The sequence below is a fragment of the Candidatus Poribacteria bacterium genome, assembly GCA_026706025.1.
Taxonomy (GTDB): domain Bacteria; phylum Poribacteria; class WGA-4E; order WGA-4E; family WGA-3G; genus WGA-3G.
Genome location: JAPOZO010000102.1, coordinates 1 through 55,275 on the forward strand (window position 1 = coordinate 1; position 55,275 = coordinate 55,275).

Annotated in this window: 72 protein-coding genes (1 of these 72 only partly in view); 24 read left to right on the top strand and 48 right to left on the bottom strand. The window is 48.9% G+C overall.

Features of this window, described 5'->3' with window-relative positions; all coding sequences use genetic code 11:
- The 16 genes from OXH00_25870 to OXH00_25945 form a co-directional block, all read right to left on the bottom strand.
- Positions 1–931 (bottom strand): hypothetical protein (locus OXH00_25870; protein MCY3744458.1); only part of this gene is annotated, 931 nt, incomplete at its 3' end.
- 15 nt (positions 932–946) lie between these two features.
- Positions 947–2,236, bottom strand: coding sequence for a glycosyltransferase (locus OXH00_25875; protein MCY3744459.1), 1,290 nt, complete (start codon positions 2,234–2,236; stop codon positions 947–949).
- Between the two features lie 13 nt (positions 2,237–2,249).
- The gene (locus OXH00_25880; GenBank protein ID MCY3744460.1) at positions 2,250–4,496 is read right to left on the bottom strand and encodes a hypothetical protein; all 2,247 of its coding nucleotides are present in this window, start codon (positions 4,494–4,496) and stop codon (positions 2,250–2,252) included.
- 128 nt (positions 4,497–4,624) lie between these two features.
- The gene (locus tag OXH00_25885; protein MCY3744461.1) at positions 4,625–5,647 is read right to left on the bottom strand and encodes a hypothetical protein; all 1,023 of its coding nucleotides are present in this window, start codon (positions 5,645–5,647) and stop codon (positions 4,625–4,627) included.
- Positions 5,604–6,092, bottom strand: coding sequence for a hypothetical protein (locus OXH00_25890; protein MCY3744462.1), 489 nt, complete (start codon positions 6,090–6,092; stop codon positions 5,604–5,606). The genes OXH00_25885 and OXH00_25890 overlap by 44 nt, the downstream gene beginning before the upstream one ends.
- Before the next feature lie 3 nt (positions 6,093–6,095).
- Positions 6,096–6,887, bottom strand: a complete 792-nt coding sequence (locus OXH00_25895) for a hypothetical protein (GenBank protein MCY3744463.1) — start codon at positions 6,885–6,887, stop codon at positions 6,096–6,098.
- A gap of 3 nt (positions 6,888–6,890) precedes the next feature.
- A complete protein-coding gene (locus tag OXH00_25900; protein MCY3744464.1) occupies positions 6,891–9,719 on the bottom strand; it encodes a tape measure protein in 2,829 nt (942 codons plus the stop codon).
- Between the two features lie 223 nt (positions 9,720–9,942).
- Positions 9,943–10,479 (bottom strand): hypothetical protein, encoded by a 537-nt coding sequence (locus OXH00_25905; protein ID MCY3744465.1) that lies wholly within the window; start codon positions 10,477–10,479, stop codon positions 9,943–9,945.
- Positions 10,476–11,969, bottom strand: a complete 1,494-nt coding sequence (locus OXH00_25910) for a hypothetical protein (GenBank protein MCY3744466.1) — start codon at positions 11,967–11,969, stop codon at positions 10,476–10,478. The genes OXH00_25905 and OXH00_25910 overlap by 4 nt, the downstream gene beginning before the upstream one ends.
- Position 11,970: 1 nt before the next feature.
- Positions 11,971–12,204, bottom strand: coding sequence for a hypothetical protein (locus OXH00_25915; protein ID MCY3744467.1), 234 nt, complete (start codon positions 12,202–12,204; stop codon positions 11,971–11,973).
- Complete coding sequence (locus tag OXH00_25920; GenBank protein ID MCY3744468.1) at positions 12,198–12,497, bottom strand: hypothetical protein; 300 nt, start codon at positions 12,495–12,497, stop codon at positions 12,198–12,200. Before OXH00_25920 ends, OXH00_25915 begins: the two co-directional genes overlap by 7 nt.
- 43 nt (positions 12,498–12,540) lie before the next feature.
- Entirely contained in the window at positions 12,541–13,089 is a 549-nt protein-coding gene (locus OXH00_25925; GenBank protein MCY3744469.1) for a hypothetical protein, read from the bottom strand.
- Positions 13,090–13,092: 3 nt separating this feature from the next.
- A complete protein-coding gene (locus OXH00_25930; GenBank protein MCY3744470.1) occupies positions 13,093–13,395 on the bottom strand; it encodes a hypothetical protein in 303 nt (100 codons plus the stop codon).
- A gap of 257 nt (positions 13,396–13,652) precedes the next feature.
- Positions 13,653–14,651 (bottom strand): hypothetical protein, encoded by a 999-nt coding sequence (locus tag OXH00_25935; GenBank protein ID MCY3744471.1) that lies wholly within the window; start codon positions 14,649–14,651, stop codon positions 13,653–13,655.
- 64 nt (positions 14,652–14,715) lie between these two features.
- Positions 14,716–15,018: a hypothetical protein gene (locus OXH00_25940; GenBank protein MCY3744472.1), complete on the bottom strand. Its 303-nt coding sequence runs from the start codon at positions 15,016–15,018 to the stop codon at positions 14,716–14,718.
- Positions 15,019–15,321 (bottom strand): hypothetical protein, encoded by a 303-nt coding sequence (locus OXH00_25945; GenBank protein ID MCY3744473.1) that lies wholly within the window; start codon positions 15,319–15,321, stop codon positions 15,019–15,021.
- 311 nt (positions 15,322–15,632) lie between these two features.
- Here OXH00_25945 and OXH00_25950 point away from each other — a divergent pair, with 311 nt between their 5' ends.
- From OXH00_25950 to OXH00_26040, 19 genes are all read left to right on the top strand, one after another.
- On the top strand, positions 15,633–16,268 hold the full coding sequence (locus OXH00_25950) for a hypothetical protein (GenBank protein MCY3744474.1): 636 nt from the start codon (positions 15,633–15,635) through the stop codon (positions 16,266–16,268).
- Positions 16,268–17,713 (top strand): hypothetical protein, encoded by a 1,446-nt coding sequence (locus OXH00_25955; protein ID MCY3744475.1) that lies wholly within the window; start codon positions 16,268–16,270, stop codon positions 17,711–17,713. Before OXH00_25950 ends, OXH00_25955 begins: the two co-directional genes overlap by 1 nt.
- A gap of 104 nt (positions 17,714–17,817) precedes the next feature.
- Positions 17,818–20,091, top strand: coding sequence for a hypothetical protein (locus tag OXH00_25960; protein ID MCY3744476.1), 2,274 nt, complete (start codon positions 17,818–17,820; stop codon positions 20,089–20,091).
- A gap of 5 nt (positions 20,092–20,096) precedes the next feature.
- Positions 20,097–21,200, top strand: a complete 1,104-nt coding sequence (locus OXH00_25965) for a hypothetical protein (GenBank protein ID MCY3744477.1) — start codon at positions 20,097–20,099, stop codon at positions 21,198–21,200.
- A gap of 102 nt (positions 21,201–21,302) precedes the next feature.
- Entirely contained in the window at positions 21,303–21,803 is a 501-nt protein-coding gene (locus tag OXH00_25970; GenBank protein MCY3744478.1) for a hypothetical protein, read from the top strand.
- Positions 21,804–21,927: 124 nt separating this feature from the next.
- The gene (locus OXH00_25975) at positions 21,928–23,325 is read left to right on the top strand and encodes a hypothetical protein (protein ID MCY3744479.1); all 1,398 of its coding nucleotides are present in this window, start codon (positions 21,928–21,930) and stop codon (positions 23,323–23,325) included.
- Positions 23,326–23,334: 9 nt separating this feature from the next.
- Positions 23,335–23,829 carry a hypothetical protein gene (locus OXH00_25980; GenBank protein ID MCY3744480.1) on the top strand — a complete coding sequence of 165 codons (495 nt, stop codon included), beginning with the start codon at positions 23,335–23,337 and terminating at the stop codon, positions 23,827–23,829.
- A complete protein-coding gene (locus OXH00_25985; GenBank protein MCY3744481.1) occupies positions 23,826–24,053 on the top strand; it encodes a hypothetical protein in 228 nt (75 codons plus the stop codon). Before OXH00_25980 ends, OXH00_25985 begins: the two co-directional genes overlap by 4 nt.
- Positions 24,050–24,364, top strand: a complete 315-nt coding sequence (locus OXH00_25990; GenBank protein ID MCY3744482.1) for a hypothetical protein — start codon at positions 24,050–24,052, stop codon at positions 24,362–24,364. The genes OXH00_25985 and OXH00_25990 overlap by 4 nt, the downstream gene beginning before the upstream one ends.
- Before the next feature lie 12 nt (positions 24,365–24,376).
- Positions 24,377–24,883, top strand: a complete 507-nt coding sequence (locus tag OXH00_25995) for a hypothetical protein (GenBank protein MCY3744483.1) — start codon at positions 24,377–24,379, stop codon at positions 24,881–24,883.
- 1 nt (position 24,884) lies between these two features.
- A complete protein-coding gene (locus tag OXH00_26000; protein MCY3744484.1) occupies positions 24,885–25,556 on the top strand; it encodes a hypothetical protein in 672 nt (223 codons plus the stop codon).
- A gap of 11 nt (positions 25,557–25,567) precedes the next feature.
- The gene (locus OXH00_26005) at positions 25,568–26,134 is read left to right on the top strand and encodes a hypothetical protein (protein MCY3744485.1); all 567 of its coding nucleotides are present in this window, start codon (positions 25,568–25,570) and stop codon (positions 26,132–26,134) included.
- A 13-nt stretch (positions 26,135–26,147) separates the two neighbouring features.
- The gene (locus OXH00_26010; protein MCY3744486.1) at positions 26,148–26,489 is read left to right on the top strand and encodes a hypothetical protein; all 342 of its coding nucleotides are present in this window, start codon (positions 26,148–26,150) and stop codon (positions 26,487–26,489) included.
- 102 nt (positions 26,490–26,591) lie between these two features.
- On the top strand, positions 26,592–26,789 hold the full coding sequence (locus OXH00_26015) for a hypothetical protein (GenBank protein MCY3744487.1): 198 nt from the start codon (positions 26,592–26,594) through the stop codon (positions 26,787–26,789).
- A 120-nt stretch (positions 26,790–26,909) separates the two neighbouring features.
- Positions 26,910–27,164 (top strand): hypothetical protein, encoded by a 255-nt coding sequence (locus OXH00_26020; GenBank protein MCY3744488.1) that lies wholly within the window; start codon positions 26,910–26,912, stop codon positions 27,162–27,164.
- Positions 27,133–27,615, top strand: coding sequence for a hypothetical protein (locus tag OXH00_26025; protein MCY3744489.1), 483 nt, complete (start codon positions 27,133–27,135; stop codon positions 27,613–27,615). Before OXH00_26020 ends, OXH00_26025 begins: the two co-directional genes overlap by 32 nt.
- 51 nt (positions 27,616–27,666) lie before the next feature.
- Positions 27,667–28,479 carry a hypothetical protein gene (locus OXH00_26030; GenBank protein ID MCY3744490.1) on the top strand — a complete coding sequence of 271 codons (813 nt, stop codon included), beginning with the start codon at positions 27,667–27,669 and terminating at the stop codon, positions 28,477–28,479.
- 373 nt (positions 28,480–28,852) lie between these two features.
- Positions 28,853–29,116 carry a hypothetical protein gene (locus OXH00_26035; protein MCY3744491.1) on the top strand — a complete coding sequence of 88 codons (264 nt, stop codon included), beginning with the start codon at positions 28,853–28,855 and terminating at the stop codon, positions 29,114–29,116.
- A gap of 99 nt (positions 29,117–29,215) precedes the next feature.
- Complete coding sequence (locus OXH00_26040; protein MCY3744492.1) at positions 29,216–29,830, top strand: hypothetical protein; 615 nt, start codon at positions 29,216–29,218, stop codon at positions 29,828–29,830.
- Positions 29,831–29,884: 54 nt separating this feature from the next.
- Here OXH00_26040 and OXH00_26045 read toward each other — a convergent pair whose 3' ends face one another.
- The 32 genes from OXH00_26045 to OXH00_26200 form a co-directional block, all read right to left on the bottom strand.
- Positions 29,885–30,121 (bottom strand): hypothetical protein, encoded by a 237-nt coding sequence (locus tag OXH00_26045; protein MCY3744493.1) that lies wholly within the window; start codon positions 30,119–30,121, stop codon positions 29,885–29,887.
- A 3-nt stretch (positions 30,122–30,124) separates the two neighbouring features.
- Positions 30,125–30,451, bottom strand: coding sequence for a hypothetical protein (locus tag OXH00_26050; GenBank protein ID MCY3744494.1), 327 nt, complete (start codon positions 30,449–30,451; stop codon positions 30,125–30,127).
- Positions 30,452–30,463: 12 nt separating this feature from the next.
- Positions 30,464–30,847, bottom strand: a complete 384-nt coding sequence (locus OXH00_26055) for a helix-turn-helix transcriptional regulator (protein MCY3744495.1) — start codon at positions 30,845–30,847, stop codon at positions 30,464–30,466.
- Positions 30,848–30,923: 76 nt separating this feature from the next.
- Complete coding sequence (locus tag OXH00_26060; protein ID MCY3744496.1) at positions 30,924–31,439, bottom strand: hypothetical protein; 516 nt, start codon at positions 31,437–31,439, stop codon at positions 30,924–30,926.
- A gap of 351 nt (positions 31,440–31,790) precedes the next feature.
- Complete coding sequence (locus tag OXH00_26065; protein ID MCY3744497.1) at positions 31,791–32,168, bottom strand: hypothetical protein; 378 nt, start codon at positions 32,166–32,168, stop codon at positions 31,791–31,793.
- Positions 32,169–32,244: 76 nt separating this feature from the next.
- Positions 32,245–32,487, bottom strand: coding sequence for a hypothetical protein (locus tag OXH00_26070; GenBank protein MCY3744498.1), 243 nt, complete (start codon positions 32,485–32,487; stop codon positions 32,245–32,247).
- Positions 32,488–32,554: 67 nt separating this feature from the next.
- Positions 32,555–32,851, bottom strand: a complete 297-nt coding sequence (locus OXH00_26075; protein MCY3744499.1) for a hypothetical protein — start codon at positions 32,849–32,851, stop codon at positions 32,555–32,557.
- Complete coding sequence (locus OXH00_26080) at positions 32,851–33,507, bottom strand: hypothetical protein (protein ID MCY3744500.1); 657 nt, start codon at positions 33,505–33,507, stop codon at positions 32,851–32,853. The genes OXH00_26075 and OXH00_26080 overlap by 1 nt, the downstream gene beginning before the upstream one ends.
- Positions 33,508–33,546: 39 nt before the next feature.
- Entirely contained in the window at positions 33,547–34,032 is a 486-nt protein-coding gene (locus OXH00_26085; GenBank protein ID MCY3744501.1) for a hypothetical protein, read from the bottom strand.
- A 361-nt stretch (positions 34,033–34,393) separates the two neighbouring features.
- Entirely contained in the window at positions 34,394–34,597 is a 204-nt protein-coding gene (locus OXH00_26090; GenBank protein ID MCY3744502.1) for a hypothetical protein, read from the bottom strand.
- A gap of 428 nt (positions 34,598–35,025) precedes the next feature.
- Complete coding sequence (locus OXH00_26095; GenBank protein MCY3744503.1) at positions 35,026–35,166, bottom strand: hypothetical protein; 141 nt, start codon at positions 35,164–35,166, stop codon at positions 35,026–35,028.
- 105 nt (positions 35,167–35,271) lie between these two features.
- Entirely contained in the window at positions 35,272–35,838 is a 567-nt protein-coding gene (locus OXH00_26100) for a hypothetical protein (protein MCY3744504.1), read from the bottom strand.
- A 250-nt stretch (positions 35,839–36,088) separates the two neighbouring features.
- Positions 36,089–36,628, bottom strand: coding sequence for a hypothetical protein (locus tag OXH00_26105; protein MCY3744505.1), 540 nt, complete (start codon positions 36,626–36,628; stop codon positions 36,089–36,091).
- A 451-nt stretch (positions 36,629–37,079) separates the two neighbouring features.
- Positions 37,080–37,718, bottom strand: a complete 639-nt coding sequence (locus OXH00_26110) for a tyrosine-type recombinase/integrase (GenBank protein ID MCY3744506.1) — start codon at positions 37,716–37,718, stop codon at positions 37,080–37,082.
- Positions 37,715–38,107, bottom strand: coding sequence for a hypothetical protein (locus OXH00_26115; protein ID MCY3744507.1), 393 nt, complete (start codon positions 38,105–38,107; stop codon positions 37,715–37,717). The genes OXH00_26110 and OXH00_26115 overlap by 4 nt, the downstream gene beginning before the upstream one ends.
- Before the next feature lie 68 nt (positions 38,108–38,175).
- Positions 38,176–38,700, bottom strand: a complete 525-nt coding sequence (locus tag OXH00_26120; protein ID MCY3744508.1) for a hypothetical protein — start codon at positions 38,698–38,700, stop codon at positions 38,176–38,178.
- Positions 38,701–38,716: 16 nt separating this feature from the next.
- Positions 38,717–40,009: a DNA methyltransferase gene (locus tag OXH00_26125; protein MCY3744509.1), complete on the bottom strand. Its 1,293-nt coding sequence runs from the start codon at positions 40,007–40,009 to the stop codon at positions 38,717–38,719.
- 188 nt (positions 40,010–40,197) lie between these two features.
- Entirely contained in the window at positions 40,198–40,638 is a 441-nt protein-coding gene (locus OXH00_26130) for a hypothetical protein (GenBank protein ID MCY3744510.1), read from the bottom strand.
- Positions 40,639–40,926: 288 nt separating this feature from the next.
- Positions 40,927–41,124 (bottom strand): hypothetical protein, encoded by a 198-nt coding sequence (locus tag OXH00_26135; protein ID MCY3744511.1) that lies wholly within the window; start codon positions 41,122–41,124, stop codon positions 40,927–40,929.
- Between the two features lie 56 nt (positions 41,125–41,180).
- The gene (locus tag OXH00_26140) at positions 41,181–41,468 is read right to left on the bottom strand and encodes a hypothetical protein (GenBank protein MCY3744512.1); all 288 of its coding nucleotides are present in this window, start codon (positions 41,466–41,468) and stop codon (positions 41,181–41,183) included.
- 27 nt (positions 41,469–41,495) lie between these two features.
- Positions 41,496–41,756 carry a hypothetical protein gene (locus tag OXH00_26145; GenBank protein MCY3744513.1) on the bottom strand — a complete coding sequence of 87 codons (261 nt, stop codon included), beginning with the start codon at positions 41,754–41,756 and terminating at the stop codon, positions 41,496–41,498.
- Between the two features lies 1 nt (position 41,757).
- On the bottom strand, positions 41,758–42,378 hold the full coding sequence (locus OXH00_26150; GenBank protein MCY3744514.1) for an AAA family ATPase: 621 nt from the start codon (positions 42,376–42,378) through the stop codon (positions 41,758–41,760).
- 307 nt (positions 42,379–42,685) lie between these two features.
- Positions 42,686–43,027: a hypothetical protein gene (locus OXH00_26155; protein MCY3744515.1), complete on the bottom strand. Its 342-nt coding sequence runs from the start codon at positions 43,025–43,027 to the stop codon at positions 42,686–42,688.
- A gap of 90 nt (positions 43,028–43,117) precedes the next feature.
- Positions 43,118–43,693 (bottom strand): hypothetical protein, encoded by a 576-nt coding sequence (locus tag OXH00_26160; protein MCY3744516.1) that lies wholly within the window; start codon positions 43,691–43,693, stop codon positions 43,118–43,120.
- 3 nt (positions 43,694–43,696) lie between these two features.
- Positions 43,697–44,149 carry a peroxide stress protein YaaA gene (locus tag OXH00_26165; protein MCY3744517.1) on the bottom strand — a complete coding sequence of 151 codons (453 nt, stop codon included), beginning with the start codon at positions 44,147–44,149 and terminating at the stop codon, positions 43,697–43,699.
- A gap of 7 nt (positions 44,150–44,156) precedes the next feature.
- Positions 44,157–44,330 (bottom strand): hypothetical protein, encoded by a 174-nt coding sequence (locus OXH00_26170; GenBank protein MCY3744518.1) that lies wholly within the window; start codon positions 44,328–44,330, stop codon positions 44,157–44,159.
- Entirely contained in the window at positions 44,327–44,587 is a 261-nt protein-coding gene (locus tag OXH00_26175) for a hypothetical protein (GenBank protein MCY3744519.1), read from the bottom strand. The genes OXH00_26170 and OXH00_26175 overlap by 4 nt, the downstream gene beginning before the upstream one ends.
- A gap of 4 nt (positions 44,588–44,591) precedes the next feature.
- Positions 44,592–44,846 (bottom strand): hypothetical protein, encoded by a 255-nt coding sequence (locus OXH00_26180; GenBank protein ID MCY3744520.1) that lies wholly within the window; start codon positions 44,844–44,846, stop codon positions 44,592–44,594.
- 47 nt (positions 44,847–44,893) lie between these two features.
- Positions 44,894–45,325 carry a hypothetical protein gene (locus OXH00_26185; protein MCY3744521.1) on the bottom strand — a complete coding sequence of 144 codons (432 nt, stop codon included), beginning with the start codon at positions 45,323–45,325 and terminating at the stop codon, positions 44,894–44,896.
- The gene (locus OXH00_26190) at positions 45,322–45,627 is read right to left on the bottom strand and encodes a hypothetical protein (protein ID MCY3744522.1); all 306 of its coding nucleotides are present in this window, start codon (positions 45,625–45,627) and stop codon (positions 45,322–45,324) included. Before OXH00_26190 ends, OXH00_26185 begins: the two co-directional genes overlap by 4 nt.
- Before the next feature lie 99 nt (positions 45,628–45,726).
- On the bottom strand, positions 45,727–45,987 hold the full coding sequence (locus tag OXH00_26195) for a hypothetical protein (protein MCY3744523.1): 261 nt from the start codon (positions 45,985–45,987) through the stop codon (positions 45,727–45,729).
- 226 nt (positions 45,988–46,213) lie between these two features.
- On the bottom strand, positions 46,214–47,170 hold the full coding sequence (locus tag OXH00_26200; GenBank protein ID MCY3744524.1) for a hypothetical protein: 957 nt from the start codon (positions 47,168–47,170) through the stop codon (positions 46,214–46,216).
- Positions 47,171–47,970: 800 nt separating this feature from the next.
- Here OXH00_26200 and OXH00_26205 point away from each other — a divergent pair.
- From OXH00_26205 to OXH00_26225, 5 genes are all read left to right on the top strand, one after another.
- Complete coding sequence (locus OXH00_26205) at positions 47,971–48,285, top strand: hypothetical protein (GenBank protein ID MCY3744525.1); 315 nt, start codon at positions 47,971–47,973, stop codon at positions 48,283–48,285.
- A gap of 711 nt (positions 48,286–48,996) precedes the next feature.
- The gene (locus OXH00_26210) at positions 48,997–50,301 is read left to right on the top strand and encodes a replication initiation protein (protein ID MCY3744526.1); all 1,305 of its coding nucleotides are present in this window, start codon (positions 48,997–48,999) and stop codon (positions 50,299–50,301) included.
- Between the two features lie 528 nt (positions 50,302–50,829).
- The gene (locus OXH00_26215; GenBank protein MCY3744527.1) at positions 50,830–51,042 is read left to right on the top strand and encodes a LuxR C-terminal-related transcriptional regulator; all 213 of its coding nucleotides are present in this window, start codon (positions 50,830–50,832) and stop codon (positions 51,040–51,042) included.
- A gap of 175 nt (positions 51,043–51,217) precedes the next feature.
- Positions 51,218–54,766, top strand: coding sequence for a lamin tail domain-containing protein (locus OXH00_26220; protein ID MCY3744528.1), 3,549 nt, complete (start codon positions 51,218–51,220; stop codon positions 54,764–54,766).
- A 312-nt stretch (positions 54,767–55,078) separates the two neighbouring features.
- Positions 55,079–55,275: the start of an SUMF1/EgtB/PvdO family nonheme iron enzyme gene (locus OXH00_26225; protein MCY3744529.1), read on the top strand. 751 nt of this gene lie beyond the right edge of the window; 197 of the gene's 948 nt are visible here — the first part of the coding sequence; the start codon lies at positions 55,079–55,081; the stop codon falls past the right edge of the window.

Sequence of the window (55,275 nt, forward strand, 5' to 3'; positions counted from 1 at the left end):
TTGGCTGTGTGTACTGTCCGGGTGAAGCGGATAAAACTTCAGGCTGACTATAAGTTCCCGGAGAATCCGACAAAACAGGGTCAGGCTGTGTATACTGCGGTGGAGACGGTGATAGCTGTGGGCTTGGCTGTGTGTACTGTCCGGGTGAAGCGGATAAAACTTCAGGCTGACTATAAGTTCCCGGAGAATCCGACAAAACAGGGTCAGGCTGTGTATACTGCGGTGGAGACGGTGATAGCTGTGGGCTTGGCTGTGTGTACTGTCCGGGTGATGCCGACAACATCGGGTCCGGCTGCGTGTACTGTCCGGGTGATGCCGACAAAATTTCAGGCTGACTATAGGTTCCCGGAGACGCTGATAAAATCGTTGGTTGCGTGTATGCGCTTGGCGAATCGGAAAGCACGGGTTCCGGTTGCGTGTACCGCGTCGGCGAGGCCGATAACTGCGGACTCGGTTGTGTGTATTGTCCCGGAGACGGCGATAACACCGGGTCCGGCTGTGTATACTGCCCCGGTGAAGGCGACAGCTGCGTAGGCTGAGTATACTGTGCAGGCGAGGGCGATAACACCGGGTCCGGTTGCGTGTATTGTCCTGGTGATGGTGATAAAATTGGAGGCGGTTGCGTGTACTGTGGTGGCGGATCCCTGAGTAAAAGCCTTGAATAATCATTAATCGAGACTCGTCTTGTTGCCGGTTTCTCATTTCCGCGTTCAGCTTTCAGAATTATATACGAATTAACAGGTAAAGGATTTTCCCATCGGACAACCAAATCTCCACGACGAATAGATGCCGTAATTCCAGCAGAACCCCAAGCCGTAATTTCAGCTGCTACCGAATATTTCAAAAAATCAGAAATATTCCGAATATACGCCACAGTATCATTGTGTCGTATTAAAATATCTGGAATTCTAAACCATTCTAAGGGGTTCATACCTATTACCCACATCTATGCCGCGTCTTTTGCCTGCATCCACTCTTCAGGCCATTCTACTTTTTGACGAGAATCAAGCCAATCTGAAACAATTACCGGTTTGCCGCTATCAATACGTTGTAGGTATGCATTATGCTGGGGAGCAAGATACTCCCTCGAAAAACGCAACCCAGAATCGCGAAGGACATAAGGATCTATTTTATCGAGATTCTCAACAGCATGCACAGCGGCATCAATATTATTAGAATCAACACGGTAACCATTATACCCATGCTGGATTGTATCAAGGAATCCCCCTGAATTTGCTACGATCGGAACTGTCCCGGAAATCAATGCCTCAATAGCCACACCTCCAAATGTTTCATAAACACGTGCCAGACTTAACACTGCCTTCGCGTGTGATAGAAGATTTCTGCGTTCATCAGCCCCCACATATCCGAGTACTTCAACATTTGGACCCGGTTTTCTACCAATTGACGCTTCCAAATCACCCGGTCCCGCTACAATCAATTTCATACCTGTGCGTTCTGCCACTTCTACTGCCTCTGTAATCCCTTTACCCGGTAAAATCCGACCCAAGTAGAGGAGATACTCATCTTTCTCGACACTAAAATCAAACAGCGAAATATCATAAGGGTTAGGAATTATAGCGTCAGACAACGGTGGCGTTTCCCAATCTATACAAGTAAACAGAAGGTGTGGCTTACCATTTTCTATCTGGTGAGCAGCCTCTTTGAGAAAATCCCGCCATTTCAAATTGCTATAATACACGCCATAATGATAGTCACGCATAAAGGTACTTTGAAAAATCCGATACGGTAGAAATGCGCCGATATAACCAATACCAGGTTCAACATGCCGAACTGGGAGATCCTTTAACTCATGATAAAGATCACGTTGACCGCCAAAAGGAGCTGTCCAATATATGAAATCATCAGGTCTGTATCTTTTTTTCAGCGCGAAACCTGTATCAAGTGCCCATCTTTTTCCCAGAAATTCAATTGCTTCTGGATTTTCAGGCTTAACATTTATGTCGATATGTCCCAAATTTTCATGAAAATTCGGATATGCCTCTGAGAGTATATCCTCTGATGCGATAATAACTTTTTCATCACATTCCACATCACAAGTTTCGTAACCATAATAGATAACATGATGCCCCGCCGACTTGAGCATCCAACAATAATTCCGTGCTTTTTGCGACCAATGTGACAAAACGTAGTGCGGATTCGCTGGCGCGGTCGGTGTTCCCATGACATGGCATGTTAAAGGGTTGTCGTTGGGTAATTCAAAAAACGGATTCATGACTACTTCCTTTTTAGTTAAGCGTGACCAGTTTCACAGCCGTTGCTGGCGGCCTCCGAAACGTATCTCGAATTTCAAGCACTTGGCAAAGCGTGCCGTTGAGGTGCAGGCGTTCTGGGATTTTCAGAGAGACGACATCGCCGACAGACATATAGAAACTCGATTTCAATGTTAGGTTTAGGATCTGGTGAATATCTTTGAAACGTGCGAGGTAACTTTTCGCGAGCCATTCCGCCCAGACGCGCTGATGCGCATCGAGCGGGACGGTAACCTCCAAAAGCCGTGCGCCGTTCTCAGCGATAGAGGTCGCATCTTCAACGAGAACCGCCTCACCGTCCCCGTATCGGAGTCGTACCTGATTATAGAATTGGCGGTTATCATTGTTCGCTATGACTGATTTGATCGGCATCTCCAGTGTGTCGCTGTTTAGTGATAAAATATGGTCAACGAAAGTGATATTGAATTTACCGGTATGTGCAGCAGCGGTAGTGTCCTCGGCACCGCGGACAAGATTAGCAAATTCGCCATCGTCATCCGCGCCACTGTGCTGAATAAGTTCACCGTCAATGAATAGCCAGCCGGTGGTAGGAAACGCGCCCCAGTTGAGTTCATCCGCGGTAACCTCACGCTGTGTCGCGGTGATACCTGATCCGCCGCCGTTGAGAGCTTTCTGGGGTTCACGGGGCCGCATGAAAAAGGTATCGTTCTTGAAGCCTATGATCGAATTCGTAACGATCGCGATGTCTCTCAACACATCGAACCCTGTGCGTCCGTTTGTCAGCACCTCGCTGAGGCGTTGATTGATCTGATCGTGGTATTGTATCCAGTTCCAATTCCCGATGCGGTTGACCGGGTGTTCACCGCGGGGCTGCCCGATGTCGTCAAAATTCCCGAAGCCGGTGATGATATGCAGAACCTCATCTGCTATCACTATCGGTGCAGACGTTCCGCCATGCACCCCGTAGAAGTAATCCGTTGCCTCGGTGTCCGGGTTATCCGTCGTCGTTGCGCTGCGCCAGTTGCGTCCGACTTCCTGAATTGTCCTTGGTGGGTGTTCAATTTTATAGAGGTATCCGACTTTCTCGCGCCAATCGGGATCCGAAAACTCCGTCCCATCCTCGTACATATAATGCGAACCCTCCATAAAATAGAGCACAGTGTCCTCAACGGTGAGCGAACGCGCTGCGAGCGTTACATCCGAATACGCCTTCAAGATTTCAAATTGGCAATTCGCAGTGTTCACTCTCACCAGTGCGGCACCTGCCTGTAAGTTCGAGAGAAAGTTTTCCGGGGTATCTGGTATCACGAGATCGCCGTCATCATCAACGGTTTGCGTCAGTTTCCGAATTTGCGTTACGTAGTAGACGTAATCGGCAATCTCCACAGGTTCAAAAACGCCGATAAAGGCACCGCCAGCGTTATCACCGAGATGCGGGATGACATCGTTGAGATAGTCGTTCTCGATAATATCTTTCTCAAGCACACAGACACTATCAGCACCCGTGACCTGTGCAATTGCCGTTGGCGCGGCGATTTCAAACGTGCGCGAGGTATCATCTTCGGGACCGAGGACAGCCGGATTAGAATTCGCCACCTGTGCGATCCGTGCCGAGACGGTAATCGTGGCTTTCGTCTTGGTGTTGGACTGCGGAATCGCGAGGTCGGCGGTGTACTTACTCGCATCACCGGTGACCTGTGCGAAGTTTCCGAGTGTGCCGACATCGGTATCCGTATCCGTTAGATCGAAATTCTCCATCGGTGCGGGTGTGCCGTCGGTGTATAGCCAATCGAAAGTAATCGGGACCGGTCTTTCGGTAATAGGGCGTTCAGTAGGCACACCGATTTTGACGATCGGGATTTCGCCTGCGAGTTGCATTGTGGCATTCGTATCTTCAGCCGGGCCTTTGATACTCGGATCGACTATCAGCGAAGCGGCAAGGCTTCTCACGGTAATTGTCCACTCCCCCGATCGGAGACTGAACCGTACATCGACAGAGTAGCTACTGGGGCTGTGTTGCGTAAAGTTAAAGAGTTCACCGCCAACACCAGGCGCGAGAGCGCCGATACCGAAGCCGACGACCGGTGCAGGCTGATTCAAATTATCGACCCAGTCAAAGCGGATAGTGGCGATACGGCCGCGGTACGGGGATTCGCTCGGCAGCGTGATGTTGACGGACAGTCCCTGTGTGAGGACTGACGGGGGTTTACTGCCGGAAACGAGCGTGATTGATTGAGAATTGGGTTGTCCACGGAGTGCCATAGTCGTTGTCTGAATTCAACCCCCTAAAGAATCAACGGTATGAATGCCTTATGGGCATTCCCCGCCCCTTATCAGGGGGACTTTAAAAAGGTTATTTGTATAGCCCTTCGTCATTTGGCGAAGGGTCCTTAGAGTGCTTTTTTGAAAACGAGCGTTTGGCTGCGTCCGCCGCTGAGGAACGTCATGCCACCGATGAGCGTACTCCGGCTTATATTGAAGCCGATGCCGCCGTGGTTCTCAAAATTGTCCATGTTCATCGTAATGATAGCAGTTGGGGTGGCACCTGCAGTGGCAACTTTCGCAACACCAAACTGCGAGTTGCCAGCATCCACATAAGCATAGTATAAGCCGTCATTTTCCCTATAGATCAGCTGCCGTCGCGAGTCGGGTTTCATGAAAACAGAACCAACGCCGTGATAATAGTGCGCGAGTTGCGGTTGTAGGCTGACGGTGTGCGAGACAAAAACGGTTTCTGTCTTACTGGTGATGTCCAACTGGATAATTTGTGTTTCGCAGGAGTTTTCGTTTGCGTCGTAATTCCCACCGGTGGTAGCCAAAATATAAAGTGAAGTCCCGGACTTTGTAAACTTCCACACTTCGGTAGCAGCTGCGAAGCCGTGCAATTTGGTCTCGGTGCGGGTTGTCTTATCGTATTCAATCACCTGAGAAAACCCGTTCGGATTGTTCCGGTGCTTATTATAGAGAAAATACCGTTTGTTATTCGCAGTGTCATCCAGCTGATCTGTCACGTATCCATTCCACGTGACAGGATTAGAAGACCCTATATTCCCGATCAGGTCATACCCAACGCGTCCATTGCTGGAGAAATGCGCGTCAACATCCTGTGGCGGTATCTCGATTTCGGAATCCGTGATGCCGGCATGCGTCAGAATATCGGCAATCACATCTTTTATATGGCGGTACCTGTAAGGCGATTTCATCTTTAGCTGCGGGTAGCCGATGCCCCGATTAACGATAGGTCCGCCTTCCGTTCGCACGCCTTCGGCATCAACAACAAAGTTTTTTGGGTCCAGGACACCCTCGTTTTTCAACTTCTGAACGGGTGCGATCTCATCACCCACGCGCGTTGCCAACTTAACAGAACCATCAGCAGCAGGCAGGATAGAACCCGTTTTCCCCAGATTGCGCAAGGTCTTCCGTCAACATAAAGTGCCGCGGTATCCCGAAGTCTGCAATCGCTTTCGTGCGCATATCCCCGAAGTTATCCGTGCAGACGACTTTCACAGTCGCGGGCTTCGCGTCTTGGACGAGGCGGATGATCGTCCCTTTAAAGACAGTTTCAGTGTGTCGTGTACCGTCCACAATGAAACCCGTCTTGATCTCGACAGGCGAATGTCGTCCAGTGCGTCGTCCCCCGTTTCGCGTGAAAAAGTTCGACGGATTGTTTGGCGAAAAATCGCCGTGGATGTCTCGGAGCGTGAAACTCGCCTCGCCGACGCGGAACTCTGTAAGGTTCGGGTAGTCAACGCCTCGTACAATATCGTCCATCGCAGCGATGGCATCTGTCACGTCTTCGTCGTGGATTTTCACTGTGAGGGCTATAGGGTTGCCTTGATAGCTAAAGCGTTTCAGCATCGGTTATGCCTCCCGCACAGAAAAGGGTACGCGCCGTCCGCCGCCTTTCCAGCGCGAGAGGTACCGAATTTGCGTCTCAGGGTTGGGCCAGAGTGCAGGGAAAACGCGGTCCGGGTATCGGTTATATTCTGCGGCAAAGACGAAGTTCTTGTATTTCCGAATAAACGAGATGAGGGCATCGGCAATCGTATCGCGTAACCCGCGTGTCCTCGGTGAAAGGAGTGTTAGGTTAGCGAGCCATTTATCGCGAGTGCCACCAATCGGTGGAACGTAAGAGAGGTTGCCAACAAGGTCATCGTCCACCGCGCCGAGGTCAATGGAATCGTATTCAATCCGTGAGAGTCCGCCATCGGAATTAAGTGTCAGCAGCCGGTTTAGGACCATGACTTCGTGGATGCGTGGTGATGATCCAGTAAAGGTCAAAGTGATAGATTTCGCTTTAGGCTTCGCGGTGCTTTCGTCTGTCCAGAGATTGTGCAGATCGTTTTGGTATCCGTCAACGGTTATTGGCACACTATCCCCGGAATCGTTTTTGACTGTAGCGGGCAGTGTACGTGCCGCGGGACTGGTAATATGCTCCGGGTTGGTGAACGCTGCCAAGTAGCTGTTGATGCCGGAGCCTTTGATAAAGATGTCGGTAAAATCGCGCGCCGTGCCGGAGCCATCGCCAGCCGTGTCGATGTGCAGGAGCATAGAGGTCTCTGACGTGAAGGTGTTATAGTCGTTATCTGCTACGGCTCTATACTGAGATCTACCGCCGCCATAGTTCAAAGGATAATCAAAAAATTGCGCCATGATCTAAAGCCTATCTTCTTCTCGAAGTTCATCTTGGTAATCGGTGATTTCCCTCGTTTCATTTTCTCCGATTTTTAAGAACAACTGTCGCGCCCCAAACGCCTTATCCGGCGCAGCCGCTACGTTTGAAAGCAGACTGCCGATCGTATCTTTTATCCCGCCGGTGAGGTTCTTGATCTGTTCCGGGAAAAGTAGCGAGGCAGCCCCCAGCGCAACACCACCACCCGAAAGCGATCTGCCGATATTGCCGATATTTGCGAGTCCGGGAATGTTGCCTACTCCTGGTAACCCGATACCTGCCTGTTGTGCCGCGGCAACTTTCCGGATATTCGCTATCTTGGAAGCCGTCAGCGTATCATCCAAACGTTTCAAGATTTGATTTTCAACCACTGCCCTAAGAACGATGCGCAGCGATTGTTGAATGAACGCCGTCGCGACGCTCTCAAAACTCTGTGCCCTACCTGTTGCCAAATCCAAGAACGTATTAGAAACGAGACTTGAAAACTGCCGATATTGTCTGGCACGGGCATTGATACTGCGCTGTATGTCTCGCTCCTCGCCCCGGAGTACCCTGTTCAGGAATTGTCTGCCTTGTTCACCGGCAGCTTGGCGGATATCGGTGAGCGTTTGTTGACCGCGTGCTTCTTCGGCGATGCGTTCATCGATGGCAGCCCCGCGGACAATCGGATCGGGTATCCGGTCCTCTAAATCTGTCGCAAAGGCGTAGTTCGCGATCTGCCGCATCACCGCCAACAAGCTGTGGCCTTGCCGTTCCGTCTCTTCAAAATCTCGCCGGAGCTGTGAGGTGAAATTGCCGTACTGGGCATCCGGGCTGCTGACGCGTGGAATTGCGTTTATCTGTCTCGTGAGTTGATCTATGTAGACTTGCCCCGCCTGTGCTGCAGCTTTGAACCCTTCGACTTCAGCAGCACTAACAGCGTTCGCAGTGTCAATCCGTTGCTGTGAGAGCTGTTGCAGTAACCGTTGATTTTCAGCTGTGATCTGTCGCTCCGCTTGCAGCCGTTGTCTACCTAACTCAAATATCCGGGTTTGCAGTGTATTGTATGCCTCGGTCCCCGCTGTCTCTTGTGCGAGTGCGTTCTGGGCGTTCGCGATACGAGCATTATAGTAAGCGTTGCTCGCCGCGAGTGCTGCTTGGAAGCCGGTGGTTAACTGTTGCGGATTGATACTGATATTGAGTGCGTTGCGTGTATCTTCCGCGTTTGCCCGGAGTTTCGCCAAAGTGAGACTGAAATTCTCGGCATTGCTTACAGCCTGTTCGGTAGACTTTGCGGTGCTTGTATTTGCAGAGGCTAAAGCGCGTAGGGCGTTAGCGTTGGTTGCGAGCTGCGTTTGAACTTCTTTGAGTGCTGCCCTTTTCGCGCTGAGCTGCCGATTCAACCCTTGTACCGATTTCCCGGTGCGTCCGTTGATTTCATTTGCCAACGCTGCGATTTCTGTATTTAGTGTTCTCGCCTGTGTTGCGAGTCCGTTCTGAACATTCCTGAGATATTCGGATTGCGCGGAGACGTTACCTTGGGCGGCTTGCAACCGCGCCAGTTCGGTCGTAATTTCTTTATAGCGTTGACCGGCTTCCGTATCTCTGCCTCGGAATCTGAAATAGTTTGCGCGGCCTTCTGCTGCTGCGTCAAGTGCCTGTTTCTCTTGTTCCAAGAAAGCGATACGGTCTTCAAACGCTTTGTTCACTGCCCCGGCAGCCGTGGCGGTATTGAGTGCGGTTGTGAACCCTTCAACGGATTGTTTCGCAGCGTTTGTGTTTTGAATGAAGTTTGTGATATTATCAAAGAGTTCCGCGAAACCGCGTGCAGCACCGGAGACGACCGGTAGCAGCCTATCCCCGATCGCGATCTGGAGTTGATTGAATTCCTCCTGAAGGGCATCAATAGAACGGGCGTAAGAATCGACCGGCGCGGCAGGGATTTCCTGACGGAGTTTCGCTAAAATGGGTAAGAGAAACGTGCCTAATGTCTGACCGGAAGCATGAAAAGTTTTGTTCAGGCTATCCATGGAGCCATCGGTGTTGTAAACCTCTTGCGCGAGTTTATTGAAATTCGGGATGAGTTCTTTGATAGTCGAAAAGTTCTCTTGCGAGATTTTGTTTTCACCGAACGCTTGTGTCAGCTGTAGCATCGCCCGCGAAGTGTCTGCGGCGTTACCGCCTAAGCCTACGATTGTTTGCCCGAAGGTGGTGATAATCGCATCGACTTCTAAAGTGGTTGCCCCTGCTGCTCGCAGTGAATTAGAGTAGCGGATAATTTGGGGTGTATTGAGTCCGGGGAGTTTTGCGATCTCGTTGAAATCTCGGAGTCTGGCATCTGCTTGTGTGCCTTCAATGGCTCGGAGTCCCCGGAGTAAGCCCTCCATCTGCCCGGCAGAGCGAACGGACGATACGCCGAATTCAAAGATCTCGCGTGCAGCGAGTGCAGCACCTAAGCCTGTGAGTACCCCGCGGACACCGCCCAATGAATTCGCGAAGAGATCCGCACCTTGCCCGGCACTTACGAACCTACCGCGCACATCGCGAAGCCTACCGTTTGTGTCTCGCCAGATAGTGTTTTGCCGTTTCGCGGCGGTGGCTAATCGGTCTATTTGTGTTGCGCTCTGCTGTGATTCATCTCCGAGCCGGTCAATATCTCTTGAGGCGCTGCGCGAGCGATCGCCGAGTGCATCAATCGCTTCACCCGCGGCGCGTGCTTCAGATCGCGTGTCCTTAAACTCGGAGTCCAGCTGATCCACTTCTCGCTTGAGTCGCGAGAACGCTGCACGGGCACGCCTATCTTCTACCTCGAATGTCAAAAGAGTGTTTGGCATTGGGGTTAACTCCGGGGTCGCGAGTGAAACTCGCTCCTACACATCGGAAGAAGCACTTTGCTCGGCTTCATCTGCTAATTCCGCCTCATGTTCTTTGCCGATGGCAGTGACGTACAGATCGATTTCATATTGGCTTTGGATAGGGATGTTGGGACCAAAGGCGTAATAACTTGGCTGCCGCTCGTTATCCTTTGCGGTGTAATAGAGGGCGAGGACTTCTTCCCTATTCTCCTCCTGCTGAATCCACGTTAGGAAACTGGGCGACCGATTTGCTCGGTCTGCTACCTCCTAAGAGTGCGTTGTGGAGGCTCATCACATAAAACGGGTCCCATGTCCGCATATCTTCAGCAGTCAAACCGGGGTGGCTAATGATACACGACTCAAGGATATTCAAGAGTTTCGTATCGTATTTCTTGACAGCGAGTTCATCTTGCAGCTTTTGTTCTTGCTCATCGTCAATTTCAATTTCACTTTCAGGATCAGGAATTCTGGCACTGGAAGCCTCGATGAGCGTGTGTCCGAGTAGCGTTTGGTAATAGATCGCTGTTTCGCCGGGTGTCATCGGTCGCATTTCAAAGTCAATCGGGTCACCCCCTTCGGGGTCCGGGAAGCGAGCGACGATATTATCTGCTTCCAGTTTCTTTCCGAGTTTCTTCAAATCTCTGATGAAGTTAAGTTCGCCTTGTACCTCTTTCCGTTGCAATACTTGTGGCGAGTTGACGGCAGCCTTCGCCGCGATGTCTTCCATTTTTTTCGTCATTCTGCAAACCCCTTCTCTGAATAGAACCGCATTGATATTTCGTCAGGTGTTGTAGCCCCTACGGACCGGTTGGCTTCAAATGCGAGATTCCGTGTGACGGAGCCTCTGCCTTCGATGGGCAGTCCGGGGACTTCTGTGAGCCCGCAATTTGCGAATCGGCTTTCGACGAGTACCTGTCTACCGTCTGACAACCAGTTATAGTTTCGGATAACGATCGGCACTTTGCGTTTCTCGAAATAGATGTCCTGCCAGTGTATCGTCTCGTTATTCTCGGTTGCATCATCGGTTTCATGGTAGATGCCGGCGTTGACGGTAACGGTGCGTGATTCTGTTTCACTGGTTACGGGTTGCCCTGCGAGCGGATCGCCTGTAAAGCCTTCGGGATCGACGTAGTTATGGTTGCCTTCTATATCGACGCTTGTCACTGCGATGGGTTCTGGCGCGTCGTCGCCATCGATGCGTGCGATAAGGTCCTCGAGGCTCTCGTCGGGTTCTCCGAGTACGACCGCTGTGCCGAGACTCGGATAAAAATTGAGGGGTCTGCGCGGATACTTTTTAAGGATACCATCATCAGCGCGCAAATTTGCCAAAGTGTTCGCGACGATGGTGGGATCAGCAAGGCTTCTCGCTTCCTGAACATAAGATGCCAGCAAGCCCAACAGCAGCCGGATATTCGCGCCGATCGACAACCGGAACAGATTCGGGATGATATTGTAAGCGATATAGGGAGTAAACGCCTTGAGCATCTGAGATGTCCAGCCGTCGAAGGGGTTATTGTTCTCGTTGAGCGTCAACGCTGCCCATTTCGTATCCGGGAGGAACTTGAGGGTTACACCTGTCGGCGCGGTGCCATTTCCCCAATCGAGTATAAATCTGTCGGCGCGGTGATAGAAATTTGTGGTTGTCTGTTTCTTTTCACCGTCCCCGAATGCAATTTCTTCGGTGGTTGGGGAATTGAACTGGTTGGAGCGTGAGCCGCGTTTTTGTCCGTAGGCTCGGATTTTACCTGCTCCAGAAGGGGAACCTGTTAAGGTGATCTCCAATTGGCCTGGCCATTTCGCGAGTGCCGTTTCATCATCGTTATCGATTGTCACGGTATTGCTGCTGGGGGCACCGATTTTGCCAGCGGGGATCTCCTGCGGTTTGAGGTCGGTATTCGTTGGGAGTGTGGTCGGGTTGAACCAACCGAGCAGCAGATGGATCGCGTCATCGGGTAGGAGTTCAAACTCCCATTCGCCGCCGCCACCACGTTTAGAGATGATGCTTTCTGCGGTCGCGCCACCACCGATAATGCTTTCGGATTCCGTTTCTTCTGCGGTCGGATCGAGTGTATTCCGTGTGAACACAAAATGGTTTCGGATGAGTTTCGCCAGTGAGGTTGTCGGGGCTTCCCCATCAAAAACATTTTCCCCGATGATGGGGACTCCGTATTTTAAGTTGCGGCCGATAAATATATAAGAATCGCCGCCTATTCTCCGTTTAGGTGCCATATTATTCTCCTGTCGGTTCTATAGTGATTTTCCCTCGGTAATCGTGTGAGATACGGGTCTTGACGAAGCCTCCAGTGTCCGTTTGCCGCCACGGTGACCAGTTCTGGAGACCGAAGCGTTTGACGAGTGCGTGTTTCGCGGACTTGACTGTATGCGCCTTGATCGTTTCTGCGATATGCTCAAGGATCGTGCCGTGCGGTGTGCAGCGGGTGTAGGTGAATTGGAAGTTTAGCATAGGATTTTTGGATTGCGATTGAACAGTCGCGCGAGTAGCCCGCGATTTTCGAGAGCCTTGATTTTCGCTTCTGCCGCGGTGAGGTGCTCCTGTGCTTCTTCCATCTTCGCTTTGAAGCGATCGCGTTGTCTGCGTGCCTCGTGCGTCTGAACCCGTATATCGAGTTTCTTGAGATCGGATTCGACGGCTTGCTCAATGAACTTGGATTCTGAAAGCCCTAACGCCTTGGCGGCTTTCTGTACGCGTAGCTTCGTCTGTCTCGGTACATTTGAAGAGATGCGTTCTTTGGACATAGTGTGGCTCCTTATCGCGAGTGAAACTCGCTCCTACAGGTGTTTAGGCAACCTTCTCGACGCGTAGGAAATGGCTCCTCGGTGAGCTCCCGTTTGCGGGAAAGAAAAAATAAAACTTTTCGGTGCCATCTGGTTCAAAGTCCATATAGATGAGTTCAAAGGTTGTCCGGATAGGTGCTGCAGCGGATGAATACCCCGGTGTCGATGCGAGAACAATATCATCTGTGCCTGTGTTTATTTTTTTCAGGTCAACCCTAAAAGTGGTAGTTGTCGCATTCACGTAGCCTTGAAAACAGAGATGATACCGTCCTTCTGGAAACAATAAGACCGAATTGTTGGGACCGGATCCGATGTCTATATCGGCTTCAGCACTGGCGTGGGTGATGCTGAGCAGGTCATTTTTCCCGCCGTCGAGGATTCGATCCGCGGTTGTTTTAAATTCGGCTGCGCGCTGGTTTCCTGTGCCGGCAGGTGTGTAGTGACCACCGAACTGTTTCGTCTGGTTCTTCCCGAAATAATAGCTAACAGGATTATTGCCACCACCGCCGCCTCGGTTTCCGTAAAGCCCGCCGACGATTCCGCCACGTATCATAGTTTAACTCCCATGTGGATCGTCTCTCGCGATCCAGACTTCAGCACCGGCAGTTGCAGTGAAGAGTCGGTAATCGAAGCCCTTCTTGAGGGTTATATCGAGAACATCACCTTCCGCTGTGAGTTTGATTTCGTTACCGTTGTAGCGTGCATTTTTCCAAGCACCGCCCTCGCGCCGTATTTGCACGAAGACTTCATGTGCGGTGTAGGTATCACAAAAGAGCTGGTATTCGCCATACGCGTCCGTGCCGAGGATGTCGGCATCAGCCGTATGGATTTGATCGGTTTTCAGGATAACTTTCGCCATGGAGGTACTCCACATTAGTTAGAATGGTTATCAGTTGTCAGTACGGTTTTTCTGCGAAAAACCTTTCGGTTATCAGTTACAAGAGGGCTCTTAACCGATAACTGAAAGCGCAGCGTACTGAAAACCGACAACTATTATAATGTAGAGCGTGAGGCGTTCAGAATGGGAATTTGGTAGGAAAACAATACAATAGCAATACAATAGCAATACATTTGCGAAAATGCGATGGACTTAACGTAATAGGGAAAACGTTAAGTTCAGATTTTCATGGCGAGTTGCGCGCCCATGAGTTGTTTGATGGCGTGGCTGTAGCCTTTGGGTGTGCCGTGCTGCATATTGCAGAGGCGCGGGTATGGTGGGAGGTATGGGTTTTTCGGGGTAAACTGCTCCCAGGTGTTTCCCTCAATCATGAGTGAATCGCAGAAGTTGTAGGCGTGTTGGCCAGTTTTTATCAGATAGAGTGCCGTGAGTGCATCCATTCCGAGATGTTTCCATTTTATGAACCACTCGGATGCTTCCCCGACAAGGCCTGCGGCGTGGTATTGCAGAATGGATGTATCGATATGCCAGTTCGGTTCGCCATTTCCATTGAACAGGTAACTCGCAACATTCGGTGGATCCTGTTTTTTGTCATAACCCTCACCGTAGACAGCTCTGTTCGCATCATGTAGCCAGCGTGCGCGTTTGCCAGCATCCATAAAATACTGTGTCAGTTGCACTTGGGTCGTCGGGGTATCGATCCCACTCCTTTTTAGATGTTCGAGGGGCATCCATGACGCTTTCGTTTCAATTGTGTTTGCGCTGTGGAGGCTATAATCCGCGACCCCCCAACCCCAATTATGCTGCAGGACGTGCCCGAGTGGGAGTTTGATTTGGTTTTTGTCTCCGCGGAACGCCCAGTAGTTGACATCCCACATACAGATAGAATCGTAGCCGAACCCGTGTTCTCCGAAGGTGATAAACGGGGCTGCGATCTCTTTGATCATGGTCGTGTCGTACTGAGGCAGGTCAAAGTTTTTGAGCGCAGTTTGGATACGGTCTTCGGTGCTGTCCTCGCACGTTATATAAAGATGTACGCCTTTCATGACGAGATCGGTGTTATTAATCAGACTGGCGAGGGTCCAGGGTAGCATCTTCTCTTGCCAATCAATATCTGCGGCATTGATGGGGATAACAAGAGCGGTATGATTGCCGGGGATGAATGGCACTTCGTATTCAAGCGGGCATTCGGGGAGTTGGGTACGTATATCGTTCAATGTGTTGTCTCCTTTTCCATTTGGCTAACATTGAACAGGCTAACAGCCTATTCTACAAAAGAGGCTACTTTGCCTTTGCGGGCAGCATTGCGCCGTTTTGGATCGTAAAGAGCCGGTTATCTTCAAAGGTAACCATCAGCGCGCCTTCGTTATCGGGGTTTGATAGCACGTCACCCAAAATAGATACGCCGTCCTGTTGGCAGCTTTTGTGTCCATCCTTCGCGAAATAGTCTACGCGATCGACACACTGATACCAGATCGTTTGCCCTTCCGTTTCTGATTCCGCCTTTTTCTTTTCGATATATGCCTCGACCTTCCCCGGCAAGACGGGTTCATATTCTTCCGGTACGTTCATCCTGTTTCGCATCTATCCCTCCTTTTTGTTTCGTGTCAATTTCGTCACGAATCGGACTTCCCTATCAATTGCGCTACGGACAACCTGCACGGCAGAGACACCTTTCAGGCGCGCGACTTCTCTGATATTCTGCAGCTGCTCAGGTGTGAGATATTGTCGCCGTTCTTTTTCTGCTTGAATATCTCTATAGTCATCAATTGCGCGGCGGACGATTTCAACCTGCGGCAAGCCTGTTCTTTGACTTTCTAAATCGAGCCAATCGAGTTGTTGTTGCGGCATCCTGAAAGAGGCGGGTTTCATTTTTCGGGCGGGCAATGCTGTCTCCTTGTGGGGAAGGGTTAAAATACTACCAACAATTATAGCACAATTTCAGGCGTTTTGAAACTGTTTTCGTCCCTATTTTTCCCAAATGTATTGCTATTGTATTGCTATTGTATTGTTTTCCCACCGAATTCCCATTTTAGACACCAACCCCTCCACATTATAATTGAAAGCAGAACATTAAACGGTTGTGTGGCTTCGTCATTTGACGGTGCATAGGTATCTAAAAAAATATGTTTTAAATCTGTCTGAAACGTGTTTGAAACATGTTTGAAGCATGTCTGAAACATGTCTGAAGGTAAAAAATGAAACACCGGCTTGACCAGTACATCATCAATTTGCTTAAAGAAAAGGGCGAGATGCGTTCAAAAGACATCTACGCCTCGATGCCCGAACAAGAACGCAATTTAAAGTCGCGGTTGGGTCTTCTGAAGAAAGATGGCATAGTTGTGGTTCGGGACCGATTCTACTATAGTCTGCCCACAGATACATCTTCGGTCGCCACAAAAACACGCCCCGATGAAAAACTCGACCAGATTTCCAAGCAACTGAAGCGCACAGAAGCCGACAATGAAGTGACAATTAACAAAGCACTCTTGCTCTTTGACAAAGTGCTTGACGATGCCGCAGAAACGATTGAAGGTGAACTTTACACCAAAGCGACAATGGCAGATAAGGTTGACCTGATAAAAAGTCTGCGCTGGTTAGGTGCGACGCTCGATCAATTGATGAAACGCTGGAATCTCGAGCATCACGGTTACGACACGAATACACGTCAGGCACAGGAAGATGCGAAAGCGAAAACCACAGAACGCGAGAAAGAGGCACTTGAGAACGCACCGCTTGAAGACAGAATTGTTGTTGTCGCACATTACCAAGAGGGCATGCAGGAGATTTTGAGAAACCTGCCGAAGAAGGAATTAGAAGATAGAAAAGTCTAATGTATGGCAAACAACCTGTCTACAAATATTCACCTGACGGCTATATGCCCTATGGGACAATGGTGGATTTATATAGGTCGCATGCGAGCGTGAAGATCGCAGGTGGCACTTATGACGCAGGAAAGACCTTCGGTTGTGTTGCTTACATGGACATGCTCGCAAATGAGTATCCGGGTTCGCGAATGACGTTCGTGCATCGTAGCCTGAACCGCGTGTATCGGAACATTATCCCGACGTTCGAGAAATATCTTGGGTATAAGCCCACGAGTCGGGATCATCCAAAACCGACAGAAGTCACGCGGTATGGCGGCGAAAAACCGGAGTTTTTTGAGTATTGGAACGGCAGCCGGATTTGGATCAATGGGTTAGATCAACCGAATAACTTGTTATCCGATTTCTTTGATGCGGGGTTTGTTAACCAAGCGGAACTCTTACCTTTTGAGGCGTGGGACGAGTTGACAGCGCGAGTTTCCGAGCGTGCTGGCATCATGCCGATTGCAACCCTTACCGGTGATTGTAATCCGAGCGTGTCGCACCACTGGATACGACGGCAGGCGAAAGAACAGAAACTCGCATATTTCAAGATGTCGTTTTTGGACAACCCTGAGATTATCGCAGATCAGGAGTCCCCGCGATTAGCGGAATTCAAAAGGGAATTTGCGAACGATCCGAGTCCGAAACTTATCGACAAAATCATAGACATGTTCTCGCCGAGCGGTTTACGACGTGTCGATAAACTCCGAAATCTTGAGGGCGTGCGTTTCAAGCGCGGGTTCCTCGGTGAATGGGGAGCGGGTGAAGGGTTAGTCTTTAAGAAGTTTGACCCTGAAATCCATATCGTTGACGCAACGATTATGCCGAACTGGAAACGGTATCTGAGTGTGGATTGGGGCTACCGCGGTCCTGCGAGTGTGATATGGTGGGCACAATCGCCCGATGACAGATTGTACGCCTACAAAGAAATTTATCTATCGCAGCTCATAAAACCCGAATTGATACAACTGATAAAAGACAATTGCGATCGCTACGACCGTATCCAGTATGCCGCGGTAGACTCTGCAGACCAAGATGGTGTTGAGCAGCTCAAGCGTGCCGGCTTCCGTGTCAATGAACCAAAAAAGGATAAGGTCGCACAAATCCAGGCTGTCCAGCAGCGGTTGAAAGTCGATGCAACCGGTCAACCGGCGATTATGTTTTTACGGAACCGGTTGGTGCATCCAGTCGATCAAGACCTCAAGGAGGACTACCGGCCACTGGAAGTGACAGATGAGTTTGAGAGCTTGAGTTATAACGAGAAGTTGAAAAACACGAGCAAAGACGATGAGGATACGGTTGGCGACGACCATGGTGTCGATGGCACCGGGTATTTAGTGCAAAGCCTGGGAACGAAACAAAGTGTTGGCTCCGGGCGCGTCGTTCACGGTTCGGTTACGATGAGGAGATAGCAGTAAGAAAGTTTGCAAGTGTAACTAAAGTTGTGAAGTTGCTAGAAGAAACACCCAAGCAAAAACACTTTAGAACACTTTTAAACTTTAGAACACTTTCAAACATGAATCTACAACGGACACTTAGCAACCTCAACAAACGAATCTTCGGTCGGAACCCAGCAGCAGCTGCACGTTCCCGAAACACACGGGCACTTGCTGGGGGCCGGGTCTCCATGCAGGACCCGTTCAAGTCACAGACGCTCTACCATGTCGCGCCACCCGAACGGACCCGGAGCGTCTTCCAGTTGAAAAACTGGACCGAAGAAGAGCTGTTGCATCTACCTGTCGATCAGTTCATGAAGGTTGTCACGAGCATCAGCCCGGAGGTTGCCAAGGCGTATAGGGATTTTCTGCGGAACTGTAACGAATCTTGGTATTACCAAGTCGAGCCTGAAAGTGCGACACCGGTTATAGACGATTTCATCGCACGGCTGGAGACGAAACACCACGACTTTGATGTGATTTTGGATCGGATTTTCGCCGGTATCTATAAAGGCGGTGCTATGTTCATTGAACTCGAACTCAACGAGTCAGCAGATATGGCGATAGACATCGCAGTGATGGATCCGTATGTTGCGCGGTTCCATAGAGTCGAGGACGAATGGCTACTCGGTCAATGGCAGAACGGGAAATGGGTGTATCTGCACGAGGATCCGACAGTCATGTACGTACCGTTCAATGCCGGACCGAATGAACCGTTTGGCAAGTCAATGTTGGAATCCGCGCCGCTTGACGTTGTACGGATGCTCGGTGTCATGAACGACTTTAGAAGGGTACTGGAATCACAAGGTTGGGCACGTGCCGATTTTGAGATTGACAGCGAGAGACTCAAGGATTTCATGCCACCAGAGATTATCGGTGATGTCGAGGCAGAAGACGAATTTATCCTGGAGTTCATTAACGGTGTCAACTCGATGTACTCCCGTCTGAAGCCGAACGAAGGGTACGGGCATTTAGACATCGTGAAAGTGAACATGCCCACCGGTGGACAGATGCAAAGCTCGTTCTTTGGGTTAGTGGACGGGCTGATGCGGTTGTATGACAGGCGTGTCGGTCGCGCAACGGGTAGTACACCGATTAAGCAGCACTCTAACGAGAACGTCGCTGAGACACATGCTCGTGAGCAACGCAAGGATTACCGGATAGATATATCGAGTATCCAGTCCACCGTTGCGGGTACGCTGTCAACGGAATTGGGATACGTGCTGCGAGCCGAGGGTGTCAAGGGTGAGGTGATGTTCTATTTCGAGAACACACCGGATCCCGAAGATGTTAAGGCAATCGCAGAAGCAGAGGGTGTCAAAATCGACAACCTCAAGAAACTCAAAGAGCTACGCGATATGGAGGGCATCGATGACGAGACGTATGAGGATGAGGTCAATAAGTACAAGGCAGAAAAAGATAAGCACTCCTCCGGGATGCGCAGTCTCGGAACATACAAAATTCAACGCCGTGAACATGACCATCTCCGTCGGGACCCGGAAACCTGTCGTGAATGTGGCAGTGAGACTGACGGCGAAAGAGCCGCAACGATTAGCCCAGATGGTTCGGAAGATCCGCTCCCTGTCGTGCCATCCACTTTTGAAGTGACTGCGGCGTTCTTGGAATCCGCGATTGAGTCTTTTGAAGATGTGATGTCTTCTGATTACAAGAATCTGTTGAACGCCAGGGTTACCGGCATGACGCAGACCGATGCGATTGATACTGTGAAAAAAGGCGATTGGGTCTGGAACCAGTTGACGAAACGGTATCGGAATTCCAAGACGAAAAAGACCGTCTCTTCCAACACAGTGCTGCGGTTGCGTGACGATCTCATTGATCTCAGTCGCGAATTCAGTGATTTGACGGACGACTTAATCAACTCGCGAATTACCGTCCAAGAGTGGTTGCTTGATATGCGCAAACGCGTTCGCGATGTGAATAACGCACAATATATGCTTGCCCGCGGCGGTCGGAATGCGATGTTCCAAACCGATCTGGATGTGCTGACCGAAGTGATCAAGGAACAGTTTGATTTCCTTCAGAAGTTTGGGGAGGAAGTCCGGGCAGGTAACTTGTCTGCGAGTCAGATCACGGCGCGATCGGAAATGTACATTGAATCGTCTAAGTCGTCCCATGAGCGCGCGAAAGCTGCCAGTTTCGACATAGAACTGCCGGAATACCCCGCGGACGGTAACCAGATTTGTAAATCGCGGTGTAAGTGTCGGTGGGAGATCAACGAGAAAAAAGACACAATCGAGGCGTTCTGGCTCTTGAACGTCGCGGCGAAACATTGTGATAGTTGCCTCTCGAATGCTGCCAAGTGGGCACCCTACACAATTCAGAAAGGAGAGTAAACCCCGTGGAAGATGTACGCTATATCCCTGGAATCATATCTACTCGTGCGCTGGGCGCGGAGGACTTGCCGGAAGACGATGACGATCTCTATTGGCTCCGAATTCTGGCAAGCAATGCGGAACTCGATAAACACAACTCTATCATGGATCCCGACACAACGCTTGTGAATTTTAGAGATGATGCCAAAGACAAGTTAGGCGTTGTGCTAAATGACCATCATCCCTACCGGTCATTTGGCTATGGCCGGTCTCGGAACGCAACTTTGACATCGGATAACGAGTTATGGATAGATTTTGCTATCCCGAAAGATTTTGAGTATGACGACCCCTCCTGCCGATTCAAGTCGAGCGAAAAGTTGATGCGTGCGATCAAACTCCAGCTTGTCAACCAGGTATCGGTGGAGTTTTTTCAAGCACGTGAGATTTGTAACATCTGTGGAAACCCGATCCGACGCTATTCCTTTTGGGATTGGGAACCGGATGGCGATGACAAATGCCCCCACAAAATGGGGAAGTACTACAAAGTAGACGGTAAGCCGGATCCGGTAAAAGCCACGTATACCGTCTTTGATGCCCGGCTCAAAGGGGTCAGCCTCGTTGAGTTTGGGTCTAACCGAAACACTGCCATCGAGAAAAAGCGAGAGATGCGCAGTTTCATGGAGGAAATCATGACAGACCAAGAATGGACCGCGAAATTACGCGAAGTACTGAACATCCCAACCATCAAGACAACCGACGAACCCGATGAGATTGTCAGAACCCTTGAAGCCGAAATGACCAGCCTCCGCGAGAAAGTTGAGGAACAGAAAGACGAAATCGCGGACCTGACGCTCGATGCAGAAGACGGCAAAGCGTATCGCCAAGCGCGCGTTGACGAAGGCATCAAACAGGGCATCCGTGCACACGGTGACGATTTTGATGAGGAATACCACCGCGAGTATTACGCCGATCTGCCGCTCGATAAACTGAAGAAGGCGATCGAGAGCAACAAGAAAATCGGTGATACCAAACTGCCTGAGGGTCGCAGCACCACCGATACGCACGAACCGCCACCGGAGAAACAGCAGGCAAGTGCGCGCGATCGGAAACGACGCGGGCGGAGACGATAGTTATCAGTTACCAGAGTAAGAGACTTTGGATATATCCGAAACCGCTTTTAACTGGCCACTGGGTACTGGCAACTGGCAACTCTAATAAAGGAGAATTAGAAAATGTTAAAGGAACACCCGTTTTTAGTGACCACGACCTTTCAAGGCGACGGGAAAACGATTAAGTACGACATCACGAAACCCAACCGCTCTGAGGCTGTCGGTAAAGCATTCAAGATTAACGCTGACGGCAAAGGTGAACTCGTTGGGGATGGTGATGAAATCGACGGCAAGGTGATCAGCGTTGACGACGACCACAAATTCACCGGTGCCTATATGTTCGGCGGTCTGAATTTACCGCTGGGCGAAAATGCGACTGTAGCACGCGGCGATAAGATTGTCGGTGCGCTCGGTGCGAGTTCGGCAAAAGGATACGTCAAATCCGCCACGGAACCGGCAGCCCTCGCGGATATTGAAGCCGCCGATTTTGATACCGCGGCAGAAGAACTAGTCGTCCATAACGCCGCACGCGCACAGATCACGAACCTTGTGAATGCGCTCAAAGGGAAAGGCTCTGTGCATAATTCCGACACGACGCATGCCCTCGTCGCGCTGGGTGCATAATTATAGGGGAAACCGGACCTTCGCTAAAAACCGATTCCCCCATTTCATTGAATTTCAACAGGTACATTGTAGCACAAACGCACGGTTAAGGAAACTACATGTACCGCAAAAAGGAGACAAAGCAGTGTTAAACACACGAGAACTCAAAGATCGGGTTAATAACGAGGGCGAGCGGATAAAAGTCGTCGAGGAAGCCGCTGATGCTGGTATGCCGGTTTCTGCCTATCTCGATTCCGAATACGACCCAGAGAAAGATGGCGAGCTCGGTCCGGACGACGAGCGGCTCTCCGCAGCGGAAGTCATCACTGACGAGTTAGACATGCACACGGAGTGCAACCCGGCTGCGGGTATCTGGCCGGCACGCTGTGAAGATGTAATCGGCGATCCGAAAAGAGAATTCTGGCTCAAAGAGATGTGCCTCAACGCGTATCGGAGCGTGTCTTATGCCCCGCAGATCGCTGCGGCAGCCCGGAAACAAGAACGTCGCGCAAGATGGGAACGCGCTGGGACATTCAATAGCGTCTATGACACCGAGCCCGGCTCCACGCTCACACCGTATTATGATGCGATGGCACACTGGGACCAGGACGTAGAAGTAGACATCCGTCTCGAAGAGCTCACGAGTCGTTACGCCGAAACCTCGAAAAGCGACTACCGCGCCACCATCCTGAAATACGACGAAGCCGCCTTCCGTGAAGAACGCCGAACCCCGGCTTCCGATCCTCCGATGGCAACCTTCGAGACCTCTGAGCGTCCGATCCGCCCGAAAAAGCGGATGCTCGCGATTCCGTTCACCTACGAACACCTTCGCGAAGTCGAATTCATTGACAAAGCGATGGAACACGTAGAGGAAATCGCAGTGCAGCGGATAATGGCGAAAGTCGACGAAGGGCTTGAAGTGATGCTGACAGGTGCGCCCAATGACGACGGGAAAAACAGCCTCGGTGGCACGATTATCCCGCTGACCGATCTGGACAAAGACGCAACAACCATGACCCCGAAGGCGTGGCTCACACTCCAGAAAAAGTTCAAACGCTCCTACATGATGACCTCCGGCATCGGCTACGACGACGACATCACGGACATCCAACTCGCAAAAATTTCCGGGACAAACGTGATGATGAGCGCATTGATTGAGCGCGATAACGCTGTGCTGAGCGGCTTCGGTGGCGCGTTTCGCGTCATGAACCAGCTGTCACAAGGCATCGGTATCGGTTGGCATGATGCGTTAAAAGACCGGTTGCAATGGTTCCAGTCCAACGGCACGACGAAGCGCGGCGGCAAATACAACGCCTATATCGCTTACGATCTGCGGAAAGCGATTGAGTTCGTCACGCAGATGAACACCGACATCATCGAGACGACGCGGGACATGCTGAAACAGGTTGAGTACATCGTCTGCTCCGAGATTTGGGGCTGGATATCCTATCAGCCGAAGAAGGCGTGCTACATCATCCAGATGGGCGGACTCCCGAATAACCACGCCAGCACCGATATTCTGAAGGTTGTTGATCCATCTTAGGAGAAATCGATGGCAACTGTTTTGACGAGTTCACACTATGACGGCATAAGAGGGTTGATTGCGCCGGATGTTACTGCGGAACATATCTCAGACGACTATCTGTCGCAACACCCTTTCGCGCCGGAAGCGGAACGCGCGGTTCGTAAGCGTCTGAAAGCTGCAGGTATCGATGTCAATTCGCTTACCGGTGATAACCTCGACGACGCGCTGTTAGCAATGATGCACGAGTGTGCAGCGGTGTTGTGTATCACCGCGCCGCAGCAGTTGCGGCAGACGCTTATTCAGGTTGTCACTGAAGTTCAGACAATCGACTGGCAAGCGAAACGGGCGTTCCATCTCTCGAAAGTCGACGAACTGGTGAACGACATCATAGAAAACGCCACTGAAGCCGGTAGCGCGTCAACGCAACGGAAACGTCGCAACCCGTTCGGTGCGGTTGGCACGGAACGATCGGAAGTCGAAACACCGAGCTATCCCTACAGGAGGGTGTACACGGACCGATGATAAATCAAAGAATAGAGAAGGTTGTGCAGTTTATGCGTGAAGCGCGCGATGAAGCCGATGGCTTGGGAGAGCGTATCATATTTTTTGTATCGTTTTTGATGATAGGCACCATTGCGGTCGGCGGTGCGTTTATGCTCATTTCACTGGTGTTCACGATTCCGAGAGTATTCATCCCGCTTTATCTTTCTATCTTTATTTTATGGCAGGGATATAAACGCCTATGAGATTCAGAATACCGCCCCAACTCAAACAGACAGTGACCGTCGTCCGTCAAGACGCGTTTGTGAAAAGTAACATCATGACCGTCGCTGAAGACGTTGTGTGCCTGATCGCACCTGAAAGCGATTTGATTCGAGTCGCTTCCGGTGTCGCGACCGGCGGTACAGGCTGGGCAGCGTTGCTCGAAAAACCGAACCCGGACATCATCGGTGGCGACATCCTACGGCGCGCAGATGGCAGCGAACTGACGGTACATCGTGTCCGTCCGCTCGGTGATACGATGATACTCGAACTCAGAGGTGACGAAATTCCGTAGAGGTGATAGACGATGTTTGACATACAAATCGACGGCTTATCAAAACTACAGGCGTACGTTACCGAGCTTGAGAGCCGGTTAACAGATCGGACGCGGTTGTTCTCGGATTTCCTCGCGCCATTGGTTGCGGGTGAGTCTGCAGAGGTCTTTGAGACAGAAGGCCGCGGTGAATGGCCCCCGTTGGATCCCATTTATGCGGCAGAGAAAGAAATCACGCATCCGGGGAAAACGATGTTGCGTCGCGACGATAACTATATCCAAGCGGCAACAAGCACATCGCACCCTGGTAACATTGCCCGTTTCGGACCGAGTGAGATGGTGTTCGGTGTCGATGGCGGCTATTTCGAGGCTGCCTATGGCGAGAACTATCCTGAAAAGCATGAGTTAGGCGAAGGTACGCGGGCGCGCCCTGTGTACGAACTCATCTTGGTCGGCGGACGGTTAGATGAGAATATCGAGAAACTCACAGAGAAATGGGAGAGAGAAGAAATCGCCGAAGTGGAAAGGAGACTTTTTTAAGATGAAGACGCTTTTGACGCTGCTGTGCCTCTGTCTCATACTTGGACTTGGGTGTGAAATCCCCTACACCGGTCGCTTGGGACCAGAAGGGTTTAATGGCTGGATAGAATCCGAAGAAAACGGGTTTGTTTGCCTTTGGAACGGGTTCGATCGGCTCTGTATCAAGACGATACCTGGACGCGACGGCAAAGATGGCAAGGACGGACAAACGCTTATTGCTATTCATGAAGTCCGTGTTGAAGTGGTTGTTGACAGGATAATCAAAGAAACTGTAACTGAAATAGAATACGTTGATCGTGAGGTTGTCATCGAACGTGTTTCGACCGAATTTATTGATCGAGAAGTGCCAATTGAGGTTTTTGTTGGCAGAACGCAAACCATCATCAAAGAAGTTTGCTCAGAAAAAGACGTTATCATCAAGGAAGTACCTGTTGAAAAGATTGTTGAAGTCGTAAAAACAGTCTACGTCAATCAAGATGATCCCGTCTCTGTTACAGCAGGTGCAACCTACACGGAATCGGGCTACCACAATCCGCCTGCCGGCTATCATGCGCATTCTTTCACGCATACACATGACGGGGCAACACATACGCATCGGGTTATCCATCCCGACGGCGAAAAAGACGATTGGGCTCGCGAACACGACGGCTTTTCAGGATTAGCGCACGATTAAGGAAAGCATTAATGACACTCAAGAAACTATGCAAGGCACTCAACTGGCAAGGAAAAGGCATCAGACGCTGGAAGGACTTCATAGAGGAACTCCAGTTTGTTGTCGCTGTCGGTGAGGACGCGCTCCGTGAACTTGAAGCAGAAGATGCCGCACGCAATCTCATAAAAAAGCACATCTCCGTAGCGTCTGCTGACGAAATCAAGGCAGCCGTCGAACGTTCACCCCTTGGTGCCGGCATACAGGTGTTACCATGTGACAGAAGATACCAAATATTGAATTCAGAGGGTTGGGGTGGTGCACTCGACTATACCGGTATTGACCGTATCAGATATATCAGTGAATTCTTTGACTGTGATAACTTTGCACTCGCACTTGCCGTCGTATGTGCAATGAAATTTCACATAAACAGCGTCGGCATCTGTTTAGACTTTTCAGGCGGTCATGCTTACGCCATTTTGCCCGTCCGTCAACCCGACGGCAGCATCGAAATAGTTATCCTTGAGCCCCAAAACGATAAATACATTATCAGTTTAGGCGGAATGTATCAGGGCAAATTCGGAATCGCGATTTTCGCATAAAAAGGACGACACCGTGAACGATTTTGAACAACAGATTTTGGACGCACTGCACGCCTTAGAGGTGAAAGTCACCGAGGAGCTCGGAGAGATACGTGGCGATCTCAAAGCCATGAAAGAAAAAAACGAGTCGGATCATAACGCGATTCGGCACCTCGTTGAGCAGAATGTCCAGATAGATACCCATCGCCTCAACAAGCATAGCGCAGAAATCGACGCACACAGTCAAGAGATCGCGAAATTCAATGAATGGAAAGAGCAGTACCAGAAACAGGTCGCTAACCGAATCGCAATCTCACAGAGCATCTCCACAATTGCTGCGGTCGTCATCGCGTTTTTGCTAAGCAAGTTCTTATGAAAAATCACAAACGTAGTCCGTAATGTAATGGAGGACGGACGCACGGAGAGGCACTCTGAAGTTACAGACACACCTCACCGAACCGCAAGGAAAGTTAAAATTATGGATGCGAGATTGAAAAAGATTCAGATAACGCCCATGAAATTTGATAAAGAAGGCGAGCCACAGCAGGAAGAATTCGCCACGATTACGCTCGAAGTACCGATGGATAGCACCGGGCAGCGTGCCGAGATTATAGAACTCTGTGAGCTGCTCGACCAGCAATGGATTGTTGCGAACATCGGAAAAACAGCTAAATAGTTTTCAGTACGATTTTTCTGCGAAAAATCTTTCAGTGGTCAGTTATCAGTTAAGAGGGGTTAGGTTCATCAAAGACCTCTTAACTGATGGCTGACAGCCAATAAAAATGGAGGTTTCACCGTGCAAGAGCTAAAGGCGTGTATGCGGTACATCTTCATCCTGTCCGTGATGATTATCGTTGGCGTGTTCGCCACAGACTGGTGGTTCACAAGGGATGGCGATCTGCTCAATGATACGCTCGTCGGTGTCATGATCGGCGCGCCTATAGGTTGGTTCGGCTCCTTTGTCGGGTTCTATACCACCGAGAAAGTGAGTCAAATGACGAAAAAAGAGGAGGTAGAGAATGGAAACGCACCGCCGGGCAAAGATCATTAATGCGCTCACGGAGATATTCGGGACGCTCACAGCACCTGTAGAGGAATCCGGGTTCCCTATCCAGGTGAAGACTGTCCAGAAACGGTTTGTCCACTGGACAGCACTGGATCAGCAAGGCGCGATCCCGGCATTGCTCTTGACGGTTGGCGATGGCGGTGACGCGCCGGATTCAGATGTCGTCGGTTACGTCGATGAGCTATATCCGATTGCGGTCACTGCGGTCATGAAAGAGGAACCGCATCTCAAAGACCTGACAGATCAGGCATCCGATATGCACTATTCGCTCGCCCGGCTCATTAACAGTAACCCGACGCTCGGTGTTGAGGGTGTCAATCCAGAAAAGACACGGCTCAGGCAGTGGAGAGGTAGCGAAGGTGCTATCTCCAAATTCGAGATCATCAAGTGGCGGGTGTTTGTGGAACACCGGTACCACGCGACAGAAAGCGTATAGCATCGCAAAATGACGATGCATCATTTTAATCAGAAAAGGAGTAACTTTATCATGTATTTCCAGAAGACGAGACTTTGGTTTTGGGCAGCCACAATCGTTGCAATGCTCATGCTTTACGGCGCGATCGCCCAAGCGCAGTTACCGACAACGGTCGACGAATCGAGTGTTGCTTTCACGTATAACGATGTTGCCGGACAGCGCGGTTGGGGCGTGCTGGGTGCTACACCTTACGAGGTTGGCAATTTGCAGGGTTACACCGCGGTGATCGCACAGAAAGGCGGGACACTGCTCCGCAGTAAGTACCATGCCGAAATCGGTACATCCTTCCACAATTGGGATTTCAACGTCTACACCAACGGCTTGGTTAAACAATATGAAAACGCCGAAGCCGGTCGTGTTTCCGGTATCGGAGTCGCTGTTGAGGCACCGGAACAAGACATCGGTGTTTTTCATGTGACCGCGGGCTTAGGTGTCGAGGGTCAGAACGCTGGGCAGATCGGTGCCCCGAATGCCGGTGACACGCTTGAAGCGTTAGGCTACGATCCGACAACACTTGAATCGCTTGGGCTTTATAGTCTGAATCCTGCACCGACAGGCCTCACTATCAAGCAAGGCAATGCGTTAAAGGCACTGCTCTATGCAGAAATATCGCATCCGAGCGGGATCGTGTTCTCGCTGAAAGGGTTGCCTGAAATCTCGCCGAGCGAATCGCCTGCTCACCAGTTAGTTGTCTCCGCGTCCACAAGTTTCGAGTTAGGCGAGAACATCAGCCTCGAAGTCGGTGCCGATCTCGGACTCCAGACGTATGACAGCGAAATCGAGAAGGAACTGGCGACACTTGCTGCAATCAAACTGTCATTTTAGGTAGTCATTTAAAAAGCCGAGGCGAGTGGGATATGCCGCGAACCTCACTATGGCTGCTGTCGTGTGTGGGCTGCATATCCGGTGCCACACATTTTTATAGGCGGGGTTTAGAGACCCCGCCATCACAAGAAAGGATATTATGAATACCATAGCATACAGTTTTCATGGGAAATTTATTGTGATTGATCGCGACAAAGATCCTGTTTTATATCATCTTGCCAAGTGGTTCATTGAACCTATCAAATTGTTTCAGATCGGCTGGAAATTGACATCTCGAAAAACGAGGCTACAACCCATCAAAAATGGTATACATCGCAGATGTTATCGGGCGTGGAAGCACACGTATAACCATTTCATCTACAAGAGGTAACGCATGGATAGACACGGAAACCGGATCATGAGTCCAGAAGAACTGCTGCTAACGTTGCCCGAAAAAGAAGTTGAGACTGTCCCGCGCAAGATCACGCCGGAAGAATACTTTTCAAGTCCTGCATTTCAGCGGCGACAGAAACTTGTGCGAGAGGCAGCAGACCGCGCAGCCTTTGAGAAAAAAGTCGCTTTCCGGTCCGCACAGGAACAGAACCCCATCAAGCCGAAACCGAGACGCAAGCGTAATCGGAAGGTTAGGTCAAGATAAAACTTATATCAGTCACCAGTGTCCAGTTGCCAGTAAAGAGACTTCCCTTCTGGAAACTGGTTACTGGTAACTGACAACTATTAACCGAGGAAAAATATCATGATTAAGAAACTGATTTACATCGCCGGTTTTTTGACGATACTCACGGTTGCGTCTGTGCTTTTTCATCTGCATACTGCGGATACATCTGGGGACGATGCGCTGATGGATGAGACACCCCCCGACGGCATGTTTGATAGCGAAGCGCAACCGGTTTATATCTTCGCGCACTTGGCATACAAACACGATGTTAGAGCCATCGACGCATACTTTCTTGAGATTCAAGACCACCCCGGTGAGGGGATTGATGAGATCGTGGGGGGGTTCGTCGCGACGAACTTCCATGCACATGTCCGATTGCGGGACGTATCCGTGCCGACGAGCTGCGACACAACCGAGGCACACAGCAGACCGCACATCGAAATAGACCGCGAACGGGAAAGATGGGCAGAAGGCATGGACTTTGTGCAAGGGTTGCTGATGCTGAATCAGTCGTTGCGTCTGTCAAATGTATCTGTTGAAGGCGAAATACTAATGTGCGATGTCCAGTTTTCTCTGGGCGGAACATGGCACGATCTGACAACAACGTTGAGCCGTGACGGTTTCGCGAGACCTACCATCGACGGATATGCATGGAACTGGGGCGCGGAGCAATTGGAGCCCCACGAACAATAATTGTATTTCCGCAGAAACGCCCGGGGCACCTGATGCGCCTCGGGCGTTTTGGGGTTAAGCGTCTGTTTTCCGTTTGCGTCCTGCTTTTCGTACCCGGAAGTTACGTTCACCGTTGTAGCCGAGAATTTGCAGTACCTCGTCCCATCGCTCCGTCTCGGCGTATCGGTGGATTGTCCGGTCGCTGGCCCCGATCGCTTTTGCGATTTCGCCAGCGTCACGGGTCTGCGTCGCGAACATCCACGCGGCGACACTGATATGGATGTCCCTTTCGGCTGTACTTCTATTAGCCATCTGCTATTTCCTTTCTCGTCTCTGTTCGGATCGGTGGATTCGCTGCTCTTTGGTGAGCCGTTCTGTCTGCATTTTCATAACTTCGCGTGGCACCCAGTGATGTCTTTGCGGATTAAACATGTATACAGGCCAGGGGTTATCCTTGGAATTCCTTTGGTGTATATTCCCGATCAAGGTTTCCCCTTCAAACCGCGCTCTGTAAACAGTGCGTTTGACGCGTTTGGTGCGTCCGTGGGTCCCCGCAACGACGACAACCTGATTTTCGAGATTAATCGAGAGGTCAATGTCTTCGGCTTGGGTTACGCGTTGTATGATTTCAAAGTCCAACATGATAATTCTCCGTTAATCAAAAGCATTCGCGACTTTTATGAGTTCAGCAGCAGAAATTACGCCATCCTTCCAATCTGCAACCGGAAATGACAACTCACCCAGAATCGCGACGGCTTCCTCGATTGTTGTCACCAGCGGTTGGATATCTTCTTTGATAAGATCGGGCAATTCTACATGAAATTCTTCACAGACCCGAACCGCGAGCCACAGCGAGATCTCATCAAGTCCGCGCTCATAGCGAGAAACCTGATAGTACGCAATCCCGATGCGTTCCCCGAATTCTGTCTGGGTCAACCCCGCCGTCTTCCGAATCCTTTTTAGGCTTCGTCCGACGCGCTTTTTAAAAGCTGACGGGGTGATGGCAGTAGGCCTCTTAACCGTATCTTTTTTTGGCATTGGATTATCCCGCCTCCTGTAGAAGTGCGGGATTGGACGCTCCCGCGGGCGTTTCTCAAATTGGAACTATAAAAAACTATGCACTCAGCCGTATCCGCTCAAGCCGGTTTTCTTCGGCTTCATCAATCGCGTCCTCAACTTGCTGCTGAACATCTAAATCTTCAAAGGAAAGATGCCAAACGCAATCTCCTGCTTCAGCGACATCAAGATTGCATCCTTCCTTATCATCATCATCAAGCCATGCCGCGACCTCATCAACGGAGACAATCACTGCAGCATCCTCGTCGATATTCGATTCAATCATATCAACGAGATTTTCAGCAGAGATATGAGGGTCGCCACTGATGATAACAGAATCAATCCCGTATGCTGCGCCGTCTCGGATTTCGGACCAACCGAGCGAGATTTCGCAGACTTCAAAGTTGAAACTGTCAAGCGTGCCGACGAATTCTTTGTCGTCGAGCAACCCGCCATTTTCAAACTGGGTCTGTCCGACGCGGGAATCGGAATCGGCTGTGAAGGGCGCGTCTGCCCAGATACCCCATTGCGATTCGATACTGGATAGGTTCATCAAACGGTCTTTCAATTTCATCTGTTCTCTCCTATTTGGATATTGACTTCGGCGGGGCGTTCTGGTATGATATTAAAACGCAACGCCAAAATCGGTTCTCAGGTTTTCGTTGCCGGAGGGTGTCCTACCACCCTCCATTTCTTATGTATATATTATACACTATATACACCTAATTGTCAAGTATTTTTTCAAGAAAAATGCGTTTTTTTTGCCAAATTCGGTATTTTTTCCCGAAAATTCGTAAAAAAATTGTGTTCAGTGGTGCGAATTCGGTAGGAATTGGGGCAAGATCACGACAAATCGCGCGTATCGACGATAGAGCTAAGCCTACAGGTGTGACAGTTCCTTGTCAAAATACTTGTCAAATATCGTTCAATTTTCTCGCCACCCATATTTCACTGCCCAATCGTGTATGCGTCGCCGCGGTAAGCCGACGGTATCACCAGCGATCGTTGCCCACCGGTGTTTCGGTTCTCCTGCCCTGATTGCTTCCTGATAGGCTTCGCGCGCTTTTTCAAAGAGTTCACCGGCTTCACGCTCAATGTCGCGGTAGGGCTGCGTCTCGAAGTTGCGATCACCGGTGTACCTGCACTCATTGAGTGCTTTCTCCCATTCTTCATCTTCAGCCCAGCGTCTGATGCTTCTGTCAGAGGTATCGAAAGCGTCAGCGATCTCCTTAATATCGCGTGAAACGAAAGCAAAATAAGCGGCAGCGCAATGGATTTTTACGATGGGTTTGACCTGTGGCATCGTGTGTATCTCCTATGTTGTGGCCCCCGAAGGGGCCGGTTATATGATGGGACGATCATAAGACCGTCCCGTTAATTTACGATGATACTGGGTACTTATCAACAAACTTTTGATAATCAGGGTTCCGTGGTACGCCTGTGGACTTATCCGGTATCGCCAAATGATACGCGTCGAGATTAAGAAAATGATAATCATAATCTCTTAGGAACCTCAAAACGCGGTATCGTTCTGGCATATAGATAAGAACCCGATTATTTTCCAATCGGCGTATAAAGTAGCCGGTGAGAACGGAACCGTGGAACATAAATTTGATTTTCATTGCGTTGCTCCACTTAGAGAATAGAGGCTGGCACCGCAATTGCGATGCCAGCTTCCGTGTTGTTTATTCAGACAGTTTCCCAAAGGGTTAACTGCACTGGCGGTTTCGGCTTCGGACTTTGGACGGGGGCAGTCGGTTTCGGAACAGACGCTTCAACCGGAACTTCCGGAACTTCGCAATCCGATAGGATCTCTGATTCCGAAACGGTTATCTGTTCGTTTCCGACCCGCAGCGCACTCGCCTTGTCCAGTATGAAAGTCGCGTGAAAGAAGGGCCAAAACGGATGTTCTTCCGTTTTGACCCGTTTACCGCGGAGGACGATAAACTCATCGTAATCCTCCGCTCTAAACAGAATATATTCCATTATCTCCATTCCCCATGATTCAGAACCCAGTCAACCGCATCCCCAAAAGCCGTTATCTCTTTTGGGATCGGTTTTCTGAGCTTGAAAATATCGGCTTGCACGATCTTCAACCAAAAGCCGCCGTATTTGCTTGGGTTCAACCAGGCAATAACGTTGGCTTTCGATTGAGGTGCCATTTTGCGGTCATCAAAGAATATCCCGGTATCCGCGCGGTGGGCGGAATAGCCAAGTCCGCGTATCGGTTCCGGTGCATCTGGATCCACGATGGGCGGTGCATCGCTGTTTTCTCGCCACACGCGCGGCTTGAAACTTTTGATAAGATGCGGTTCGTGCCGCAGACACCGGACGAGGTAACCCGTCCGGTTCGCGTAGGTCTGTGCCCGCCGTTCCATATCTTTATCGAAAACCGATCCCTCAAAGATCAGTTTATCCTTTGCACCGAGATGGCTAATCCGGTAAATACGGATATTGCCAGCGGCACCAGGCGTGACCGTTTTCTTTCGAGAAGCGGCGGCTGCCTTGTGCTTTTTGTGTTTCTCGGCGATTTGTGGGACAAGCCGTTTCATGTGCGCAGCGATGGGTTGCCACGAGTCGATATACGGTTTCGAGTTGATCATGGCGCGGGAGTCCGCGTCTGACAATCGTTTTTTCATCATTCTGCTCCTATAAAAAAGGAAAGGGCAGGGGGATGACCCCTACCCGTTTTTTTCTTCAGATTCGCAGTTGGCACACCAAACGAGCCGACGACCGTGGAAGGTCATCGTGCCGGCAGACTGATGCGGCAAATAACACCGTTTGCACCCTTCACAGGTGACCGGTTCAGGGCGTTCACATCGGTAGTCCTCTTGCCAGCAGCGCCATCGGGTGTTTATCCAATCGCGATCCGAAGAAAAAGATTCTCGAATGACAACTTGATTATCAGCGACATCGCTCTCTATAGAAGCTTTGCCGTACTCATATTCAAGATGCTGCTGATATTGTGCATCAAGGTGTGCATCTTCAGCAGCCTGAACAGAAGCGAGTTGTGCGCGCAGTTCATCAAGATGTGCCTGTGCGCATTTCAGCTCGAATTCGGCACGTTCTATCTGCTCCTCGAGGGAAAGAGCGTCGAGCGATGGGAGATCGGTGGGTTCCGCGAAAAGGATTTCGCGGGCATCTTCAACAATGAAAGGATTTGACATTTGAAATCTCCGTTGACTTTTAGACCGTCAACGGTTATAATTAAAGAAGCGATTGACGATCTAAAGTCGGTTATCTGCCTCGCGGTGCTTTGTATGCTTGGCAGGTTGCCCGTCTAACCGGTTCGGCTTGGACGTGGCTTTTGATGTTCTATCGTGATGTTTTAACAGCATCGGCGGAGGGTATAACTTGGCGGTTTCCCTTCGCCATTTCCATTATATATATGATACCACATTTTAATCAAAATGTCAAATAAAAATGAACTTTTTTTGCGAAAAAAAGTGAAAAAATCCAATTTTTTTTTATATTTTTTTATGCCATTTTCAGACCATAAACCCATATAATACTTGTGTTTTATCCCGATTATTCCCACGCCGTAAACCCGCCACTGGTATATCCAAAACCCTGTATGCCGTCAGCCTTGTAAATGTCGTTTATCGTGACGTTTTCGTGTTGTCTTTCCGCAGCATGCCAATCGTACCAAGAACGCAGCGCAAGCGTCTTTTTCCTTTTCGCATTCCTGCGCCTGCCGTTTCTGCGGGCCCCACCCTGAGAGCAGAACGGCACAGCGCATCTTTGTCCTGCGAAAAATCTACCGCTTGCGCGGCAGCGTGACCAGTGACGTTTTGAAATTGCTTGCCTTCCGCCAGCCGTAACGAAAACGCACCGAACGGAACGGAAACCTGCCCGCAACAACGGCGCGGGCAGAGCAGAAACCCCAAAGCAAAAGCACCAACCCCGCCAGCGCGACGCGGAGACTGCTGACACCACCACCACACTTTACCTTATTGTCAATTGTCTTTTCGCAGTACCTCAACCGATTAAATTTGCAAAATGCTGCGACAGGCTGCGACAGGCTGCGAAAATTTCAAGGTTTTTTTAAAAAACATAATATATATGAAGCGTTAACGCCTGCGAAAGTTGCGGAGAAAAATGGCAGCACAGGGTGGACGCTGTCCTGCTATTTTCTCTCAGGTGCAGGGCGTGCCTTATCTTTAAAAATGCGCACTTCGGCGTTTATTGGGGCGTTGCACGAGGGAGCGTGTAGCGGAGGCAGCGCGGTATTGGCTGGCGGCAGTGGTGAAAAATGGAGCGTAGCGACTTTCGTATTTTTCATCTCTGCATGTCTTCGCCATGCCGTATTTCGCCTGCCGTAGCGGTGAAGCCAATGATTACCTTGATACGAGAGACAAGCACCTTAATATCGGCGCGCACTGCAGGGATTGTGGGTGGGGAAAGTGTTAGTCCTTAATGCGTGATACGCCCCTGTCTGTGATTTGCCATTCTCCTATTTTCGCGCCTCCTTTTACGCATTTTGTATACCCCTCATATTCCAGACGGACAAGAATACTCCAAATCAAATGGTCATGTTTTGCGTCGTCTTCTTTTAGTGTCAATTGTCGTATGCCAAGCTGATCGTGAATCTCGCTCATTTCTAAGACAGAGCCCGCTCTATGTAACACAAGAAGTACAGACTTTTCCAATCGCTCTAACCCCATAGCAACATCAGTATTGCGTGAGTCGTTATTTATGCGCGATACGCCTCCGCCTGTGATTTGCCACTCTCCGCGTGGTCCTATATATTCCGCATAATTCTTATGTCGTAGACGTAAAAGAATACCATGAACCAACTGGTCAACTCTGGACTGTTGTTTTGGCTTCAATTGCTGTATGTCAAGCAGTGGATAAATATCGGTGATTGTTAAGAAAGGTGGATCTTTCTTGTGTTGTTCATATAAAAGAAAAAGCACAGACCTTTTGAGTATATCTAACCCGTCAGCAAATATATCGCGTGTGTTGTTATTCATTGTAAATCCTTTCTATGAATTTATCCGATTTTGACAATTTCGGCGGTTTCCTCGTCATCTTCGCGTAGGGGTTTAGAGAGGTCGTATCCGCGGAGTGCGAGTTTGAGGAAAAGGGTTTCATCATACTAAAACCGAAAGGACGGGAGTAGGTTCCCGCCCTTCTTGGTAAATATAGGATATTAAGCCTAAAAATTGCACGTAGAATGGAATTCGCAGTACACTTTCACCAGTGATAGTAACTGCCGAGGAATTAGCGTTCAAAGTCCACATCTTCATCCAAAATACGAATTGGACGAGATACTCTGATCACGATTTTCGTCTCTTCTGGGATAGGAATCGGACGAGATACCCTGAGCACGAAGTCTACATCTTCGTTTGGAATAGAAAACCGCTTTATATCTTTCTCTAAGCGAAGGGTTAAAGAACGACGAGACCGACCTGCCATCTCTACCTCCCGCATCAAGTCCCGTGCCAAGTCCCGCATCAAATGACGAGACCGACCTGCCATCTCTACCTCCCGGGCAAAGTCCCGTGCTAAAATCTGACGAGTCCGACCTGCCATATCTACTTCCCGGGCAAAGTCCGATGCAAAATCCCGCATCAAACGACGAGACCAACCTGCCTTATCCACTTCCCGGGCAAAGTCCCGTGCCAAGCCCCGCATCAAATGACGAGACTGACCTGCCTTATCCACTTCCCGGGCAAAGTCCCGTGCCAAGCCCCGCATCAAATGACGAGACTGACCTGCCTTATCCACTTCCCGGGCAAAGTCCCGTGCCAAGCCCCGCATCAAATGACGAGACTGACCTGCCTTATCCACTTCCCGGGCAAAGCGAATTCTCTCTCTTGCAAACATATTATCCATTTTACTATATCCTCCCCGCGTAGACGTGATTATAGATGGGAAAAACATCCTGACACGCCATTGAATGCGTTTTTCCATAAATTGAGTGTGACGAACGCTTTAGCATTGGATTCACCAGCCCAGTTTATTATCCCCCTGCTAAGGTGGGAGGGTGGCAGAAACGGAGTAAGGCTCCGAGTCTTAGCAGTGCCACCCAAAACTGGTTTAATTAATATATCACAATTTTAATAAAATTTGCAAGATTTTCTTAAAATTGTGCAAAATTATGAGATTTTCACAATCTCTGCTGTGTTAGGTTCGTCATTATAGTGCAAACTGGAGAGGTCATACCCGCGGAGTGCGAGTTCGAGGAATAGGGTCTCGTCTTTCTCTTTTTTCAGCGAACTGCCCAAAACGTCATTATGTGCAGTTCATTTTCATCACTTACCGACATCTCCTCAACGGCTTCCCGGACATTCGCGTAATTGACACCCAAGTACTTCTGGGTCGTCGCGACGTTCCGGTGACCCAACATCTCTTGCACCATGAAAATATCACCGGTGCGATCATAAAGCCGTTGGGCGAAACTTTTCCGCAGGGAATGCGTCGCCAAGTGTCCGTTCAGCCCCGCCAAGATGAAAGCCTCTTTTAAAACATCGTGTGCGGTTCGGCGGGACATCCCCTTCTCGCCCCGACCGTTCCTCGATGGAAACAACGGACGACTCGCCTCGGCGTTTTCGTATCGCTCTCGATGCCAACTGACGAGATCCTCAATTCCCTGCCTGCCGTCTCGGTTTACAGGAACAGCTCTTGAGACTTCACCGCCTTTGACGATAGATTTACTGTAGAGCAGATCGGTTACCGGTCGACCGTTCTGGTAGACATCCCCGACGCGTAGGCTGAGCAATTCGGAGATGCGTCCGCCTGTGCTCACACCGAGCATGAAAAGCCCGCGGTTACGGATTTCAAAGCTGCCGTCAAAGCATGCTGAAACGAGCAATATCTCGTTATTGTTGAGGGGTCTTGTACCTTTCATGGTGTCTGCCCAAGTGTTTCTGCTAAATACTTGTATAAAAACCCATTTTTGTTAAGCCTATAGATACCATAGTCTTCACTATACACTACTATTTGACCAATGTTGCAAAATTTGTCTAACATCCGCTGCGCGGTTACATTCCATTTCTCATCACGCCCTTGTATTTTGGCGATCTCTTGCAGATTACCGATACCGATGTGATTCTCAAAAAGGTCTCGATCCTCTACACGTTTTATTCCAAAGGGTATGTTTTCCAGCAGAATATCCTCTCCGATTTTCTCATAATTGCGCTTGTTGTGTTCATGTGTCCTCACTACAATCTCAATAATAACATCAGCAAAAAGTTCTTCCTCTTTAGTAAAGTCAGAAAAAGTTGTCACTTCATTCATCTTTTTATTACCTTCATAAAAAGCCTGTTGTTTGGTTAGGTAGGTTTGTGGGCATGGATAGGGATGTGTCAAATGTCTAGAACCTGTTGGGTTCTTGAGGGTAGAATTCCATATTCTCGACCTTTTTCGATTACTATTTCCTCATTTTTGCAGTTTTCTAAGATAAAGTAATTCTCCTTTAAAGGTTCAATCTTGCTGATAGCAATACTCTTCTGACCAAGTTTTTCAATGAGTATTGTTGGAATAAAATAAAGTTCAAAAGCACTATCGTTCTCGTCTATTGGATGAATACCGATGACGACATCTGAAGTCTCGGTAGAATATGTGTAAGTCTTAACGCCCGATTTGTATTCTCTATCAACTCCCCCTCTACCCCCACCTGTAAAAGGAATACTCGTACGTGCCGTTTTCACTTGTGCCCGGATAATATCCTCATGCTCACCGGTATTCCTAAGATCAATGAGCAGGTCGTAGGACGATAAAGGAACATCCATTAATGAAACGTGGTGGTATCTTTTCATCAAAATAGCAGCAGCTATATGCTCGTTGGCAAATCCATCTACTGAAGCTTGTTTCCCTGCCCGACTCTGCATGTATTACCTCTATTCCTTATTTTTTCAAAACGAGAACCCAGTCTGTGTTGATACGCTCTCCCCGCGGAACCTTAATAAAGTGTTTGATAATTTCCGAACCAAAATAAGTTTCGATCCCAAACCCAATATCTTCGGCAATTGACATGAGATATTTCCAATTCTCAAAGACCTGTCCCCTAATACGATTATTACCGACAACAATAACGTATCTACCGGCCTCACGCAAAACCTTGTGGACTTCGATAAGGTTTTTTCGCATGTCGTCTAAATACTTAAAGGCGATGTACGCACGCCTCGGATCCTGCATAAAAATGTTTGCTATCACTCTATCCGCCTCTGGTACACCTATTTTGTGTACAACCTTGTAATGCTGAGCCGAAACACTTTCTGTTCCGACATTCTGTTTTTTTAGAGTAAGTAATGATTCTTGTTCAAAGCCAAGCCAATACATCTCCAATTGGTGGGTTCTCGGATAGTCAACAGCATTGACATAAGGTGGTGACGTTAACGCTAAATCAAAGTGATTCGCGTTATATTTGATGTTCCTTGCCTCCATGTCCTCTGGAAATTCGACAGTTATGTTAGGTGGACAGTTTCGAGAGAATTCTACCATTTTGGGAACTTTGACTTCGAGTGCTTTCACGAATCGCTTCAAAGCATCGTTAGGATTAACTGATTTATTTAATTTCTTGCGGATTACTGTCCGGGTGCAATTGTTATCAGCATTAGAGACGGAACGGATGATAGAGGAAAGACAGACCTTGAAGAAGTCTTTAACTTCTTCGTTATTATCAAGGGACTGAATCTGCTTTCTTAAATAGGTTATCTCTAATAGAATTTCTTTATTGAACCAGTTGTCTCTGTAAGGGAAATCCGGTAGATCTGATTCATTAACCAGTGAAGGTCTATAATGAAGAACAGCCTCCAACAGGGCTTTTTGCGCGGACTTCATTTCTTTTTCCACCAAAGGCGTTACTTTCACTTTTGAAATGAAGCGGGAAAATGGATCGACATCAATTCCTACAGAGTGGCGTTTTGAGAGAAGTGCTTCAACATTTGTAGTGCCGCTCCCAGCAAACGGATCGAGTATCCTGTCGTTTTCTTGAGAATATCGTTTAAGAAGCCAACGCGGCAATTCCGGGAAAAACTTAGCAGGATATTTGTGCAAGCCGTGCGTTAGGATACTCTGATCATAACTGATGAATAAAAACCTATCGCCATCCTTTGTTGACAAATCAACAGGAATGTCGCCATCTACTTGAACAATGCTTTCGCCAAAGTCATTGACAATTTGAGTAATGTTGTTCATCTTTTTTCTATCGTCCTGTATAGAGGATTATCTTCTTATCAGTCACTCCCAGACTGATCGTTTATCTTGGATTTTCCAGTCTCCAGTCCTTTATTCCCTTGCTACAGTGGGGGGAGGCAAGACTTTTGAATTTAGTGTTAATCTTCCTCAGCAGTAATTTCAACTTCTCATGGGTTATCTCTGTCGGATCAAGTTCGCCAAAGTTTTTCAGAGTCTATCTGTAAGTTCTGTTCCCAAGTTTTGGCGTTACCGAAAAGATCAGGGTTCTCTGCCCATGAGGAAGTTAACAGCCATTTAACAATACAAGCAATATCCATGCGTTTTTTCTGGTTCTGTAGATACCAACTTTCCAAACTTTGATGGAGATCGGGGGCTAATTCCCGATTGCTACGATATGCCTGAAGTTCGCGAATGAGCCTTTTACGTCCTTCTCGTTGCTGTCTCTTGAAACGCCAGATAGCAGCGGCATCACCCAAAAGACGCTGCTGGATCCACCGACGCTCTAAATTATAACGAAGATTCCAATAACGTCGCAAATTCTGAACAAGTCTATCTTCAAGGGTTACCTTTTCAGATCTCCACTCACCATCTTCAATGCAGTTGAATTCGTAGAGGAATCCGTTTTTCATTAATCATACTCCTTCCAAAAAATTAGAGTCTATGAATACTTCCGTTTGCACAAGCGAGCCGCCCAAGAAGGCTCTATCGTTGCTCCCCAGTGAAAGTTTCCAGTCAACGTATAAAAACTGATTTTTAACAAGGAACACTTGTCACTCGCCTATCTACCATTCCACAGGTACGGACAGGACTCGGCACTTGGAGTGCGCCGAGGTGGAATCCCTGTCCAGCAAGTTAATGAAAAGTATATTACAAAGTTCAAAAAATTACAATCCTTTTTTTTCAACTATCGCGTGCCACTAAGATTTAAACGCTGGCTCTGCTACGGCGTTCTGGGCATCGGTGTAGAGGACCTGCAACGCCTGCAAATACTCCATCCGCGCCTGTTTGATGCCTTCCGGATCGCCGTTGGCGCGCGCTTTCTTGAGTTTCTCAAAACACATCAACAGGTCGCGATTTGCATTTTCTAAGATTGTCCAATAAGTTTTAGAAATCATAAAAAAAAGTTTGCGAGAATGCTCATAGAACGCTTTCCAAAAGCCTGTCCTGTGTGTTACCCTTTTCCACTTTCGGGGGGAAACGCATCTTTTACCGCCAGTCCAACGTATCCCAAAATTGAAATCATGACGAGCGAAGCATCTTCCTTTAAATCGTCCTGAAACATAAAAAGCATTATTCCAACCAAGATGAACAAACCCAGGAGTGTCAGTGTAGAATCAAATTCCCTATTTGTCCAGCCCTTGGATTCCCGCTGCTCCCGATTCGCAAAAACGAACTTATGGACAAGAAAGCCGCCTGCAAAAATCAAAATATATATGACAATGTTCGTTAAATTTGACACGATTTATCTCCGCATTCTTTTTCGACTTTACGCGATGGGTGGTTTATCGTGCATGCGGAAGACGGCGTTTAGACCTTCCGCTAATATGTCCTGGGTTGTCATACCGGTTTCTGCGCCGAGGACTTTCAGCTGTTGGTAGACATCGGGTGGAAAATAGCCGCCGATGTGTTTCTTTTTCGCTTTCGCGGTAGGCTTCGGCTGAGGCTCAACGACTTGGAGTTCAGGTTTCGGTTGCAGTGCGTTTTCATCTACTTTAAAAGCATCTGCGAGATTCGTTTTCTTCGGCATTCTATACTCCCATTTCCGCTGATATGTACGTGTAAAGGTCTCTGATCTCACGACTCGCTTTTCCGCGCGGTTCGTACTCCTGTGCTGTGAGTCCGGCGTTATAGGAATCGACAAACGCGACACGGTCACCGACATCACACGGTGCGCAGGGCACGTCAAACGGTTTGACGGCTTCACGCGCTTGCTCCGCCCGATCGCCTCTTGGCGGAACAGCGTTAAAGACGATCCGTGCGGGCACGTTGGCGAGACGGATGACATTGATTGTTGAGGTAATCGCCTGTAGATCGATCAATGCCGGCTTACAGGGTATCAACGCCATTTGTGCGGCGTTTGCGGCATCCAGGGCTGCCGTCTCGGTATGCGGTGCGGTATCCAAAATTGCGAGTGTCGCGCCGCCGGCTTTGGCACGGTCTAAAACTTCCGGCAATCGCGATGCGGGTGCGGTTACGACGAAAGGTGTGTCGCCTTGGCGATGGTCGTTCCATTTCGCCGCGGATGCTTGCGGATCAAGATCAATAAGAATGGTCGTATGCCCGGCGCGTTCAGCGGCGACGGCAAGGTGAATCGCGAGGGTTGTTTTGCCGGTGCCACCTTTCCGGGAAAGGACGGCTAAGGTCTTCATAGTATTATCTCCATTCTGCAGGGTTGCAACCTTGCAGGATTTCAAGATTGATGGATTGCAATGTTGCAGGATTTCAAACCTGCATGGAGATAAAACGTTAGCTTTGCGGGTTCGGTTTCAAGACCAGAGCCATTCAATTTTATTTAAGAAATTGTCTTTTTTTCCAGGATCCGGTGCGAAATGCTGCGACAGGCTGCGAAATGCTGCGAATTTTTCAGCGTTTTTTAAAAAACATAATATATATGAAGTATTAACACCTGCGAAAAGGACAACACCAAAAACGGACAGCGGTGGACATCCACAGTTGTTATCGGTTGGGTTTCCATTTGCGCTCCTTTTGGGTTTGGGTGCGTTTGAGTGCCTTCTGGAACCTTTCTTGTCCGAGTGCCTTGATTTTGGCGATGGCGTGCTGGACGGCTTCATCGCGCGATGTTGTCGGCGGTATCTCGATGGAGCTGCCAGTGGTCTGTTCGGAGACAAACCACTGGTCTTCCCGGAAATGACCGGGCAAACGGTGTACGACGATAGATGCCCAGTCTAAGTCTGTCCCGTCGACGCGGTATGCTGGCGAGACTTTCTGCTGGTAATGGTAGAACCCTTCCTTGAGGGAAATTTGGAAGTCGATTTCTTGATAGGTAAACGCTGGCATTCTATAAACTTCTCCGGTGCTTGCAACCTTGATATATTGAATACGTGCAATCCTTCAATCCTGCAACCTTGCAACCTTGCAGGATTTCAATCAGTTTTGTACACAACTCGGTTCCAATCGGTAGCCTGCTACGGATACCGGCTTGCGTTCCGCCATGTCGGAAAAGACGGACATCGCGAACCCGTGCAGATGCTCATGGATCCGGTTATAGATGGCGGGTGTGAGGAGTACCGCGACCACCTTCATATCGCGGACGGCTATTGTCCTGAAATGCGGGATCAGATCATCGGGGTGCCAACTCTCAAAGGGACCACCACGTTGCACCAGTTTCAAGGCGATAGGGTTGGCATGCCGTTCTGGGACATCAAATAACTCGACGGTTTTATAGTCGATTGGCGGATGTTCTTTAGGCACTTTACAAGATTTCTGCCATTGACAGATCGCCGCGGTATGCGCATCTGCCTGTGCTTTCAATCCTCTCGATTTCCATTTTGGACAGGTATCCATGTGTGAGCCGTTCTTCTGGGGAGTGCCTGCCTCGTCGAAAGATACATCGTAAGGGTGTTTCTTGCCGAACATGTACCCCCACAAGATTACCTCTCGGCAGTACTTGCACCGTCCGATATCCTTTTTATGGTATCCGAGCTCGGTCGGCTTAGCACTCATGGTCTACCTCCCATAAATCTGTTCAAGCCACACCTTCATCTGTTGCGTTTTCTGTCCGATGCCACCGGAGGCTTCCATCGTGGAGATCAAGTTTCCCCAATGGAAATCCGCCAGCGTCCGCATGTAGCGTTTGCCCAAGTTAATGAACACCTGGTCATACTGCTGAACCGTTACAATTTCTTTGAGGCGTTCTTGTACAAAGGGTCTGAGTTCGTCGGCGCGTGCAGCTGTCATTTTCTGCTCGTAGTTCAGGATAGGTTCACGCCATTGCAGCAACCCGTACCTCGCTGAAATAATCAGCACATCAAGGTTATCAGGAAAACGTCCCTCACGATAGAGTTTCCGCAGACAACGGTAGGTGGGACCATCATAGCGGTACATCGCATAAAGAGTTTGAGATGGATGCGTTGAGACTTTGCGTTGGGAGCAGCCGATGATGAGCAATGCCTTGGTCATATCAGTTTTATTCCTCTTTATCTGTCTCGGTTTCTATCGAAATGATTTCGTCAACGCCGGCGCATTCTCCGCAGGCGAACGGTTCACCGGATTCAGCGCGCCAGCGGGTCATGGCATCGGCGATCTCGTTGGAGACTTCAAACATCTCGTTGCATGCGGCACATTGTAGCCATGTTGTCATCGGGTTAACCTTTTTACGTCTCTTATCGAGATTTGAACGCTTTCTGTTCCATTACGATTGACAAACCATTTTAAATCAAAATAGGGGCTTCTATCGAGAGCGTGCAACTCTTGATAGCATTCTCTGAGGTTAATCCCGCTTCGGATCGCTATAGCGGTTACCAATTCTTTTTTGTTTACTTCTATGGAGATGCAAGACTTTTGAATAAACGGCAGCTCGGAAATCTCTTTGAGCGTCATATCCCATTCTGAATTCATACGGCTATGCCTCCTCTACCTGCACCCCTGCTTTCTTCAGTGTTTCTATCAACGCGTCTCTATCGTGGGTTGCAGGAACGATACCGAGGACACCTCGCCACCCGATTGGTTTGATCGTGTGCCCGTTTTTGAGGCTCGTCATTTCTACATAATATAAGTAGTCGCCCTCATACCCTTGGATCACATTTGAGATGAGGACCCCTGCCGGATACATTTGTCTCAATTTCTGGTTGCGCAATGCAACAGCTATGCCTCGCATCTTTATCTCCTTTTACGACACATAAGACACAAACTGGAAAGTTTGTGCTACATGTCTCCTTTATGGAGCGGTGTATCCAAAACAACCCATGCCCGCGGGTCACGTTTTGGGAACGGGAACGGATTGTCAAACGCTACAGGATCGCTGATATGGATAAGCGTGGCGTGCTTGGCGGTCAACCATTTATCAGGCGGCCGATGCATCAAAGCAGATAGCGACGAAAAAATCTGTTCACGATATTCCTTATAGAATAGATCGCATATCTGACCGTCCGTCAAGTGCTCATAAGTTTCTACCTTCTCGACTGTGAACATGCCTTTCACGAGTCCGCTGCTCTCCTTGAGATAGACAGTATCACCGGCATGGACTTTGCCGAATGGCGCACAGCGTACTTTCGTGAAACGGCTCTCAATGGTTTTTGATCCGTCGAGGATGAGTTCTATCCAGCCTGGACTTAGAATTGCGAGATGGTATTTCATTTATCAACTTCCTTGGGATCGTCAAGTGTAGCGTTGGTGTCGATTTCGGGTGCGTCCGGGAAAACCAAACGCCTGTAAGCGATGAGCTGCTCAATAAAATCGGTGAGTAGCACAGGCTCACGGAACGTAAAACGCGAAGCGAATTGCGCGCCCGGCACCTTGCAGTAGAGTTGCACCTCGCTCGGTGTATCTCCTTCACCGGTGGCGGCGATACTGATACCGTTTCCGATCGGGAGTGCTTCGGGATTGTCAAAGTGGTGTTTCTCAACGGTACTCTTACCGTTCCCGTTATATTTGCTCATATTTTTAACTTTCCTTGCGGTTTGTTGAGAGCGGGTTGAATAACTAACGTTCCTCTTGTTAACTGATAACTGAAAGCGCAGCGTACTGACAACTGTTAACTATCTCCGCGGGCAGATGAGGATCCGGTCTTGGGATGCGCCGAGCTGTTTGCCGTTGTCCTGTAGTCGGAAACCCTGTTTTTTTACATGCACGCCGGCAGGACTGTTCCATATCCGCAGGAAAACCGCTGTAGGCGACACCCAACACTCGCCGGACGGTGTGATCCCGCCTTCAGAGAAAAGTTTCATATTCCGGTATCCGTTAAAATCGGTATGAAGGTTTTCAGCGTGCATGGTATCCGTTCCTGTAGAAGATTGCACAGGAAACCAACGGTCTCCTATGCTACAAAATATGCGAGTAAAATTCCCATAGTGTCACCCAAAATTCCCATAGTGTCACCCAAAATTCCCATAGTGTCACCCCGTTATTTTTAATAAGTATTTTAACCCTTGTATTTACTGGGTTCGTGAAAAGCGCGAATTTGGCTATATAAGTACTCTTTAAAAAGAAATTAATTAATAAAAGGATCGCGCGACCAACAAGTATTTAAGAGAAAAGCGCGGATTCGACAACACGTTTAGCGTCGATAGCGCGCTCAAAATCCCGAAGTATAGCACTGGGCATCACTTGGTGTTTCTCATATTCAGAGATAGTTTTCCACATCCCGCCGCGTTGTTTCCTTTCGATTTCACCTGTTTCGAGGCCACACCGATACTGCTGATTATCGGAATACCAGTACTCGCCATCTGTTTCAAGGGATCTGCCGCCTGCCCATTCTTGTCGTTTCTGTGTTTGGGACTGAACTGGACGCAGGAACGGTTTTGGGTAGAGTTGGAACACAGCGGCTTTTGACTTCGGTGTGAGCCGTTGCAGCATGCCGGCTTGTGCGAGTTCGGTGATAATCTTTTGAAAGCCGGCGTTCTTCACACGGCACCTTTTTGAGAGCTCCAGGAGCGTCGCCTTTTCTGTTTGTCCTGCTGTATCCTCGTGTGCTTTCCAGTTTGATCGGAGCTTCAACACGATCCAGACGAGTGCGGCTTTCCATGAAATATCGCCATCGAAACACCGTTCAAGCGGACCGCCGGGACCGCGCGGCACAGCGAACTTCAAGGGTTTACCGTCTTGGTCAACAGGTACGTCCTCGGGATCACAGAGATGATGCCGAATCCGATAGCGATAGCCGGATGGATTGTCTTCGTCTATGGTTTCGATCCAACCCTTGTTTTTCAGACTGGTTAATGTCTTCAAGACATAACTTCTTGACATTCCGCTGCCAAACAACTTTGACAGGTAGGGTCCCGACATGCACCACGTTGCCCCTGAATTCCAAGTGCTGCCGTGGTTAAGGCAGAGATACATCATTGCTTCGGCACTTGTCAGCCTACCGTCTCGCAGTTCCCATAAGACAGAGAATTGCCCGCGCGGCACTGGCATCGTGTCCGCCTCGAACTCGTACGGAATTGGATAAAGCCCTCCGAGTGGGAGGAATATCTGTTGGCTCATCAAAAAGCAACTTTCTACTGCCGATGTACAACAATATAAAGATGCAGCGATACAGATGCAAAGCGAGTGCAAAAGCAGCACTGCATCTATTGATAAAAAGTGGTATTGCAGTGACGTTCCGCTTCCACAAGGGAGGGAAACGTTTCAAACCATAGCATCAACACTTCACCAAAAGTGAGGGTTTGGAGAGGACATCCCTTCGATGAAAGGGATTGGTGAGCCTCTCCGCGCCACTGCTATGATTTTACGGACACATAAAGTGACCGGGACAGACCGTCTCCAGCCCATCCAATAATAATTATACCCAACTTCCAAAGGAAAAGTCAAGTAAAATTATCCCATTCTTATTTAACACACACAATAGTAGCGTTGCTATTTTCCATCGTCTGTGCTATTATAAGAGTTGGCAATACCACTGCGCAAGTGGTCTGGTATTGCTGAGGGTCGCGAGGGAAATAGTTTCGCGGCTGGATCCCTCGTGATCCTCCTTAAATATAATACCAAATTTGTAGTCTACAAAGAATATAGACCTGCTATGTTAGTATTATATCAGTTTTCGCATATTAATACCACTTTTTTGTGATGCGTTCGCAGAATATGTTTAAAAAACATAATTCTTGATAAGTATAACAAATAATAAGTAATTTTTACAAGGAAATAGTTTTCAGGGGGAATGGTTATCAGTTATCGGTTATCGGTTATCAGTTAAAAGAGGGTTGGGACAATGCAAAAGGTCTCTTTACTGACGACTGAAAGATTTTTTCGCAGAAAAAATCGTACTGACAACTGACAACTACTTTATGGTCGTCAGTGAAGTTCGGTCGCTTTATCGAGATGAGAACGATCTGTTCCGGACGGTGCTGAAGCGGATCTATGAGGAATGGGATGCCGCGCGGGAACAGTGGAACCTGAAAAAGATTGAATACATCTTCTGTGAGCCGGAACTGCCGCTGCCATCGGATAATCCGGCGGTCTCGGTCGAAACACGACACGGTTGGCTGATACCGCCGGCATGGGAATTTCAGAGCGAGGTATGGGCATACGAGCGGAAGCCTGTGGATGAGGTGACGTACGATCATGACAGCGAGGTGTTAATAGTGACCAGTAACCAGTGACCGTAGAGGCGAGGTCCCCTCGTCCGCACGGGTTGGGAAACCCAACCCCTACGGTAACGGTTTTATTTATTTATTGTTAAACAACAACACTATCGGCTCTTTGTGTCCAGAGAGCCGTTTTCTTTTGCAATTGTTGTTTAAACTTTTTAATATATAATTTTTAAATTGTTTAAGGGTGCCACGAGACCACGCCACACATACATTCTCAGACTTAAAGGTAAAAGGAATTGTGATTAAAGGTAAAAGGAATTGTGATTAAAGGTAAAAGGAATTGTGATTAAAGGTAAAAGGAATTGTGATTAAAGGTAAAAGGAATTGTGATTAAAGGTAAAAGGAATTGTGATTAAAGGTAAAAGCTTTTGTGATTAAAAAACTTAAAGGTAAAAACTTTTGTGATTAAGCAGGACTGGGCTGTGCTATAGGCGAGAATCCATGCGGCAAATCGTAATAGAACTCGATAAAGTCAAAAAGTGGATAATTTAAGGTTAAAGGTAAAAACTTTTGTGATTAAAGGTAAGATTTTATTTGAGAACATTTTACCTTTATGGTAAAATAGGGTAAAAATGCCGATAAAACGGTAGAAAAGTGGCAAAATTACTGAATTTTCGTTTCTTTTATTTCTCAAACGGCGGAAAATCGAAAGTAAATCCCAAAAACGTATACCTTTAATCCCAAAAATGTTCACCTTTTCAATAACTGTGAGGGAAACCTATGCACCTATTACAACGCGACGAATTCATTAAAGCCAGCCCAGCGATCCAGATTCAAGGAAAAATCACGCACTTACAACGCCGTGCTTGGAACGTCTTACTCGCTAACGCTTATGACGAACTCCCGAATAGAGAGATGCATCGCGTCAGTGTTGTCGAACTCTCTGAAAAGTTAGGTTTTAACAGCAGGAATCAAGAGCATCTTAAGGATATGCTCAAAGCACTCACCGAGTGCATCGTTGAATGGAATACTTTGGGTAAAGACCAGAAACAGGTCTGGGGCGTTGCCTCGCTGTTAGCATCCGCAGAGATCGAAAAAGGTATCTGCACGTATGCGTTCGCGCCGCATCTGCGATTGAAGCTCTATAACCCGCGCGTTTACGCCAAACTCAACTTAAGATTGCAGAACCGATTTTCGGATAGACATGCGCTGATCCTCTGGGAGCTCTGTTTCGACTATTTCGATTCCGCTCGCGATCACGGCGAAACGCCGTTCATACCGCTTGAAAAGTTTAGAGAGCTCATGGGTGTGGCGGGTGATGTATATCCAGCCTTCAAAACGTTGAACCAGTGTGTCATCAAACCGGCGGTCAAAGAGATTAACGCCTTGACGAACTTTTTTGTTGAGGTCGAACAGAAACGCGATGGCCGTAAAATCGGTTTCCTGAAATTCAGGATCTCGCGGTTAAGAGAACTCACAACTGTTGATGCCACGCAAGAGCCCCTATTTCCCGATATTGAGGACCTGCCTGCGGTTGCGAACGCGTTAGTCCAAGCCGGTGTGGCGCGCCGAGAGGCAGAGAAAATCGCTAACCAGGAATGGAAAGCCGTAGATGCGGATGTACAATTGGGAGCCTATAAGGATTTTGAGGCATACATCCAAGAGAAGATAGGGCTTGCGAAACAGGCAGCGGGTGTGAAAAATATCGGCGGCTTCATCATCCAAGCCGTCCGGGAAAACTATCAGGATCCGGTCGCGCAAGCCGAGTTTGCGGAACGGAAAGCGAAAGAACAACAGGCGATGCTCGATGCCTTGGAATCTGAGACTTCGGAGAAAAAGAACGCCCTGCTCCGCCAAGCCGTCCGCACCCACCCCGAACTGCTTGTGCAGGCGAGTGCGAAAATCCAGTCGCACATCATCCGTAAACGCCTCGAAGGCTATGCGTCCCTCGAAGAAGCCTATCGAGAAGGCGGGATGGTCACGGCGGAGATCAACGCCATTCTCGCTGAAGAGTTCTGTGTCGATCTGCTTGCCCCTGTCTACGAAGCCTATGCAGCGGAAAAGGCGCGGATCCTTGAGATGTAGGGTTCGTTTCATGTGTCACGGCGAATGCCGCAAACTAAAAATTTGCGCTACTACAGCAATTTGGGTTAATTTAATATCGTAAAATCTATTTTAGGGTAGATATATATTAATTTAATATCGTGAAATCTGTTTTTTTATAGAAAATTTAAAAAAATTTGACTTAATTCTAAATTTTATCGTATAATTTAAATGTGAGGAAGATGTTTATTCTCCTCCACAGAAAACAAAAACACCCGTCAACACGCGCTGGCATTACGTTTCAGGGAGTAGGGAACCTTGAAAAACGGATGCGATCGGCGCGTGTTTCGGGTTAAAGTCCCACCATTTCTTTTTTTTTTCCACTCCTTTCTTATCCGCTATTTTCATTTTTTTTATCTTTTTTTCTTGACAAATTGCAACCAAAATGTTTTAATTCTCGTTAAATCAAAGGAAAAGGGATTTTTAACTTGACAAATCTTTTTTTAGTGCGTATAATTAAATGTAATCGTTGCATTAGAGACGCTAATTTTACCGAACGGGGGATTTCGCATGCCGAAACGAGTCAGTGCGAAGCAACTATTAATAGCTTGCCGGATGTCATTTGATGGCAAAAGCAACCGCGAAATCGCGAACGCGTTGGACTTCAGCGAGACAACTGTATCGAATTGGCGGAAGTCTGAGGTCTGGCAGGAATTCGAGGCGGAACTCATTGATGCCTACAAACAGCAAGTCTTGAACCTCGAAAGTGTAACCCCATCGTAATATAGGCACTTATGCACAATGGCGCGGGGAACATATACCCGCACAAAAAAAGGTTAGTTTATTTTGTAAGAATGGGTTTATTTCCCTGAATCCATTCGACTGTTTGAATGGAAGTTTTGCTGAAAAGCGAGACTTAACACTATTTTTTTCTATTACATTTGGAGGAAAATAACCTATGTCAAATCGATTGACATTTTCCTTAGCAAGTTTAATTCTAATGTTCGCTTTCGTGGCGATGCCCGTAATGGCGCACGATAATGCCGGTGGTGATGATGCAACCACTCCGCGTCCGCATTCGCATCCATTGACAGAAGGCCTTGATGCAGCTACAGATGCTGCTGATGTAACAGCAGGCAGAGCAGGAACAGCAGTTACAACACACGATACTCACCCCACAGTGATGTCCATCGTAGCGACACCTGATGCGGCGGACGCGACCCTTCGAACAAGCGACGGACGGGATGTCATACTCCTTGATTCCACTGCAACTGACCCTACTGCTTTGACGATAGCGGCGGGTGGTGGTACCGGTGTCTTTAACGTGAGAGTCACGTTTAGTGGAACGTTGGCTTCTGATGCTGTGTTAGCATCTAGCGAAGTTACGGTCAGAGCCCGGAAACCTGATGGAACACCTATTACTACTGGAGTTTCCGTCGGTAGTACTGTTACTGGTGATGCTGGGCAAAATGTATTTGATGTGCCAATTGAAGTCACTGCTGATGCTTATTGGGATGCTACTGCTACCCCTGCTGCGTCCAACTTGCCTATAGAGGTATTTATAGATGTAGCCAGAGATGCGGTGGCGACTGGAACAACAAGTAATGCGCATGGCGTAACACTGAATCCTGCATCCAGTGATGCTTATATGTCTGATTCAATGACGAAGTTCACTATCGTGGATGAGCTTGATGCTGAAAACATGCGTCCGACCCTTACTATTAGTGATACCACACCTGAACCTACAGCTGCAGTAACAACCGGCTCGTTTAACATCATGTATACCACTATGGATGCCGATATGGACACAGTTACGGTTGCAGCGGAAGTTACTAGTGTGATTCCGGCAGGTGCGATGGCGCATTATAGTGTTGATACATCTGTAGACGGTACGGTTACAGTGATGCAGGCGATGCCTACTGCCACTATGATGACTGTTCCAGGGGCAGCTGTTACGGTGACCCTAACACCCAGCGATTCTGCAGCTGGAATGCCTGTAACGTTTAACATTCTCTTTGCTGAGGCAACGTATACTGATCCTGGCGAGACTGATATGGGCGACATGCTTGAAGCCGGTGATTACCTCGTTGTTGTCCGAGATGCGTCTATGGTAACATCGGGCTACTTCGGTGCCAACGGCCCCTCGATGGCTGATGTGCACGTATGGGCTGATATGCCGAACCTGGAAAGACTGTTTAGCGTAGGCGGTAAACTGGAACTGACTGTTACAGGTGCGACAACTCGACAGGTCGTTATCAGCGAAGTTATGTGGGCTGTTGATAACCGGTTAATCGGTGACGATGCGTATGACGATGGCCAGTGGATTGAAATCCATAACCGCACATCCGGTGATGGTGCTAAAGACTTTGCTATTTCTGGTATAACGCTTAATGCAGCAGAAGGACGTTTTCCTACACCTACCACGACTGACTGGCTCATGAACACGCCTTCTGGTGATAGATGGACAGTTCCTGGTCAGAGCGGTAACAGCGGTGATGCTGAAGGTGCTGGTAAAGTGGAATTCGTCTCCGTGTGGCGTAACAACTACGGTGAACCCGGTCATCAATCGAATCGCTGGACGGCATCCTCAGAGTTGTATAAACCGAACCATAAAGGCACGCCTGGTATGAAAGAGCGTCCTAACTTCGGTGGTGTTACACCAACGCCCGCGAACCGTGGACCCGTTATCTTTAACGAGATTTCCAACAACGACAATCCAGCCTACGAATGGATTGAACTTCGTAACGTCACTGACGGTGAAGTTAACCTCAAAAACTGGGAAATCACGATTGTAACCTCTAAAGGTGCAAACCAAGCCAACCATAACGCTGTTGAGTTCATTCAGTTCCCGAATGCTGACCGGAAGATGGCAGCTGGCAGTCTCCTGCTTGTCGTGGCGACAGATCCGAGAAGCGATGACGATCATCCGTTACAGACAGGTTGGGATATTACGAAGGGCGCAGGTGATCAGATCAACGGTGTCAACCAGGAAACATCCCCACGTTATATCGTTCTTCCGTTCAAGACCGCCAAAGGGAAAGGTACTACCACCGATCTAAACGAAAGCGGTATGCCGGATGATGGCGAATTCGTGTTGATCCTGCGAAATCGCGGTGATCGGACCAGTTCCAACAACGATAACAACGTCCGTGATGTCGCAGGTTATGTGCCAGGTAGAGCTTTGGCTACTAATGATGACGCTACAGGTCTATGGCCCCTAGCCAATTTCCCGCAACCGAATTGGGATAACAATAAGTTAGCAGCGGGAATAGTTCAAAAGCGTGCGTTTGCTGATATTGATGGTACGAAGTCGAAAGACAAGAACCAGAACGACAAAACAGCTTTCCGTGATGATAATAACCGTTGGACGGGTATCGGTTATAGAAGGAATGCCGCTGCAAATAATCAGAACGGCGGAACACCTGGGTATCCGAATGGTGCCCTGCAAAGTAATGAGACCGAGGCAGGCGCGGAACCTGTGATTATCAGCGAAGTTATGTACGCCACGGGTAGCCGTGCGAACATACCGCAGTGGATTGAACTCTACAACACGTCAAAAACAGTCGGTGTTAATTTAGACGGTTGGCGCGTTACTATCATCAACCATGACCAAGATGTCGGTGGTGAGACATTCGCCGGTGATCTGAATAAGGATTACGCTATTAATGGTAAGATCCCACCGGGTCAGACGTTCCTGCTTGTCGCCTATCCGGGTCGTGATGATACGAAACTCCCAGACGAACGTATCGAAACGCTCCGTGGCAACCGCGGTGAATTGATCCTGAGTCAGTATGGCTTTGAGATCACCCTGCTAACGAAGGGCAAGGACAATAAGGACGCGAATCGTAAACTGGCTGATAGAGTCGGTAACCTCGCTGCTGTCGCAGAAGGTGCGGGTCGTGTCCGTAGAAATCCACAATCCTACGAAGATCCTGCTTGGATGTTGCCAATGGGTACGAATGACGATGGTGATCGTATCTCTATTGTCCGTGCTTCTATAATGGGCGATCCTATCAATGGGCAGCTGTCAGGTGCCTGGAATAGGTTTGATATGAGCGGGCAGTTCGTTTCAACGCTTGACGCGACCTCCTATGGTCACGGAACTGATCTCAGTTCCCCAGGTCATACCGTTGGTGGTGTGCTCCCCGTATCGCTTTCTAAGTTCCGTCCGGAACGGATGAAAGACACTGGCGCAGTCGTTATCCGTTGGGTCACCGAATCTGAATTGAACAACGCTGGATTCAACATCCTGCGGAGTGAAACGCGAGACGGTGAGTTCACGAAGCTTAACACGAAATTGATCGCAGGTCAAGGCACGACGAGTGAGCGTACGACTTACGAGTATGCCGATACATCTGCGAAACCCAATGTCGTCTACTACTACCAGATCCAAGATGTTTCCCTTGACGGTCAGGTTCAGACCTTGCGTCAGAGCCGTCTGAAAGGGAACGTCACAGCGGCTGGTAAACTCACAACGACATGGGGTGAACTAAAAGCGTTGCAGTAATAGCAACAACTCGGTTATTCAGGGAGAAGTCTATAACCGAACTAACCTAACGCAAAAGCGGTGGATTCCCTGTCCACCGCTTTTCATATTTAATAGTAGTCAGTACGGTTTTCTGCGAAAACCTTTCAGTTGTTAGTTGTCAGTTAAGAGAGAATAGAAGTCGGTGTGGTTTGTGATTGATGCCACGCCTTTTTTGTTTTATAACTGGTTTGTGCTTTTTTGCTTTTTGTGATACACTCTTAAGAACTTGCTGGGCAGGGATTCCATCTCGGCGCGCTCCAGCAGTGGTTAGCATTCAGATAAGGAAAAAAAATGAATAGACTTCAACGCCCTTTCTACTGCCTACTCATCCTAATACTCAGCGTCCTGGCATGCGACGAAGCAGACCTAACGCAAACACTCAACGATATAACAAGCGATGACTATGCTGGCATGGTGCTAATCCCGGCTGGCGAGGTGACAATCGGAAACCCGAACGCACTCTCCACCCGTCCGGCACCTGTTCGCAG

Excerpts from the sequence above, each read along its gene's own strand:
- OXH00_25995 (MCY3744483.1), top strand. The coding sequence starts at position 24,377 with ATGTTTGACATACAAATCGACGGCTTATCAAAACTACAGGCGTACGTT.
- OXH00_26120 (MCY3744508.1), bottom strand. The coding sequence starts at position 38,700 with ATGCAGAGTCGGGCAGGGAAACAAGCTTCAGTAGATGGATTTGCCAAC.
- OXH00_26135 (MCY3744511.1), bottom strand. The coding sequence starts at position 41,124 with ATGATTTCTAAAACTTATTGGACAATCTTAGAAAATGCAAATCGCGAC.
- OXH00_25900 (MCY3744464.1), bottom strand. The coding sequence starts at position 9,719 with ATGCCAAACACTCTTTTGACATTCGAGGTAGAAGATAGGCGTGCCCGT.
- OXH00_26075 (MCY3744499.1), bottom strand. The coding sequence starts at position 32,851 with ATGGAATATATTCTGTTTAGAGCGGAGGATTACGATGAGTTTATCGTC.
- OXH00_25880 (MCY3744460.1), bottom strand. The coding sequence starts at position 4,496 with ATGGCACTCCGTGGACAACCCAATTCTCAATCAATCACGCTCGTTTCC.
- OXH00_26175 (MCY3744519.1), bottom strand. The coding sequence starts at position 44,587 with ATGAATTCAGAATGGGATATGACGCTCAAAGAGATTTCCGAGCTGCCG.
- OXH00_26160 (MCY3744516.1), bottom strand. The coding sequence starts at position 43,693 with ATGAGTGCTAAGCCGACCGAGCTCGGATACCATAAAAAGGATATCGGA.
- OXH00_26035 (MCY3744491.1), top strand. The coding sequence starts at position 28,853 with ATGGATAGACACGGAAACCGGATCATGAGTCCAGAAGAACTGCTGCTA.
- OXH00_25940 (MCY3744472.1), bottom strand. The coding sequence starts at position 15,018 with ATGCGAAACAGGATGAACGTACCGGAAGAATATGAACCCGTCTTGCCG.
- OXH00_26170 (MCY3744518.1), bottom strand. The coding sequence starts at position 44,330 with ATGACAACATGGCTACAATGTGCCGCATGCAACGAGATGTTTGAAGTC.
- OXH00_25920 (MCY3744468.1), bottom strand. The coding sequence starts at position 12,497 with ATGTCCAAAGAACGCATCTCTTCAAATGTACCGAGACAGACGAAGCTA.
- OXH00_26065 (MCY3744497.1), bottom strand. The coding sequence starts at position 32,168 with ATGCCACAGGTCAAACCCATCGTAAAAATCCATTGCGCTGCCGCTTAT.
- OXH00_26205 (MCY3744525.1), top strand. The coding sequence starts at position 47,971 with ATGGTCGTCAGTGAAGTTCGGTCGCTTTATCGAGATGAGAACGATCTG.
- OXH00_26110 (MCY3744506.1), bottom strand. The coding sequence starts at position 37,718 with ATGAAAGGTACAAGACCCCTCAACAATAACGAGATATTGCTCGTTTCA.
- OXH00_26210 (MCY3744526.1), top strand. The coding sequence starts at position 48,997 with ATGCACCTATTACAACGCGACGAATTCATTAAAGCCAGCCCAGCGATC.
- OXH00_25955 (MCY3744475.1), top strand. The coding sequence starts at position 16,268 with ATGTATGGCAAACAACCTGTCTACAAATATTCACCTGACGGCTATATG.
- OXH00_25980 (MCY3744480.1), top strand. The coding sequence starts at position 23,335 with ATGGCAACTGTTTTGACGAGTTCACACTATGACGGCATAAGAGGGTTG.
- OXH00_26095 (MCY3744503.1), bottom strand. The coding sequence starts at position 35,166 with ATGGCGAAGACATGCAGAGATGAAAAATACGAAAGTCGCTACGCTCCA.
- OXH00_26000 (MCY3744484.1), top strand. The coding sequence starts at position 24,885 with ATGAAGACGCTTTTGACGCTGCTGTGCCTCTGTCTCATACTTGGACTT.
- OXH00_26030 (MCY3744490.1), top strand. The coding sequence starts at position 27,667 with ATGTATTTCCAGAAGACGAGACTTTGGTTTTGGGCAGCCACAATCGTT.
- OXH00_26085 (MCY3744501.1), bottom strand. The coding sequence starts at position 34,032 with ATGTCAAATCCTTTCATTGTTGAAGATGCCCGCGAAATCCTTTTCGCG.
- OXH00_26125 (MCY3744509.1), bottom strand. The coding sequence starts at position 40,009 with ATGAACAACATTACTCAAATTGTCAATGACTTTGGCGAAAGCATTGTT.
- OXH00_26115 (MCY3744507.1), bottom strand. The coding sequence starts at position 38,107 with ATGAATGAAGTGACAACTTTTTCTGACTTTACTAAAGAGGAAGAACTT.
- OXH00_26025 (MCY3744489.1), top strand. The coding sequence starts at position 27,133 with ATGGAAACGCACCGCCGGGCAAAGATCATTAATGCGCTCACGGAGATA.
- OXH00_26055 (MCY3744495.1), bottom strand. The coding sequence starts at position 30,847 with ATGCCAAAAAAAGATACGGTTAAGAGGCCTACTGCCATCACCCCGTCA.
- OXH00_26005 (MCY3744485.1), top strand. The coding sequence starts at position 25,568 with ATGACACTCAAGAAACTATGCAAGGCACTCAACTGGCAAGGAAAAGGC.
- OXH00_26045 (MCY3744493.1), bottom strand. The coding sequence starts at position 30,121 with ATGGCTAATAGAAGTACAGCCGAAAGGGACATCCATATCAGTGTCGCC.
- OXH00_26080 (MCY3744500.1), bottom strand. The coding sequence starts at position 33,507 with ATGATGAAAAAACGATTGTCAGACGCGGACTCCCGCGCCATGATCAAC.
- OXH00_25930 (MCY3744470.1), bottom strand. The coding sequence starts at position 13,395 with ATGGCGAAAGTTATCCTGAAAACCGATCAAATCCATACGGCTGATGCC.
- OXH00_26050 (MCY3744494.1), bottom strand. The coding sequence starts at position 30,451 with ATGTTGGACTTTGAAATCATACAACGCGTAACCCAAGCCGAAGACATT.
- OXH00_25985 (MCY3744481.1), top strand. The coding sequence starts at position 23,826 with ATGATAAATCAAAGAATAGAGAAGGTTGTGCAGTTTATGCGTGAAGCG.
- OXH00_26105 (MCY3744505.1), bottom strand. The coding sequence starts at position 36,628 with ATGCGGGGCTTGGCACGGGACTTTGCCCGGGAAGTGGATAAGGCAGGT.
- OXH00_25890 (MCY3744462.1), bottom strand. The coding sequence starts at position 6,092 with ATGCTGAAACGCTTTAGCTATCAAGGCAACCCTATAGCCCTCACAGTG.
- OXH00_26150 (MCY3744514.1), bottom strand. The coding sequence starts at position 42,378 with ATGAAGACCTTAGCCGTCCTTTCCCGGAAAGGTGGCACCGGCAAAACA.
- OXH00_26200 (MCY3744524.1), bottom strand. The coding sequence starts at position 47,170 with ATGAGCCAACAGATATTCCTCCCACTCGGAGGGCTTTATCCAATTCCG.
- OXH00_26165 (MCY3744517.1), bottom strand. The coding sequence starts at position 44,149 with ATGACCAAGGCATTGCTCATCATCGGCTGCTCCCAACGCAAAGTCTCA.
- OXH00_26060 (MCY3744496.1), bottom strand. The coding sequence starts at position 31,439 with ATGAAATTGAAAGACCGTTTGATGAACCTATCCAGTATCGAATCGCAA.
- OXH00_26190 (MCY3744522.1), bottom strand. The coding sequence starts at position 45,627 with ATGAGCAAATATAACGGGAACGGTAAGAGTACCGTTGAGAAACACCAC.
- OXH00_25875 (MCY3744459.1), bottom strand. The coding sequence starts at position 2,236 with ATGAATCCGTTTTTTGAATTACCCAACGACAACCCTTTAACATGCCAT.
- OXH00_26070 (MCY3744498.1), bottom strand. The coding sequence starts at position 32,487 with ATGAAAATCAAATTTATGTTCCACGGTTCCGTTCTCACCGGCTACTTT.
- OXH00_26215 (MCY3744527.1), top strand. The coding sequence starts at position 50,830 with ATGCCGAAACGAGTCAGTGCGAAGCAACTATTAATAGCTTGCCGGATG.
- OXH00_26185 (MCY3744521.1), bottom strand. The coding sequence starts at position 45,325 with ATGAAATACCATCTCGCAATTCTAAGTCCAGGCTGGATAGAACTCATC.
- OXH00_26100 (MCY3744504.1), bottom strand. The coding sequence starts at position 35,838 with ATGAATAACAACACACGCGATATATTTGCTGACGGGTTAGATATACTC.
- OXH00_26040 (MCY3744492.1), top strand. The coding sequence starts at position 29,216 with ATGATTAAGAAACTGATTTACATCGCCGGTTTTTTGACGATACTCACG.
- OXH00_26130 (MCY3744510.1), bottom strand. The coding sequence starts at position 40,638 with ATGAAAAACGGATTCCTCTACGAATTCAACTGCATTGAAGATGGTGAG.
- OXH00_26220 (MCY3744528.1), top strand. The coding sequence starts at position 51,218 with ATGTCAAATCGATTGACATTTTCCTTAGCAAGTTTAATTCTAATGTTC.
- OXH00_26180 (MCY3744520.1), bottom strand. The coding sequence starts at position 44,846 with ATGCGAGGCATAGCTGTTGCATTGCGCAACCAGAAATTGAGACAAATG.
- OXH00_25990 (MCY3744482.1), top strand. The coding sequence starts at position 24,050 with ATGAGATTCAGAATACCGCCCCAACTCAAACAGACAGTGACCGTCGTC.
- OXH00_26145 (MCY3744513.1), bottom strand. The coding sequence starts at position 41,756 with ATGCCGAAGAAAACGAATCTCGCAGATGCTTTTAAAGTAGATGAAAAC.
- OXH00_25915 (MCY3744467.1), bottom strand. The coding sequence starts at position 12,204 with ATGCTAAACTTCCAATTCACCTACACCCGCTGCACACCGCACGGCACG.
- OXH00_25950 (MCY3744474.1), top strand. The coding sequence starts at position 15,633 with ATGAAACACCGGCTTGACCAGTACATCATCAATTTGCTTAAAGAAAAG.
- OXH00_25960 (MCY3744476.1), top strand. The coding sequence starts at position 17,818 with ATGAATCTACAACGGACACTTAGCAACCTCAACAAACGAATCTTCGGT.
- OXH00_26015 (MCY3744487.1), top strand. The coding sequence starts at position 26,592 with ATGGATGCGAGATTGAAAAAGATTCAGATAACGCCCATGAAATTTGAT.
- OXH00_25910 (MCY3744466.1), bottom strand. The coding sequence starts at position 11,969 with ATGGCACCTAAACGGAGAATAGGCGGCGATTCTTATATATTTATCGGC.
- OXH00_25905 (MCY3744465.1), bottom strand. The coding sequence starts at position 10,479 with ATGACGAAAAAAATGGAAGACATCGCGGCGAAGGCTGCCGTCAACTCG.
- OXH00_26155 (MCY3744515.1), bottom strand. The coding sequence starts at position 43,027 with ATGCCAGCGTTTACCTATCAAGAAATCGACTTCCAAATTTCCCTCAAG.
- OXH00_25895 (MCY3744463.1), bottom strand. The coding sequence starts at position 6,887 with ATGGCGCAATTTTTTGATTATCCTTTGAACTATGGCGGCGGTAGATCT.
- OXH00_25970 (MCY3744478.1), top strand. The coding sequence starts at position 21,303 with ATGTTAAAGGAACACCCGTTTTTAGTGACCACGACCTTTCAAGGCGAC.
- OXH00_25925 (MCY3744469.1), bottom strand. The coding sequence starts at position 13,089 with ATGATACGTGGCGGAATCGTCGGCGGGCTTTACGGAAACCGAGGCGGC.